The organism is Mesorhizobium sp. USDA 3734, from assembly GCF_056279665.1.
Genome location: NZ_JBWCCW010000001.1, coordinates 1,025,968 through 1,083,638 on the forward strand (window position 1 = coordinate 1,025,968; position 57,671 = coordinate 1,083,638).

Below are 57,671 nucleotides of genomic sequence, written 5' to 3' on the forward strand. Positions count from 1 at the left end.
ATCCAGCGCCGAAATCAGAAGGTCATTGAAGAAGCGCCATCACCGTTCCTCGACGCTGCGACTCGCAAGGCTATGGGCGAACAGGCCGTGGCCTTGGCCAAAGCCGTCGGCTACTTCTCCGCCGGGACGGTGGAATTCATCGTGGATGGCGACAGGAAATTCTATTTCCTCGAAATGAATACTCGGCTTCAGGTAGAGCATCCGGTGACCGAACTGATCACCGGCATCGACCTGGTCGAGGAGATGATCCGCGTTGCGGCGGGCGAGAAGCTGCGGATCACGCAAGACGACGTCAAGCTGAGCGGCTGGGCCATTGAAAGCCGGCTCTACGCGGAAGATCCGTACCGCAATTTCCTGCCGTCCATCGGACGCTTGACCCGCTATCGTCCTCCGGTCGAGGGCAAGCGCGAAGACGGCGCTGTTGTTCGCAACGACACCGGGGTATCCGAGGGCGGCGAGATCTCGATGTATTACGATCCGATGATCGCCAAGCTGTGCACCTGGGCCTCCGGTGGAGAGGGGAAGCCAGCGCGGTTGGCGGCCATCAATGCCATGCGGGATGCGCTCGATGACTTCGAGGTCGAGGGCATCGGCCATAATCTGCCGTTCCTCTCAGCAGTCATGGACCATCCGCGTTTTCGCGAGGGACGTCTGACGACCGCTTTCATCGCCGAAGAGTATGCCGACGGTTTTTCGGGCGTCGAACCACCACGGCAAGATTCCCTAAAGCTCGCCGCGATTGCCGTCTTCATCAATCTAAGGACACAACAGCGCGATGTACTCATTTCCGGGGCGATGGACAATCACCGTCGGGTGGTTGGCAGCGACTGGGAAGTGACGCTCGCCGGCAAAAGCTACGCTGTCACGACAAAGCAGGAACGCGACAAGATTGTGGTCCACTTCGCCGATGGTCCCCCGTGCGCTGTTGCCAGCGATTGGTTGCCGGGACACTCCCATGCGCGGTTCACACTCGACATCGAGACGATTGGCGTAAAGATGTCGTTTGTCGCAGCGGGTATTCGTCTGCGCTGGCGGGGCATCGATGTGGTGGCTTGTGTGCGCACGCCCCGTGTCGCCGAACTCGCCAGGCTGATGCCACGAAAGGTGCCACCAGACACGTCACGGATGCTGCTCTGTCCAATGCCCGGCGTCATCACCGCCCTTACGGTGGAGGAGGGGGATACGGTCGAGGCGGGGCAGGCGCTGGCCACCGTCGAGGCGATGAAGATGGAGAATGTGCTGCGTGCCGAACGCCGGGCCACGGTTCGTCGCGTGGTGGCGAAAGCTGGCGCCAGCCTCGCCGTTGACGAACTCATCATGGAATTCGAGTAAGCGGCTCATGGCAGCCGGCAGGTCGCGCATCATCCAGAAATTCCAACCTGGTCGTTGCCATCAACAAGCATGAAGAAGCCTCAACATTTCAGGTCTCGGATAGATGGCGCGTCGGTGACCTCTCTTATTTCGCCAGACCTGCAAGCTGTCGTGAGGGCAAAAAGGTTCTCCCATGGGTTTAATGGTTTTCATTCCTCGTGAACTTGATGCCAACGAGCCGCGCGTCGCGGCCTCGCCCGATACGGTGAAAAGGCTGGTGGCGCTGGGCTTCGACGTCATTGTCGAGGCCGGTGCCGGTCAGAATTCGCGAATCATCGATGCCGACTATGCGAGCGCAGGCGCTGCCATCGGCAAGGCTTCCGATGTCGCCAAGGCCGATGTGGTGCTGAAGGTGCGTCGGCCCGGTGATGCCGAGCTGAAGAGCTACAAGCCCGGTACGGCGGTCATTGCCATCATGGATCCCTACGGCAATGATGCTGCTGTCGCGGCACTTGCCAAGGCCGGCGTCACCGCTTTTTCGATGGAGTTCATGCCGCGCATCACCAGGGCGCAATCGATGGACGTTCTGTCCTCGCAGGCCAATCTTGCCGGCTACCAGGCGGTGATCGACGGCGCCTCGGAATATGACAGGGCGTTGCCGATGATGATGACGGCGGCTGGCACGGTCCCGGCGGCGAAGGTCTTCATCATGGGCGTCGGCGTCGCCGGCCTGCAGGCGATCGCCACCGCGCGCCGGCTTGGTGCGGTCGTCACCGCCACCGATGTTCGCCCCGCAGCCAAGGAACAGGTCGCCTCGCTCGGCGCAAAGTTCCTCGCGGTCGAGGACGAGGAATTCAAGGCTGCGGAAACGGCAGGCGGCTACGCCAAGGAAATGTCTAAGGAATACCAGGCCAAGCAGGCGGCGCTCACATCAGAGCATATCGCCAAGCAGGACATCGTCATCACCACGGCGCTGATCCCCGGCCGGCCGGCGCCGAAGCTGGTGTCGGCGGCGATGGTCGCCTCGATGAAGCCGGGCTCGGTGCTCGTCGACCTGGCGGTCGAGCGCGGCGGCAATGTCGAGGGTGCTGTGCCGGGCCAAGTGGTGACAACGGCCAATGGGGTAAAAATCGTCGGCCATCTCAATGTGCCCGGCCGCATCGCGGCATCGGCATCGCTGCTTTACGCCAGGAACCTGTTTGCCTTCCTCGAAACGCTGGTCGACAAGACGACCAAGACGCTTGCCATCAATCGCGCCGACGATCTGGTCAAGGCGACGATGCTTACCGATGGCGGCAAGGTGGTTCATCCAGCTTTCGTGAAGGCCGATCAGCAGCCGCGTGTCGAGCCGGCCGCGATCCCGGCCACGACCATGGTCGCCGACGCTTCAGTCAAACCCGCCACTGCAAAGAAGGCCGCGCCCAAGAAGGCGGCCGCGCCCAAGTCGCCCTCGTCGAAGCCGAAAGGGATCGCGTGATGGACCAGACCCTGCAAAAAGCCCTCGACCAGCTCGACCAGGCCTCCGCCGCCGTTCGGCTGGCGGTGCACAATATGGCGACCGCGCCCGGTGGTGCCGATGCGGCGGGTGACGCCGCGCACGCGCTGTCCGGTGGCGCCATCGACCCCTTCGTCTTCCGCTTCGCCATTTTCATCCTGGCGATCTTCGTCGGCTACTATGTGGTCTGGTCGGTGACGCCGGCGTTGCACACGCCGCTGATGGCGGTCACCAACGCCATCTCCTCGGTCATCGTCGTCGGCGCGCTGCTTGCCGTCGGCATCGCCGCCTCTGGCATTGCCGCCGGCTTCGGCTTCGTCGCGCTGATGCTGGTCTCGGTCAACATCTTCGGCGGCTTCCTCGTCACCCAGCGCATGCTGGCCATGTACAAGAAGAAGGACAAGTAGAGCGCCATGAACGCCAACTTCGCGTCCTTCCTCTATCTGGTCTCCGGCGTCCTGTTCATCATGGCGCTGCGCGGCCTGTCGCATCCGACCACCAGCCGCCAGGGCAATCTCTACGGCATGATCGGCATGGGCATTGCCATCGCCACCACACTGGCGCTGGCGACTCCCTCTGCCGGCCGTTTCGGCCTGATCGTGCTCGGCCTTGCCATTGGCGGCGGTGTCGGCGCCGTCACCGCGCGCCGTATCGCCATGACCTCGATGCCGCAACTGGTCGCTGCCTTCCACTCGCTGGTAGGCCTTGCCGCCGTCATGGTGGCAGCCGCCGCCATCTATGCCCCGGAAAGCTTCGGCATCGGCACGAATGGCGACATACATGCCCAGGCCCTGATCGAGATGAGCCTTGGCGTCGCCATCGGCGCCATCACCTTCACCGGCTCCGTCATCGCTTTCCTCAAGCTCGATGGCCGCATGTCCGGCAAGCCGATCATGATCGGCGGCCGTCACTTCATCAATGCGGCACTTGCCATCGCGCTCGTCGTCTTGATCGTGCTGCTGGTCACCACCGAGTCCAAGCTGGTCTTCTGGCTGATCGTTGCCGCCTCGCTGGTGCTCGGCATCTTGCTGATCATCCCGATCGGCGGCGCCGACATGCCGGTCGTCGTCTCGATGCTCAACTCCTATTCGGGCTGGGCGGCGGCGGCCCTAGGTTTCACACTCGGCAATCTGGCGCTGATCATCACCGGCGCGCTGGTCGGCTCATCCGGCGCGATCCTGTCCTACATCATGTGCAAGGGCATGAACCGCTCGTTCATCTCGGTCATCCTCGGCGGCTTCGGCGGCGAGACGGCGACTGCTGCAGATGACGGCATCGAGCGCACGGTCAAGCAGGGCTCGGCCGACGATGCCGCTTACCTCATGATGAACGCCCAAAAAGTCATCATCGTGCCGGGCTACGGCATGGCGGTCGCCCAGGCGCAGCATGCGCTGCGCGAAATGGCCGACAAGCTCAAGGCCAACGGCGTCGACGTCAAATACGCCATTCACCCTGTCGCCGGCCGCATGCCGCGGCCACATGAACGTGCTGCTCGCCGAAGCCAACGTGCCTTACGACGAAGTGTTCGAACTCGAGGACATCAACTCCGAATTCGCGCAGGCCGACGTTGCCTATGTCATCGGCGCCAACGATGTCACCAACCCGTCCGCGCGCGACGACAAGTCGTCGCCGATCTACGGCATGCCGATCCTCGACGTCGACAAGGCCCGCACCTGCCTGTTCGTCAAACGCTCACTCGGCTCGGGCTATGCCGGCATCGACAACACGCTGTTCTACAAGGACGGCACCATGATGCTGCTCGGCGACGCCAAGAAGATGACCGAAGAGATCGTCAAGGCGATGGATCACTGACTATGACACACGAACATTCGATCTCTGAATGGGAGAAGCTTGCCAAAGGCGAACTCCAGGCCCCCTCGACCATCCCGACTTGGCGTACGCCGGAAGGGATTGATGTCAAAGCGCTCTACACACAGGACGACCTTCGAGGCATTGATCATCTCGGCACCCTTCCAGGCCTTAAACCCTTTGTGCGCGGGCCGCGCGCCACCATGTATGCGGGCCGACCCTGGACCATCCGCCAGTATGCCGGCTTCTCGACAGCGGAAGAATCCAATGCCTTCTACCGCAAGGCGCTGGCCGCCGGCCAGAAGGGGCTATCGGTGGCTTTCGATCTCGCCACTCATCGCGGCTACGATTCAGATCATCCTCGCGTCGAGGGCGATGTCGGCAAGGCCGGCGTTGCGATCGACTCAGTCGAGGACATGAAGATCCTGTTCGACGGCATTCCGCTCGAGGAGATGTCAGTTTCTATGACTATGAACGGCGCGGTGATCCCGATTCTCGCGGCCTTCATCGTCGCGGGAGAAGAGCAGGGTGTTGCGCGCGAAAAACTCTCCGGAACAATCCAGAACGACATCCTCAAGGAGTTCATGGTCCGCAACACCTACATCTATCCGCCCGGACCCTCGATGCGGATTATCGCCGACATCATCGAATACACGGCAAGGGAGATGCCGAAATTCAACTCTATCTCCATATCCGGCTATCACATGCAGGAGGCAGGCTCGACGCTGGTGCAGGAGCTTGCCTTCACGCTGGCCGACGGGCGCGAATATGTCCGCGCGGCAATAGCCAAAGGCTTGAATGTCGATGACTTCGCCGGCCGGCTTTCGTTCTTCTTCGCCATCGGCATGAATTTATTCATGGAAGCGTCCAAGCTGCGCGCGGCCAGGCTGCTGTGGTCACGCATCATGGAAGAGTTTGAACCGAGGAAGCAGGCGTCATTGATGCTGCGCACTCATTGCCAGACTTCCGGGGTGTCGCTGCAGGAACAGGACCCCTACAACAACATCGTGCGAACTGCCTATGAAGCGCTGGCAGCGGCGCTGGGCGGCACACAATCGCTGCACACCAATTCATTCGACGAGGCGATCGCATTGCCGACGGAGTTTTCGGCGCGTATCGCCCGCAACACGCAACTCATTCTCCAGCACGAGACCGGCATCACCAAGGTTATCGATCCGCTTGCGGGCTCCTATTACGTGGAGAGCCTGACCAATGAGCTCGCCGGAAAAGCCTGGGAGTTGATCGAAGAGATCGAGGCGATAGGTGGCATGACGAATGCCGTGGCCTCCGGACTGCCCAAGCGGCTGATCGAGGAGGCGGCAACACGCCGTCAGGCCGCCGTCGACAAGGGCGAAGAAGTCATCGTTGGCGTTAACAGATTCCGGCTCGAGACCGAGGATCGGATCGACATACTGGACATTGACAACGGAGCCGTCCGCCAGTCGCAGATTGCGCGCATCGAAAAGACCAGGCGCCAACGGGACCCCCACCGTGTAGGCGACGCGCTGGCTGTGCTTGGGCAGGTCGCAGCCAGCGGAGAAGGTAACATTCTCGAAGCGGCGGTCGAGGCGGCACGGGCTCGCGCAACAGTGGGGGAGATTTCCGATGCCATGCGCAAGGTATTTGGCGATCATAAGGCGGTTCCCGAGGTGGTCAGTGCGATCTATGGCAAAGCCTACGAGCAAGAGCCGGAGTTCAAGACGCTGGTCTCGCGCCTCAAAGGCTTCATGGCTTCGCGCGGCGCCAAGCCGAAGATCATGGTCGCCAAACTTGGCCAGGACGGCCACGATCGCGGCGCCAAGATCATCGCATCCGCTTTCGGCGATATCGGTTTTGAGGTCGTCACCGGACCATTGTTTCAGACACCCGGCGAGGCTGCTGATCTGGCTATCGCCGCGGAGGTCCATGTCGTCGGCGTTTCTTCCCTCGCGGCTGGCCATAAAACGTTGCTGCCGCAATTGATTGACGCTCTGGTTGCCAAGGGATCCGCCGACATCATCGTCGTCTGCGGCGGTGTTGTGCCGCGTCAGGACTATAAATTCCTGCTTGACCATGGCGTCGCCGCGGTATTCGGTCCCGGCACCAATGTGCTGGAAGCGGCGTGCGCCGTGTTGGATCTCATGGAAGGCAAGCGTCGAAACGCTTAGCCGCACAGAATAGGGATGGAAATGCAGTCAGCAATTTCGGATTTGCCGATGCCTAGGGCGCAATACAACGAGAGCCGCGGGACGTGGACCCTGGGAGAGGCTCAGGCGCTCCATGATGCCCCGTTCAATGATCTGCTGTTTCAAGCGCAGACCGTGCACCGTGAGAATTTCGATCCCAACAAGGTCCAGCTCAGCCGGCTCCTCAGCATCAAGACAGGCGGATGCCCGGAGGATTGCGGCTATTGCAGCCAGTCGTCGCATCACGAGACCGGGTTGAAGGCGTCGAAGCTGATGGAGGTCAAGCGCGTCATCGCCGAGGCGACCAAGGCGCGTGACGCCGGCGCCACCCGCTATTGCATGGGCGCTGCCTGGCGGAACCCCAAGGCGCGCGACATGGATGCGGTCGTTGCCATGGTCGAAGGCGTCAAGGCGCTCGGCATGGAGACCTGCATGACGCTCGGCATGCTCGATCCTGAGCAGACCGCTCGTTTGAAGCAGGCGGGCCTCGACTATTACAACCACAACATCGATACGTCGGAACGCTACTACAGCGAGATCATCAGCACGCGCAGCTTTGCCGACCGGCTCGATACGCTCGAGCAGGTTCGCCAATCCGGCATCAAGGTCTGCTGCGGCGGCATTGTCGGCATGGGCGAAGAGCCGGTGGATCGGATCGACATGCTGGTGACGCTGGCCAACCTGCCGGAACATCCCGAAAGCGTTCCGATCAACATGCTGATCCCGATCGAGGGCACCCCGCTTGCCGCGGCTAAACCCATCGAGCCGATCGAGTTCGTGCGCGTGATCGCGCTGGCACGCATCATGATGCCGAAATCGCATGTCCGACTTTCGGCCGGCCGCACCGCCATGACCGACGAGATGCAGGCGCTGTGCTTTTTTGCCGGCGCCAACTCGATCTTCGTCGGCGACACTCTGCTGACGGCGGACAATCCCGGCGAGGACAAGGATAGCCTACTGTTTCGCCGTCTCGGCATCGAGCCGATGGAACTCGAGGCGCAATGAACGGGGCACCGCTTGCCCGCTATGACGCGACCTTGCAGGGACTGGCGCGCAAGGACCGGCTGCGAACACTGTCGTCGCGCGCCGGGCTCGACTTCTCGTCGAACGACTATCTCGGGCTTGCTGCCTCGAGAAGGCTTGGCGACGCGGTTGCGGCGGCGATCGCACAGGGCACGCCGGTCGGCGCCACCGGATCGCGGCTGTTGCGCGGCAACGCGCCGGAGCATGAAGCCCTGGAGGCGGATGCGGCGGCGTTCTTCGGAGCCGACCGCGCCCTGTTCTTCAGCAGCGGCTATATCGCCAACTTCGCTCTGCTGACCGCCCTGCCGCAGAAGGGCGACCTTTTGGTCCTCGACGAGCTCGCTCATGCCAGCATGCATGAGGGCGCCCGCGCTGGCCGTGCCGAGTTCAAGCTGGCCGCGCATAACGACGTCGATGCCTTCGGGGATGCAATCACGCGCTGGCGCGCCGAAGGTGGCACCGGGCGCGTCTGGATCGTGGTCGAAACCCTATACAGCATGGACGGCGACCGCGCGCCGATGGAGAGCCTGGTCGCGCTTGCCGATCGACACGAGGCGTTCATCGTCGCCGACGAGGCGCATGCCACCGGTGTCTGGGGACCGGAGGGCCGGGGGCTGGCCGCCGCATTCGAGGGCCGCGACAACATCATTGCGCTCCACACATGCGGCAAGGCGCTCGGTGCGTCCGGCGCGCTCGTCACCGGGCCGGGACTGCTATGCGATTATCTCGTCAACCGCTGCCGGCCATTCATCTACTCCACCGCGCCATCGCCGCTGATGGCCGTGGCAGTGCGCGAGGCGATTGCCATGCTGTCCGATGAGCCCCAACGCCGTGTCCAGTTGCAGGAGCGCGTCGCCTTCGCGGGCCGCCAATTGGCCGAGCGCTGCGGCGTGGCACCCAGCGGCTCGCAGATTCAGCCCTTTGTCATCGGCGACAACAGGCGCACCATGGCGGTGGCGGCGGCGCTGCAGGCGCGCGGCTTCGACATCCGCGGCATTCGTCCGCCGACCGTGCCCGAGGGCACATCGCGGCTGCGCATTTCGCTGACGCTCAATGTCGACGAGGCCGACATTTCCGCCATGGTCGAGGCGCTCGTCGAGGTGTTGGCCTCGGCATGACCAAGCGCATCGTCATCACCGGAACGGATACCGGAATCGGCAAGACGGTGTTTTCGGCCGGGCTCGCCGGCCTGCTCGACGGCTTCTACTGGAAGCCGGTGCAGTCGGGCCTCGACGGCGAAACCGATAGCGAGGCTGTGGAACGGCTTGCCGGCCTTCCGCCGGGGCGCGTGCTGCCGGAAGTCTACCGCTTGAACGAGCCGCTGTCGCCGCATCGTTCAGCCGAACTCGACGGCGTCGCGATAGACGTCGCAAAGCTCTCGCTTCCAGACTTGCCAGGTCCGCTCATCATCGAAGGAGCCGGCGGCCTGATGGTGCCGCTCAACCGGCAGACAAGGTTCATCGACGTTTTCACGCAATGGCGGCTGCCGGTCATTCTTTGCGCGCGCACCGCGCTCGGCACCATCAATCACACTTTGCTGTCGATCGAAGCCCTGCGGGCTCGCTCCATCCCGCTCATCGGCATCGCCTTCATCGGCGAAGAGGTAGCCGATACGCAGAAGACCATCGTGGAATTCGGCGGCGTGCCGCAACTCGGCAGGCTGCCGCACCTCGACCCGCTGACGTCCAAAACACTGAGGGACGCGATGACTGCCGGCTTCGACCTTGCTTCGATTACCGGAGGCGAATGATGTCGCAGTCCCGTGTGTGGCACCCCTTCACGCAGCACGCGCTCGAACCGACGATCCCAGAAATCGTCCTGACGGAAGGCGCCTATCTCCACAAGGCCGACGGCTCCCGGATCCTTGACGCCATTTCCTCCTGGTGGGTCGTCACGCATGGCCACCGCCATCCCCGCATCGTGAAGGCCATCGAGACGACCGCGTCGAGCCTCGACCAGATCATCTTCGCAGGCTTCACGCACGAGCCGGCCGAACGCCTGGCCAGGGCGCTTGTCGGTCTCGCTCCCTCGGGACTCGACTGGGTGTTCTATTCCGACAGCGGCTCGACCTCAGTCGAAGTCGCGCTGAAGATGGCGCTCGGCTATTTCCGCAACATCGGCGCGCCGCGCTCGCGCATCGCCGTCATGGAGCACAGCTACCATGGCGACACCATCGGCACGATGAGCGTCGGTGCCCGTGGCGTGTTCAACGCAGCCTACGAGCCCTTGCTGTTCGAGGTCGACACCATCCCTTTCCCTACCGCCGGCCGCGAGCAGGAGACGCTTGATCGGTTCGAGGCCGTCAGCCGCGACCGGCGCGCGGCCGCGCTGATCGTCGAACCGCTGGTGCTCGGCGCTGGTGGCATGCTGATGTATCCGGCCTGGGTTCTGACCGAACTGAAGAAGATCGCCGAGACCTCCGGCACGCTGCTGATCGCGGACGAGGTGATGACCGGCTGGGGGCGCACCGGAACGATGTTCGCCTGCGAGCAGGCATCCATCTCTCCGGATATCCTGTGCACCTCGAAAGGCCTGACGGGCGGCGTGATCCCGCTGGCGGCCACGCTTGCCACCGATGCCATCTTCCAGGCCCACTATTCTGAGGATCGGAAGAAGACCTTCTTTCATTCGAGCTCCTACACCGCCAATCCGATTGCTTGCGCAGCCGCACTCGCCAATGTCGAGATCTGGCAGAACGAGCCGGTGGCCGAGCGGATCGCGGCCTTGAGCGGGATGCAGGCCGCCGGGCTTCAGCGCTTTCTCGACAATGCCAACTTCACCGACAGCCGGGCGACCGGCACGATCGCAGCACTCGATCTGAGCGCCGACTCAGCCGGTTATCTGGCCGAGATCGGACCGAAGCTGCGCGCGTTCTTCCTCGACAAGGGCCTGCTTGTGCGCCCGCTCGGCAATGTCCTCTATCTTCTCCCGCCCTATTGCATCACCGGCGACGAGCTCGAACGACTCTATGACGCCATCGAGGAGGCCGGCGAACGCTTCGGGTCTAGGCCATGAGCAGGTCGTCGCGCATTCTTGGGTTTGGCCATCATGCGCCTGGGCGCAAGGTGGAGAATGCCGAGATCGAGAACAATCTCGGGCTCGAGCCGGGCTGGATCGAAAGGCGTACCGGAATACGTTCGCGCTTCTGGGCAGCGGACGAAGACACGCTGTCTGGTCTTGCCACGCAGGCTGGCGACATGGCGCTGGCGAATGCCGGCATTGACCGCAGCGACATCGGCCTGCTGTTGCTTGCCACCTCGACGCCCGACCACCTTCTGCCGCCCAGTGCACCCCTGGTCGCACATCAGTTGGGGCTCGGACGAGCCGGTGCGATCGATCTCACCGGCGCCTGCGCCGGCTTCATCTATGCACTGATGTTCGCGGATGGATTCACCCGCCTGCATGGCAAACCAGCGCTGGTCATCGCCGCCAACATCCTCAGCCGCCGCATCAATCCAGCCGAGCGCGCAGGCTCGGTCCTTTTTGCCGATGCCGCCGGCGCCTTGGTGATTGGTCCGTGCGAGGATCCCGGCCGGGGCATTCTCGGTGCCTCGGTCGATTCCGACGGCTCGCGCTACGGCCTGATCCAGATACCCGCTGGGGGAAGCAACATCCCGTTCCACGCCGGCCTCGATCTCGGGCAAACCCGCATGACGATGACCGACGGCCGTGAAGTGTTCGCCAAGGCTGTCGAGATGATGACCGATTGCTCGAGAAGCGCGCTTGCCGCTGCTGGAGTACGATCACAGGATGTCGGCAGGTTCGTGCCGCATCAGGCGAATGCCCGCATTTTCGATGCCGTCGGGCGAAACCTCGGCATAGCGGATCAGGCAATCGTCAAGACAATCGCCGACTATGGCAACTCTTCCGCCGCGACGATCCCGCTCTCGCTTTCGCTGGCCCATAAGACGGAGCCGTTTCGGCCGGGCGAGAAAGTTCTTCTGGCGGCGGCGGGTGCGGGTCTCAGCGGCGGCGCGCTCGTCGTCGGAATCTAGCCGAGTGACCGGCCGCGCGCAGGACTAGTCATGAATGGTGGATAGGACAACAGACCAATGCGAAAAATAGTCGCCGGCAAGCTGCATGGCATCTACGTCACCGAAGCGAACCTCAACTACCACGGTTCGATAACGCTGGACCCTGACCACTGCGAAGCAGCCGGGATCCTGCCTATGGAGTTCGTGGAGATATGGAACAAGAATTCCGGCGCGCGGATTTCGACCTATGTCATTCTCGGCGAACGCGGCTCACGCTGCTGTATCCTCAACGGTGCGGCCGCCCGCACCTGCCAGACGGGCGACCAGATCATAATCTGCAACTCCGTCTACCTGGACGAAGCGCAGATCACCTCGCTGAAGCCGCGGATCGTCACGTTCGACAAGGACAACCACATACGCGACCGCCTGAGCTACTCGGTCGATCTTGATGCGCAGGGCCGATACACTTTCTCCATCCTTGACGAGGTGAATGAGGCTTTGGCCATTCCTGCCCTGGCCTCCGGCGTGTGACTTGAAAGTACCGTCTCCAATCGAGGCAAAGCGTTGTTCAGCGCTGGTGGATCTCTGCCTCGATCAATTTGACCATGATGTACAGAGCACTGTTTACGGGTGTCGGAATGCCGAGTGCTTTGCCTTGGCGAACAATATACCCGTTGAGGTGGTCAATCTCACTCACCTTGCGCCGAGCCAGATCCTGGGCCGTCGACGACTTTTGGTTGGGCATCATGCCGGCAAGAGCAACTACATTTTCCATCATTTCGCCAAGAGTAGAAAAGCCCGATCCTGCGGCCACAGCAATACACTTGTCCACCACGTCTTTCATAACTTCCATGACTCCCTCAACCGCAAATAAACGTCCATAAGGAAGCTGGGAGACGGCGGACAGAGCATTGTAGGCACAGTTCAAAACTAGCTTGCGCCAGAGCGCGCCCCGTATATCGCCAGATACGGTTGTGGGGATGCCAGCCTCGGTAAAACTCAGCGCAATATCTTTGCTTCTGGGCGAAGACCCAATCAGTAAGTCACCACGGCCATGATGCCTTACATGTCCCGGTCCCGCGATATCGCTTGCAACATAGACGACGGCGGGAGTCACTGTCCTACCGATAATTGATTGCAGGCGATCCGCATTGTCGACCCCGTTCTGCAGAGTGAGGACGAACGAGTTCTCATTCAGATAAGGTGAAATTTGCAAGGCTGCCGCTTCGGTGTCCGCCGACTTCACACAAAGAAGCACCACATCAGCCTCTGAGACCCAAGACGGATCGATCGTTGCTTGGATCGAAATATGTTCTTGGAAGGTACTGGCTTCGAGAAAGAGGCCATGGTCATTTATTGGGCCGACATGTTGCTGCCGTCCGATCAGGATCACCTTGTGTCCTGCCCGTGCCAACATGCCACCATAATAGCAACCGACGGCACCCGCTCCCATGACCGCTATAATCATATACCACTCCAAATGCGCCTGAGCCGCGCTGGGGACCGTTGACGAGAATAGGCCTTGCCGAAGTATTCCGCAGTAGCAGATGGTCTGATTGTCCCAGTAACCCCGATGGCCCACCGGAGAATTACGGCCGCCCAGTGCAGCGTCGCGCTTCGAACAGATTTTGGATCTCCAGCGTCGGACACTCCGCTTAGCGCGGAGCCACCAGGCTGATCTGAAGTGTTTGCGCCGAGCCGCGACAACCTCATGGGCGCCGTTGTCCCTGCCGGCGCGGGATGTGGGAACCAATGATATCTGCTACCGGATATGCCGTTTTGTATTTCACCTGCTTAAGCGCGAAGCTCGATTTGATTGTTGCGACGCCGGTCACCTTGACCAACTTCTCCACGATGAAGTGCTGAAAGGCCCCTACGTCGTGTACAACAACGCGTAATAGGTAGTCGGAATCACCCGTCATAAGGTAACATTCCATTACTTCCGGAAAACCTTCTACTGCCGCCTCAAAAACGTGCAGCATGTTTTCGATCTGACGCTCTAACGTCACTTGGACGAAGACGCTCACCACGGCCCCCAGTTTTTGGGGATCCAAAAGGGCTACATATTGAAGGATCAGGCCGGATTCTTCCAGGGCCCGGACGCGAGACAGACAGGGGGAGGGCGACAACCCAACGCGGTCTGCGAGCTGCACATTTGTAAGACGACCTTCCTTCTGTAGTTCATTCAATATCTTAATATCAATCGCATCGATATCGATCATCGGCACAGCCCTCTCCTGCTTATCGTCCTGGCCATATATTCTGCCGAGATTTACTAGTGTGACAACATAATTGAGAAGCAGATGCGCCGCTGAAAAAGCTGGCCTTCGCTCGTCGTGTGGGAGGGCCATCGCACATGAGTCATTTTGCATCCGCATCTCTTGATGGACCGCTGGTGGCGACTTTGTCCGTGTCGGCAAGTTGGAGGATGTCTCCTGCCAGTTGATTTATGGGTGCGGTGTAGGTGGGCGGCGTTGTCCTTGCTGGCACGACTGAAGCCCGCGCCCAGATGAACGTCGGGTATCTAGTGCAGTCCGTTCTCGATCTGCCAATGTGCCCTGGTGGGGTCAATTGGTCGCTGCGGTTAACGACAGCGAGGCGATGAACAGGCTCGTCAGCCGGTTTGGCCTGTGATGCGGATGAAGGCGATCCGACGGGATATCAACACTTGGCCGCCGTCGCGATCTCTGCCTGCCCAACTCGCCGGGGCCGTGGCTGGTGTCTGCCCGGGAGTGGAGCGTCCGTCGGAGCTGCGTCCTGCCGTGATCCTAATCTGAAGGGCGTGCACGCAGAATATGCTGTGTAATATGAGATTTATGGCTGATAATGCCGAACTATTCGAAGTTAACGACATATTTGGCAGATACTGCCGCGCTGTGGGTGCTAATTTGCCCGACATCGCGTTGGAGGAACAATGGAAGCTTTAGCAACCGCTCGGACAGAACATTCCACTGATGACCAGGATCCGCAGGAAACTGCTGACTGGCTGTCTTCACTCGAATCGGTGTTTCGATACGGCGGCAGCGACCGGGCCCGTTTCATACTTGAGAAGTTGGAACGAAAAGCCAAGGAGATCGGCGTCGTTGCGGACACGCTCCCATACTCTCCTTACAGGAACACCATCCCCCTCGAGAAGCAGCCTCCCTATCCCGGTGATCTCCAGATGGAGGAGCGCATCACGACGATCATGCGGTGGAACGCTCTAGCGATGGTCGTCCGGGCCAACAAGGCGCATGGCGAGCTTGGCGGACACGTAGCGAGCTACGCATCGGCTGCCGAAATATTCGAGATCGGATTTAATCACTTCTTCCGCGCGGCAAGCGGGGAGCAGGGAGGTGACCTTGTCTATTTTCAGCCGCACTCGGCGCCTGGCGTCTACTCACGCGCTTACCTTGAAGGCAGGCTTACAGAAGAGCAGCTCAAACACTATCGTCAGGAGCTAACTTCTAGCGGCCTTTGTTCATATCCCCACCCTTGGTTGATGCCGGATTTCTGGCAAGTACCAACTGGCTCGATGGGAATCGGCCCAATCAGCGCCGTCTATCAGGCGCGATTCATGCGCTACCTGCGCGACCGTGGCCTCGCCCAAACCGACGATCAGCACGTCTGGTGCGTGGTTGGCGACGGCGAGATGGATGAGCCGGAATCCACAGCCGGGCTTTCTATCGCAGCCCGAGAGAAGCTCGACAACCTGACATTCATCGTCAATTGCAACCTTCAGCGCCTGGATGGGCCGGTGCGAGGAAATGGGCAGATCATCCAGGAACTGGAGAATACTTTCCGAGGTGCAGGCTGGAATGTCATCAAGGTTCTTTGGGGTTCGGATTGGGATTCACTTTTTGCGCATGACGTCAACCATGCTCTACTGAAGAGGTTTGCGGCCACGGTTGATGGTAAGTATCAGACACTCGGAGCGAAAGATGGGGCCTATAACATGGCCAACTTCTTCGACGAGGATCCGGAGGTGCGCGCGCTGGTCTCGCACATGTCAGACCGTGACATCGACTCTTTGAAGCGTGGCGGACACGATTTCCGCAAGCTCTACGCCGCATTTGCAGCCGCCAAGTCAACAAGGGGCCGGCCTACAGTCATCTTGGCAAAGACCAAGAAGGGCTACGGAATGGGCGCTGCGGGCGAATCCCGTATGACCGCCCATCAAGCCAAGAAGCTGGAAATCGATGCCCTGCTGGACTTCCGCGACCGGTTCGGGCTGCCACTGACCGATCAAGAAGTTGAACGGCTGGATTTCTACCGGCCTGCCGAAGACAGTGCTGAGCTGACCTACCTGCGCCAGAGACGAGAGCAATTGGGTGGCTACCTGCCGGTCCGCAGGCGCAGTGCTCCCGCAGTGCCTGTCCCGGTGATCGAGAGCTATGCCGATTTTGCCTTGAAGGCGGACGGCAAAGAGATGTCGACAACAACTGCTGTTGTTCGGTTGTTTAGCAACCTTATTAAGAACAAGGAGCTCGGGCCGCGCATTGTACCAATCGTCGCAGACGAGGCGCGGACTTTCGGCATGGCCAACCTGTTCCGGCAAGTCGGAATTTACTCACCCGTGGGCCAGCTTTACGAGCCTGAAGACGCCGGCTCCATGCTTTACTATCGCGAGGCCAAGGATGGCCAGCTGCTTGAAGAAGGCATTACCGAAGCGGGAGCAATATCCTCTTGGGTCGCTGCCGCAACATCTTACAGCGTACACGGCCTCTCAATGCTGCCCTTCTACATTTATTACTCAATGTTCGGCTTCCAACGCGTTGGCGATCTCATTTGGGCGGCGGCAGACCAACGCGCGCGTGGCTTTCTTATCGGAGCGACTGCAGGGCGAACGACACTCGGTGGTGAAGGCCTCCAACACCAGGACGGCACGAGCCACGTGATGGCCGCGACCATACCGAATTGTCGCGCGTACGATCCCGCCTTCGCCTGTGAGTTTGCGGTCATACTGGATCATGGCGCGCGTGGCATGATGGAGGAGGGGCGTGACGAGTTCTATTACATCACGGCGATGAATGAGAACTATGCGCAGCCCTCTCTGCTAGAAGGATCTGAAGAGGGTATCATCAAGGGCTTATATCGCTTCGCCACATACGGTGCGGCCAAATCGAAAGCGAAAGTGCGACTGGTGGGATCTGGCGCGATCTTTCCTGAGGTTGTTGCGGCAGCCGCGCTTCTGGCAGATGACTGGTCGGTGGCCTCGGAAACCTTTAGCGCGACTAGCTTCAGCGAACTGGCACGAGAGGCCCGGGAGATCGAGCGTGCAAACATCCTTAGCAAGGATGGGGTCCAGAAGGTGAGCTATGTCCAGCAATGCCTTGGCGGCGATGCCCCCGTTGTAGCAGCCACGGATTATGTCCGTGCCTATCCGCAGCTTATTGCATCCTATGTGACGTCGCGTTTCGTCGCGCTCGGTACCGATGGGTTCGGGCGAAGCGACAGCCGCGCGTCGCTCAGGTCGTTCTTCGAAGTTGACCGCCACCACATCGTGGTCGCTGCACTTGCAGCCCTTGCAGACGAAGAAAAAATCGAACGCAAAACGGTCAAGGAAGCCATCACCCGCTATGGGATCAACTCCGAGCTGCCTGCGCCCTGGAACATCTAGAAGCAGTTTCGCCGGACAAATCACTTATCACATTAGAAGGCTGCCCGCATGAGCGCCAGTTTCAGCGTCGCTATACCTGATATCGGCGACTACAAAAATGTTCCTGTAATCGAGATCATGGTCAAGCCGGGTGACCGGATTGCCGTGGACGACCCCATTCTCAGCGTGGAATCCGACAAGGCAACAATGGAGGTTCCCTCCCCAGTCGCCGGGGTTGTTCGCGAGCTACTAATCGAGATTGGATCCAAGGTATCGCAGGGGACCCCGATCTTGACCGTGGAGCCCGCGGCGGCAATTGAGAATCACCTACCGTTAAGTGAAAATCCCTCTCCTCGCCCGGCTACGTTGGCGGATGAAGTGCAAAAAGGTGAGCAAATCTCGCCACGTCCGGCTGCAAGTCCCACAGCGACCATTTTGGATGATACCTTGACGGATCATGCCTCCGTCCACGCAACACCGTCCGTAAGGGCTTATGCCCGTGAGCTTGATGTGGATCTGGCCAAGGTTCGTCCCACAGGCTCTAAAGGGCGTATTCTCCGCGAGGACATTCAAACGTATGTCAAAACGTCACTGGCCTCGGACGCCAGGCCGGTTTCAAGCGGCGGGCAGGCGGTTGGGGTTGGGCTGCCAACGTGGCCGCAGGTCGACTTCGCGAAATATGGAGAAATCGACCGGCAGCCTTTGACGCGAATTCAGCAGATTTCCGGTGCTAACCTTTCGCGCAACTGGCTGACGATTCCGCACGTCACCAATTTCGACCACGCGGACGTAACCGAGCTTGAGGCTTTCCGAACCAATCTGAACCGGGAAAAGCGCAAGCCGGAAGTGAAGGTGACGATGGTGGCGTTCCTGCTCAAGAGCGCCGCCTTGGCACTGCGAGCATTCCCCCAGTTCAATGCCTCCCTCGATGGAGACCATCTAATCTTGAAGAAGTACGTGCATGTCGGCTTCGCGGTGGACACTCCAAAGGGGCTCATGGTGCCAATCATCCGCGATGTTGATCAGAAGGGTCTTCTCCAGATTGCGCTTGAGATGGGCGAGCTTGCCGAAAAGGCCCGCCAAGGTAGCCTGCCATCCTCCCATATGCAGGGCGGATGCTTCTCGGTGTCGTCACTCGGTGGGATAGGTGGCGCAGGGTTCACCCCCATCATCAATGCCCCGGAAGTGGCAATCCTGGGTGCTGCTCGGTCCAAGACCGAAGCAGTGTGGAACGGCGAAGTTTTCGTGCCGCGTTTGATTACACCGATCAGCCTTTCCTGGGATCACCGCGTGGTCGATGGGGTGGCGGCGGCCCGGTTCCTCGGCCACATCGCAGCAACGCTTGGCGATTTTCGCCGGGCAGTCCTGTGAGGGGTTTCGCATGACTAGAATTATTGAAGTTCGCGTACCGGACATTGGCGATATTAAGAATGTCCCGGTGGTGGAGATACTCGCAAAGGCGAATGACACCGTCGAGATCGACCAAAGCCTTCTGACCGTGGAGTCGGACAAGGCAACGATGGATATACCGTCGCCAGCGGCGGGGCGCATCAGCGAGCTGCGCGTCGCAATTGGTGAGAAGATCTCTCAAGGAGATGTAATCGCCCTTCTCGAAGTCGAAGCGCAGGTCCAATCGGCGGATGCGCTAGGGCTTGCGAGCTCCCCTGATCCCAGGCAGGAAATTCCACCAACTGCTTCAAAGGATTGCGAATTGCTCGTAATCGGGGGAGGGCCAGGTGGATATTCGGCCGCTTTCCGCGCCGCCGATCTAGGCTTGAACGTCATTCTCGTTGAGCGCTATCCCACTCTCGGCGGCGTCTGTCTTAACGTTGGATGTATACCATCCAAGGCGCTGCTTCATGTTGTGGCCGTGCGTGAGGAGGCCGAGCGCCTGTCCGCCCACGGCGTTACGTTTTCCGCGCCTGACGTTGATCTGAGCAAGCTTCGCTCCTTCAAGTCTGCGACCGTCGGGAGACTGACTGATGGGCTCGGAAAAATGGCGAAGTTGCGCAAGGTGGACTTCGTCCAAGGTGAGGCGCGTTTCACGGCAACAGACCGCGTCTCAATTGCCCTGTCCGATGGGTCAAGCCGAGAGGTTACTTTTTCCAAATGCGTAATTGCAGCAGGATCGTCACCAGTTGCATTGCCGGTGTTTCCCGAGGACACACGAATCGTGAACTCGACCGGGGCATTGGAATTGGCCAGCGTTCCCCGGCGAATGCTGGTTGTGGGTGGTGGCATCATTGGACTCGAGATGGCTACCGTTTACAGTGCACTTGGCGCGCGCGTGGACCTCGTCGAGCTTTTCGACAAATTGTTGCCTGGCGTTGATCGAGATCTTGTGAAGATTTGGCAGAAGCGAAACGCGCACCGCTTCGACAGGGTGATGCTTGCAACCAAGGTCAGTGAGGTGAGGCTGACGCCCGAAGGGCTCGCGGTGACGTTTGAAGGCACCGAGAGTGCTAGCCAGATATATGACATGATCTTACAAGCCGCTGGGCGCAAGCCAAATGGCGGCGGCCTCGGCCTTGAAGCCGCCGGGGTGAGAGTCGAAGGGGGGATCATCCCCGTTGACCGAGAGATGCGCACTAACGTCAGCAATATTTTCGCGGTCGGCGATATCGTTGGCCAACCGATGTTGGCGCACAAGGCAGTACATCAGGGCCATGTAGCGGCCGAAGTGGCGGCGGGACACAAGACGGGATTCGATGCAGCGATTGTCCCGTCGGTCGCGTATACGGATCCTGAGATCGCCTGGGTGGGCGTCACCGAAGATGAGGCAAAAACCAAAGGACTAGCGGTTGAAGTGAGCCGGTTTCCTTGGAGCGCATCTGGCCGCGCTATTGCCAATGGCGCCGATTATGGGCTGACCAAGCTCATCTTCTCGAAAGAAAGCGGTCGGATCGTCGGCGGCGCCATTGTCGGTCCCGGCGCTGGCGACATGATCGGCGAGGTCTGCCTCGCGATCGAGATGGGCGCCGACGCGGTCGACATAGGCAAAACGATCCATCCACACCCAACACTTGGCGAGACGATCGGTATGGCTGCGGAAGTCGCAGAGGGCGTCTGCACTGACATTCCAGCACAAAGAGGGAAACGATAAGCATCGAGTTGGCGAAAGGAGCTTCCGCATACCCCGATGGCAGTCATCTCCCCCTTTGCGCCTCCGATATGGGAGTGTCAAGCGTCAGGACTCCCATGTCGTTGAGGCGCTTCCCGAGCTGTCCGGTATGGACTGGGGAGACCGTGGCGCAAGCGACGATGACCGCTCCGGGCTCAAGGCACCGGTGTGCCCCGGACAGGATCTCATCGGCCTGCCTCGGCATTGACGACGCGGGTGAACAGGATCGCGGCGGCGGCATGCGGCTTCTGCCGGACTGCTAGTAGCTACCCCTCATTCTGAACGGAACGCCCAAGCACCTCGGAACGAACATCGAAGGTCGAACTTGGAACGGCGCCAGGGAGCGACGTTGATCCGCAGGCATGGCTTGCCAATGTCCTCGCCTGAATCGCCGACACCCGACCACAGGGCTCGAAGACTTGCTTCGGCGGAATTGGAGCCATCTGACAACCGCGGCGGAGCATAACACCCTTCCGCCACGCTGTTGGTTAGGATTTGCCGTAAGCGTTCTGATAGCGCCCCTCGCGGATCGCTTTCAGCATATCTTCTTCACGCGTGACCTGGGCTTCCACGGCTTCGAGAAGACTTGCGGCCTTCGCCGCCGGAAAGGACACTATGCCGTCCTCGTCGCCGACAACGAAGTCGCCAGGCGAAATCACGCAGCCGCCGATCGACACCGGAACGTTTATTTCACCGGGGCCGTCCTTGTAGGGCCCGCGATGGATTACCGTGCGCGCGAAGCAGGGAAAGTCCGACGCAGCGAAAGCCGCCACATCGCGGATCGCACCGTCGATCACGTAGCCTTCAGCCTTACGCCACCGCGCGATGGTCATCATGATCTCGCCGACGAGCGCGCGGGTCTCATCGCCGCCTCCGTCGACCACGATGACATCGCCCGGTCCGACCATCTCGAGCGCGCGGTGGATTGCTAGATTGTCGCCCGGCCGTGTGCGTACGGTAAAGGCCGTGCCAACAAGCTTGCCGCCGCGATGAAACGGACGCAGCCCAACCGATCCTGGCAGCCGGCCGAGGTTATCGGAGATCACGGAGGTCGGCGCGCTCCGGAAGCCCTCGATCAAACTGGTTGGCGGCGTCGGCATGGAACGCTCGGCAATGGTGATGGTCATACGATCTGATCCTTTGATTGCTCAGTCCGCGTGCCCTTGCGCGGCGCAACGACGTGAACATCGACGTCTTCGAACGCCACCGCGTCGCGTTGCTCGCCGGGGTGGGCTTCATCAGGCCTCGTGGATCGCCTGGCGAGGATTGGCGCGGCGTGATCCGCCGATTGTTTGGCCAAACCTTGATCCTTGCGTCTGTGGTGAGGCCAACCGTTACCAGCCCTCCAGCACGATTTTGCCTCTTGACGTGCCGCTCTCCAGCAAAGCATGAGCGCGCTTCAGGTTGTGTGCATTGATAGTGCCGAAGGACTGGTCAAGGGTGGTGCGCAGCACGCCATTGTCGATGTGGTCAGCGACATCGTTTAGCAGACGATTCTGCGCGATCATGTCTGAAGTCTGGAACGTGGAGCGCGTGAACATCAACTCCCAGTGTACCGACACCGCCTTGCCCTTGAACACGGCCACGTTGAACTCCGCCGGATCGTCGATCAGCCCGAACCTGCCCTGCGGTGCGATGATGTCGGCGATGGCTTTATAATGCTGATCGGTGAAAGTAAGGCTGGCAACGAGACCGACCGGCGGCAGCTTCAGCGCTTCGATTTGCTCCTTCATAGGCTTTGAATGATCGATCACGGCGTGGGCACCGAGATCCAGGCACCATTGTCGCGATTCAGGCCGGGTCGCGGTAGCAACCACGGTGAGCCCGGTCAGACGGCGCGCGAGCTGGATGAGGATTGAACCGACGCCGCCGGCACCCCCCGTGATAAGCAGCGTGCGCGGATCGTGCCTGCCAGGAACCGCGCCGAGCCGGTCGAAAAGCAGTTCCCAAGCGGTGATCGAGGTCAGTGGAAGCGCGGCGGCCTGCGCGAAGGACAGCGAGGCCGGCTTTTTGCCGACTATCCGCTCGTCGACCAGGTGAAACTCCGAATTCGTGCCTTGGCGCTGGATCGAGCCGGCATAGAACACCTCGTCGCCCGCCTTAAAAAGACTGACTTCCGGGCCGACCGCGTCGACTATGCCTGCCGCGTCGAAGCCGAGGATCTTGTACTCGCCCTCCGGCGGTGCGGCACGCTTGCGCACCTTGTAATCGACCGGATTAACCGAGATCGCCTTCACCGCGACCCTGATGTCGCGCCCCACAGGCTCCGGCTTGGCGATCTCGAGATCGACCAGCGATTCCGTTGCTTCGATAGGCAGTGACTTTTGATATCCTACGGCTCTCATACGTTGTCCCCACATTATTTTTTGCCCTGAGTGTTGGCGCGGTTCCATCCGCGATACTGATCGCCGAACCCTTCCGAGCCCGATGCCGCTACCGCGACAGTGTCTTCAAGTTTGATGTAGCCCCTCGTGGGATGCTTAATCGCTGTTTCGATTGAGATCACCATTCCGGACTCCAGAGGGCGATCCTCGTCATACCCCTGGTAAGGCACGGGCCCGTTGCTGGTCAGGCGCGGACCTTCATGGCTGACGAGACCCATGCCGTGAGCCAGAAATTCCATGTAAGGCTTATGCTGTGACTTGCTGAGGATCTCAGTTGCGACAGTAAAGATGTCGCCGCCGCGCGCTCCTGCCTTGATCGGCTTCCGCGCCTCGGATTGGATGTTGTCGATCACGCCAAGTAGGTCGACGAGTTCAGCGTCGGGTTCGCCGAGAATTCCCATCCGACAAAGGTCACCAATATAGCCGTGATAATTGCCGGCCGAGTCCAGCGATATGACGTCACCAGCTTGAAGCCTTTGTTCAGACGGCGCCCGATTGAGGTCCCGGCCTGCCGTGATGAGACAATATTCGAACTTTAGACTACGATTGACTTCCTCCCGCCGCAGCTTTTCGACCAGATCGTTCTTAGTCATCCCGACAGCAGCATACTCAAAAGTGGCGGCCATCGACTGCACGACCCGCTCAGAGGACTCGCGTAGCAGGTTGAGCTCCTCGGGACTCTTGATGAGCCGTAGTCTCTCAAGCACAAAGTTCGCTTCCGCGATGCGACAACCTGCTAAGTTGTCGTGCAACAGTTGGCCACCATCCATGGGCAAGAACGACTTTTCAACACCGACGGTCGAAGACGACCCCCCAATCTTTTTGATGTGTTCAACTGCGAGTCGGACCGCGTCTGTGCTGCTCCACGTTGAGGTTTGCACCACCGGCGGCCAGAACTTGCCAAGGTCTTTCTCGAAAGTCTCAAGAGCGGCGCCGAAGTACGCGGAATTCTCGGGCCTACCTTTTTGATAGACGAGAACTGGTAAATAGCGGCTCTCTCCGACCGCATCCATATAGTCGAAAAAGAAAAAGCGGTATCCGCCAAGCAGATATTGCACGTTGTGCTTGGAAGTGACCATCAAGATATCGATCCCGGCCTCATCCAGAAGCCGGTCTAAACGCGCCTCATCGAACGGCACGGAGCGTTGGGGGAAGGCTTTTGCATCGTTCACTGGCAAATTCCCTATTGTTGTTGGTTCGAATCCTGCAGGCACTTCGGCCGTCACGAATTTTTAGCAAGCCGCGTCGGCGCGGTTTTTCGGAGCCCCGTTGCCCTCTGGTGGGGATGCTGCGGCCAGGGTGCCGGCGGTTTTCAAAGCACCTTTCGTAGGCCCGACACCGACGGCCGCCAGGGAGTGCCGTCGCCAGCGCCTTGCCAACCAACAGACCGAGAAAATCTTTGAGGCAGTCAATCGAAGCGGTGATCGGCAATGCGCGCTGGGCGTTCGAGCAGTCGATGGTCCTCAACGCCTGCCTGACGCCCGGCATCGTGCCGTGCACCTGCGCCGTGAAACAGGCGCTGAGTGCCAGGATCTGCAGGAATATCGACGCCATCTTCATGGTCGTTCAGCCAATAGCTCTCTGCCTGAGCGTTGGTCGCTTCAGCGCTGCGTTTGGTCCGTCTTCGTGTTCTCACACGGCGCCGCTCAGAGGCGACGGAATGCCGTAAGAGCGCGACCAATATACCAGCGGCCGCTCAGCGCCGGATATGATCTCGTCAACCCGTCCGATTAACAGCACGTGCGAGGCGATGGGACGCGCTTCAACGAGTTCGCAGTCGAACGCCGCCACTACGCCGTCTAGATAACGTAGCGGCTCACCGGGTACACCTGCCCAGCGGGCTGCGGTAAGATCGTAGGGCCGCCCAGTCCGCGGTCTCCCCGAAAAGCGCTCGGAGTGTTCCACCTGTTCGGCCGAGAGCACGTTGATCACGTAACGGCGATGCGTGGACACCGCCTTGCAAAGGGGACTGCTCGCCTTCACGCAAACCAGCACCATCGGGGGATCCGCTGAAACCGAGATGAACGTACCTACGGTAAGCGCCAACCGGTCCTCAGGGGGACCCGCCACGACCACGGCCACACTCAACGGCACGCGGCTCATCGCGGCCACGAATTGGTCGCGCAGGAGGTCGGGGCGGATATTGGCCGGCGATATTGCACAAGATGTCATGGCGGTTGCTACCTTCGGAAAGGATATAAATGGCACGGTCATCACGGCACCCGCAGTGGTTGCTAAAGTGTCGGGTTGTCGATCGGCAGGCCGAGCACAACACGGCCATGCGTTATTGCGCTCACATCCCAATTCTGGGTGATGTGCCGGTTCGCGGCGCTCATATCGCAGAAATAGCGTGAGAGCGGATTGCGGTCATAGATCGCCCCTCCACCTGCGGCATCCCAAACGATGTTCACCGCGCGGGTCGAGAGCTGGCCGGCAAAGGTGGCTTCGGCCCGGCAGCGCGCGCGCTCCTCGTCAGTGGGCAGACGGCCGGACTCGAGTATCTCCGTCATCTGATCGCAGGCGCCGTAGATAAGAAGACGCGCCGCTTTTATGCAGGCAAGCGCCTCGGCGACCTTCACATGTTGGGTGCTGAAATCGGTGACCGCTCGTGACGAGGCGCGCGAGATTCGGCCCCGTACCTGCTCGAGATAGGTCTGCACCGCACCCTCGGCGATCCCAAGGGCAGTGCTCCCGATGAAGACTCCGAACATACAATAAAGGGGAGCGCGCAAATTGATCGGCTCACCGGGGTAACGCGCCTCACGCGCACGCATGTTTTCGATAGTTGTCGTGCGATGCTCCGGCACAAACACCTCGTCCAATGAAACGTCATGGCTGGCGGATCCCTTTAGGCCCATGGCATACCAAGTATCGAGAATCTGATAGTCGCTCTTCGGCACGAGGAAGTGCCGGTCCTCCTCCTGGCCATCTGGCCCGGGCGTGAAGGCGGTAAACAGAGCCCAGTCGGCAAGACTCACGCCGCTGACGAAGGGCCAGCGGCCCGACAGCACATAGCCACCGTCCACCCGGCGCGCCCGTCCGATGTTTGGAATCAGGATCCCGGACAGCAGCGCGGCCGGATTGTTCCGCCAGACGTCTTCCTGCGCCTCCAACGGCCAGCGACACATCATGGAATTGTGAGAGATGTTCTGTACCACCGCCCAGGCGGTCGATCCACAGGCCTGCCCGAGAGCGGTCATGACGTCGACTGCCGCGCGAAATGGCGCGTCGGCTCCACCAAAGCGAGCAGGCTGGAAGAGCCGATGGACGCCGGTTCGCTGTATGTCCTGACGGGTCGCTTCCGGAGGTTGCCGCAGCGCCTCGGTCTCCGCCGCTCGCTCACGCAGGGCAGGCGCAAGCTCGCGAGCCCGCTCGACGAGCTCTTCGGGCGTCCCCACGCGTTCAATGGCTGGCAAATCGTCAGCCGGCAAGTCTGCGTGGCTATGGGCTGTTTGCGTTCTCAAGATCGTTCTCCGGTTGGGTGTGATTTTTTTTAGAACATACGTTACATAAAACTTTCACGCAAGCCCCAATCAACCGAGCAAGTTCTGCCGAAAAGCTCCTGATTGCGCGGAGGACCAGATACGTTTATATAGAATTGACGTTTGATATGGAGATGATATGCCAAAGCTCGGGATGGAAGCGATACGTCGGCGGCAAGTGATGGACGCGGTTATCCACATCCTGTCGACCCAAGGGTGGCGCGACCTCACCATCAGAGAAGTGAGCGACGTCGCAGGCATCTCTTCGGGCGTCGTGACCCACTATTTCAGCAACAAGCGCGCGTTGACGCTGGACGCTATCAACGACGCCACACTCCAGTTCGTCAAAGCCTTGGGCAAGCTCGAACATCGGCGCGGCACCGTCGTCGACCGACTGATAGCCCTAGTCGAATTTGTCAGCCAGCTCTCGCCGCCCGGCATCCCGGATTGGCGGTTCTGGCTCGGATTGCTAGGTCGCATGCCCTTCGACCGGGTGCTGCAGGCCGAGGTGCAGAAGGTTCACCGGCTTTATGCTGAAATCGTCACGCGGCTGATCGAGGCTGGCATTGAAGAGCGCGAGTTCCGACCCGTTCGGGCGCCCGACGACATCGCGGTAAAATTTGTCAGTGCCGCCGTCGGGATGTACGCGCTTATGGTCGCCGACCCGCAGGACATGCCACCCGACCGCTGTCGTCGGCTGCTGCTGGACCTCTTAAGCCAGGATCTCGACGTGGCCCTTGTGGAGACGCCGGCCGCACGGGCACTCCGGACGCCGTGAACGACTCATAAGATTGCTGGCATATGTTCGTGGCTTTGATATGTTTCATCGAAGCAACGGATCTCAGATATCGAACGGAGCGACCGTTGACAGTCATCTACTCTCACGATTTCAAGGGGAGGCGCGTGCAGAGCCAGGCCCTGATCAGCAGCGCGCGGAGCCTCATCGCGACGCTCAAGGAGCGGTCAGACGAAGCCGAGCGGAATTGCTGCCTGCCTGATGAGACTGGCCAGGACCTTCGCCGTCTGGGCCTGGCGCGGCTGCTGCAGCCGGAGCATTTCGGCGGCGCGGAGGGCACGCTCGAGAACTTCGTAGATGTTATGATCCCGATCGCCGGCGGTTGCCCTTCGACCGCCTGGTGCCTGGCTCAGTATATCTTTCACAACTATATGATCGCGCGGTGGCCGGTGCGGGCGCAAGAGGAGGTCTGGAGCGACCCGAACAACCTCGTCAGCGGCATTCTCATCCCGCGCATGGGCAAGGCCCGGCAGGTGGAGGGCGGTTATGAACTGACCGGCGAATGGCCCTTCGTCAGCGGCGTACAGCTGTCCGACTGGTGCTTGCTCTCCGGAATGGTGCAACAGGATGCGGCTCCGGATGAGGAGCGCTATTTCTTGGTTCCGACTCGCTCGGTCACGATACTCGATACGTGGCACCCCATCGGCCTGCATGGTTCGGGGAGCCACGACGTGCGGGTCGAGAAACTCTTCGTACCAGAACATCTCAGCTTATCGATTAAACACCTGAAGGGCGGCGACTTTCCAGGGAAGGCGATCAATCGCGGCGCGGTTTTCCGCCCGCCTGTCTACATGGTCAGTGGCATTTTGCTTGCTGCCGCGCTCATTGGCATGACGGAGGCGATGTTCGAGAGCTTCCTTGTGCAGTCGCGCAGCCGTAGAGCGCTCATGAGCAGCGAGGAGACGGCGAGCTACGCCACCCATCAGGTCCGGGTCGCGGAGGTGTCGTCGTCGCTGCAGGCGGCCGAGATGCTCATTCGGGCCGATTGCCGAGAGATCATGGAGTCAGCCTCCGCAGACTATGCGCCGACACCAATGGAGCGATCCAACTATCGCTGCAACTCAGCGTATGCCGGACAGCTCGCGCGGCGTTCGGCAGAGACGGTATGGGATCTCATCGGTGCGCGCGGCGCCTACGCGAACAATCTGATCGCCCGACTCTACCGCGACATTGCTGTCGCCTCGCGCCACGCCGCAATGAATTGGGAACTCAACGCAACCGAACATGGTCGCGCCCGTCTAAGATTGCCGCTCTCAAATCCGTCGCTGTAAGGCAGAAAGCTGTTTTTTGTGACGGATGCTTGACAATTTTTTTTATATGGGTTGTTCTATATAAATCGATCGTCAGGTAGCAGAAGCGGATGTGACGGTCGCCCGCCTTTCTTCGGATTTTCGCAGCCAGCGCTCTTGGGAGGATTTCATGCGTGACTTACGTGCACTGACCAAACTGTTTGTCGAAGGCGGCGTTTCGCGCCGCGAGTTCATGAAGTCCGCGGCGGCGCTTGGCGCGGCCACTGCAACCCTTGGCGCAGGTGGCTTTTCGGCGCGCGCCGCGACTGGCCCGTTGGTTGGGTTCAGCTTTCCCAGCTTTGACGCGTTTCGCTGGCCTCATGACCGCCACTATTTCCAGGCGCGTGCCGACGAGTTGGGACTTCAATACATAATCCAAGGCGCGAATGAAGACGTTGCGACCCAAGACTCTCAGATCGACGCGATGCTGTCTCAGGGCATCAAGGTGCTCGTGATCATTCCCGTGAACGTCGAGGCCGGTAAGAAGATTGTGGAGCGCGTCAAGCGCGAGGCGAACATTCCGATCATCTCATACAACTATGTCATCCCATCTCCTGCCATCGACTACTGGGCGGCGCGCGACAATTATCTTGTCGGGGAAATTCAAGCCAAGCAGGCCCTGAAGGAAGCAAAAAAAGGCAATTGGGCCATCGTCAGCGGCCCAGAGGGCATAGATGTGGCGCGTCAAAAGACGGAGGGAGCACTAAGGGTTCTCAAGCCATACATAGATTCTGGAGAGATCAAAATCGTATCCCATCAGTGGCACGATAATTGGCGTCAAGAGTCGGCTCTTAAACAAATCGAGGATGCGTTGACGCAAAACAACAATAATATCCAAGCCGTGGTCGCCAACGAGGAAGGTTTGGCGCTAGGCGCGCTCCAGGCCCTGACGGAGCAGGGATTGAACGGTAAAGTCTGGCTTTGCGGCGAGGATGTGTGGCCCGAAGGCGCTCGTGCGATCGTTAGGGGCGACATGGCGATGAGCGCTTGGACTGACCTGATCCAAATGGGACGCGTAGCCGCTGAGGCGGCATTGGCGCTCACTAGGGGGGAGATGCCGAAAACCAACGAAACTCTTGATGTGGACGGTCATAAAATTCCAGGAATGCGGATTCAGTCGCGCGTTGTAAACAAAGAGACTTTGCCTGACTTCCTCAAGCTGACCGATTGGCTGAAGCCGGAAGATATCGGCCTCAAGGCAGGGTAAATGGAATGGATGGGTTTGTAGCACCGGCTACTTTCGGCGGCCGCAAGGCCGGCGAATTACTACAACTCGACGGTATTACCGTCGAGTTTGGGGCCAATCGCGCCCTTGACAATGTAAGCTTCAACGTCTCGGCCGGAGAGGTTGTCGGCTTGATGGGGGCAAATGGTGCCGGCAAAAGTACGCTTGCAAAAGTTATCGTCGGCGAGATTCCGCATGGGTCTTACCGCGGCACCGTTACCTGCAGCGGCAAGTTGGCGGCGTTCACCGACTCCAGGGATGCCCATCGTGCTGGCGTTGCTCTCGTCCACCAGGAAGGCTCCGTTGTTTCTCAACTGACGATCGGTGAGAACGTGATGCTCGCGATCGAGCCATCTCGTTTCGGCGTCATCGATTGGAAGGGGTTGCACGCGCAAGCGGATGCCGCGTTGCGCAGGCTCGGGTTGGCAATTGATACGCGGACGCCGCTCGCCGGGCAGGGCGGGGTCGCTCTGATGGAGCAGGTGGAGATCGCTCGCGCGATTGCGAGTGGCAGTCGAGTGTTCGTTTTCGATGAATCGACATCGGCGCTCGGAGCTGGTGAGATCACGGTGCTTCTCCAGCGTATGCGCGAGCTTGCCGCTCAGGGCGCAGGCATTATCTTTATCTCCCATCGCACCGATGAAATCCTGCGGGTCTGCGACCGTGTCGTCGTGCTTCGCGACGGCCGCGTCGCATTGGACACGCCAAAGTCGGATCTCGACCATGGGGCGATCGTACGGGCCATGCTCGGCAGCGGCCGGGGCAATGTCGTTTCAGGCGGTCAAAGCATGCCTTCGGAGCGGCGGGAAACGATGGTAAGGCTGAGCGGATGGAGCCTCTCTCGGTCGGTAGAATCTCCGCGCGACCTTGGCCCGATCGACATCGACGTCGCGGCGAATGAGATTGTTGCAGTCTACGGGCCCCTTGGGGCAGGAAAGTCTGAGCTACTGCAATCGCTCTACGGATTCTTGCCAGAATTGACGAGCGGCGCGGTCGAACTGACCGGCACCCGGTTCCGGCCGAGAAGTCCACGCGAATCGATCCTGGCGGGGATCGCCTATGTTTCCGCTGAGCGTCAGCGTGATGGCGTCGTGCCTCATCTTTCGGTGCTGGAGAACATGATGTTGGGATGGCATCGTGGGCCTCCGCGTTGGAGGGGGCCCGTTGTTGATCGTGGAAGAAGCGCAGACCTCTGCAGGTCGCTGATCCGCGACTTAGCTATTCGCACGCAAGGACCAGATCAGCCGATCGCAGCCCTCAGTGGTGGTAACCAACAAAAGGTTCTGTTGGCGCGAGCGCTTATCAACGAGCCGCGTCTGGTCTTGCTGGATGAGCCTACGCGCGGAATCGACCTGGGCGCCAAGCAAGACGTGTATCGGCTGGTGCGTCAGCTCGCATCCACCGGAACCGCCGTTCTATACGCGACAATGGAAGAGTCGGAGGCGCTGCAACTATCCGACCGGGTCTTGGTGCTACGCGACGGAAGGCAGGTCGCGCTGATCAAGTCGAAAGACACGAACCCTCACGAATTGCTCGCATTGGCGGGTGGGCTGCAATGAAATCAACGATGGGACTGCGATGACAACGATAGCTGACTCGAAAAGCGACGCGATTGCGGTGGCATCTTCAGAAGCGAGGCCAGCGCCGCCGACCCGGGCAAACTCCATCATTTCCGTCTTGCGTTCGGCCGCGGGATTGCTCTTGGCGATCGCGATCGTCTGGATAGCCTTCTCGATCCTGACAGATGGCGTATTTGTCAGCGACCGAAATCTAAGCAATCTCATGCGCCAGACCGCCATGACGGCGATGGTTGCCATCGGGATGCTCGTCGTCGTCGTCCAAGGCGAAATCGACCTCTCCGTAGGATCGTTCATGAGTCTTTGCGTTACCGTGGTCGCCATGATCGAGGTAAGCGGAGTGGTGGGCATGTGGGGAACGATCGCGGCAGCGCTCGGAATGGGCATCCTTGTTGGCCTATGGAACGGCACCTGGGTTGCTCGCTTCGGTCTTCCGTCGTTTGTGGCAACACTCGGTGGCTTGATGCTGTTTCGCGGCTTGGCGCTTGCGTTGTCAGGCGGACGCACGATCACTGGCATCTCCGACGACATCCGCTTTTTCGGCGAAGCGTTCGTTACGGGATCCGCGCTCTGGGCATTCATCGGGGTGGCCGCCGTCATATCGCTCTGGCCGCTGCGCAACCTCGGAGAGGACAGCCAGCGTCGGCGTGCACTGGTTCGTTCTGGCCTGGGTTTCGCCAGTGTCGTCCTGCTTGGCTGGGCAACGCTCTCTTATCGCGGCTTGCCCATGCCGGTGGCGATCACGTTGGCCACGGCGGCACTGGTCTCGTGGATGCTGACCAATACCGTGTGGGGACGTCATGTGTATGCGGTTGGCGGCAATCGTGACGCTGCCAGGTCGGCCGGCATACCGATCACTATGCATCTGATGATTTCATTCGTTCTCATCGGAGTGTTGACCTCCGTCGCGACACTGATGCTCGTTGGACGGCTCGGCTCGGCGCCGCCAGAATCGGGTCTATTTCTCGAACTGAACGCGATCGCTGCCGTTGTCATCGGCGGAGCAAGTCTCTACGGCGGCACGGGCACCGTGTCCGGCGTCTTGTTGGGCGCGTTGCTGATGCAAAGCCTCGCAAACGGTCTTTCGCTGCTTAACGTACCAACGGCCTACCAGAACATAACAAGTGGAATTGTTCTTATGCTCGCCGTTTACATCGATGTTTTGTCCAAGCGCGGGGGGAAGCTATTTTCACGCCCGTGAAAAGAGCCGTGGCAACTCTGCTGCTGCCTGCTGCAGCAGCGGCCTTTGCCTTCGGCTACGCGGCGAGCAGCGTTCGCAACTGCTCGCGTGCAGTGCGGCTGGCGCTTCGATGGGACTGGCGAACCATCTGTTATGGGCCGATTGAGGTTCGTACGCCTCCCACGTGGGGGGAAATAGAACTGGGCCCTGACGGCATGCTTGTCCTTCACAACAAGCCGGCAGGGATGAGAGTCGACGGTGATGCTGTTTGGTACGCATCTGCTATCGAACTCAGGATATATCAAGCCAGCGAAGGCCGCCCAATCGTGAACGGCGGCACGCGCTGGTGGAGGCGCCGGATCGGGTCCAAACCAGCAATGTTAATCGCCGACTTGCATGTCGCCAACGGCGCGACGTCAGCTAGGAGCAAAGAGGCCCGACGCGTACTGCAGTCGATGCGCCTCAAGGGAGACCCAGGCTCGATCGTTTGGCCGGCGCGAGCACCGGCTGACACGAGTGTTGCGCTACGCCGCGTGCTGCCACCCCACGATTCTAACGTCGCTCGCGACTTCGAGAGCTTCTAGGCCGACGCACGGAGTATTTCATGGACGAACTTTGGCGTCTGTCGGCCACTGAACTCGCCGGCAATATCAAATCAAAGAAGGTTTCGGCAAAGGAGGCTGCGGAGGCGGGGCTCGCCCGGCTCGAGGCGGTCAATTCGAAGATCAACGCGGTGGTCGATCACCGGCCCGACGACGTGCTGGCGCAGGCGGCGTCGATCGACGCGGCGATTGCACGTGGCGATGAATTGGGGCCCCTGGCCGGCGTGCCCGTCACAATCAAGATCGGTGTCGACCAGCAAGGTTTTGCCACGACCGACGGCATGAGACTGCAGCGCGACAACATAGCCAGGGCCGACAACCCCGCGGTCTCCAACCTGCGTAAAGCCGGCGCCGTTTTGCTCGGTCGCACCAACTGCCCGGCCGTTTCCTATCGCTGGTTCACCACCAACCTCATCCACGGCGACACCAGGAACCCTCGCGATCCTGGCATCACTCCGGGCGGCTCCTCTGGCGGTGCGGGTGCTGCGGTCGCAGCCGGAATCGGCCACATAGCCCACGGCACTGACATCGCCGGTTCGATCCGCTATCCCGCCTACGCCTGCGGCGTACATGGTTTGCGGCCGAGTCTGGGCCGTGTTCCGAGTTTTAACCCAGGCTCGCCTGAGCGCCCGATTGGTGCGCAGCTCGCCGCGGTCTCCGGTCCAATCGCGCGCACCATTAACGATCTGCGCATTGCGCTGGCGGCAATGTCGGCTCCAGATGCCCGCGACCCTTGGTACGCCCCTGTCCCGCTCGAAGGGCCGCCGAGGCCGAAGCGCGTTGCAATGTGCCTTAACCCAGATGGCCTCAATCCTGTGCCTGAGGTGGTCGCCACGGTGGCTGACGCCCGCAAGCGGCTGCAACACGCAGGCTGGGTTGTGGAGGAGGTCGCTGATACGCCAGCAATGCGCGAGCCAGCCGATATTCTGACCAAGCTCTGGCTCGGCGACGGCTACGAAATTCAGCTCGAAATGGCCGAGCGCGAGGGCGATCCAGGCGCGCTGGCTTGTTTGCGCGGCATTTGCGCCAGGGTGCATCCGTTCGATCTCCCACGGGCGTTGGCCCGTCGCGATGCACTGACGCGCGAGTGGTTCGCCTTCCTTGACAAATATCCGGTGCTGCTGATGCCGGTATCGGCCCAACTACCATTCCCCGATCAGCTCGACCTCAAGGACGAGGTGTCCTTCGCACAGGTGTGGCATGCTCAGCTGCCGCAGGTTGCCATCCCTCTCATGGGACTTCCCGCGCTAGCGGTTTCCACCCGGCTAATCGGGCGCATCCCGGTAGGCGTGCAACTTGTGGCCGGCCGCTTCCGCGAGGATTTATGCCTTGCTGCGGGCGAGGCAATCGAGGCCGGCGGCACGCCATCCGCGGCGATCGATCCGGAAAATTACGAGTAGGACGATAACGAGCGCTCCGATTTCACGCCCCAGTGGTTGGAGAGACAGGTGATCCTGGCCGTCAACATGGCGAGCTCTTCGAGCTCTTGTAGCTCGCACTGCGTGCCGCCTGGCGATGCGCGGTTTGCCATCCTCGAATTTCCCCGCAACAAATAGCAATCGTTATGGAGCTGCTTATGACGACCCCCGTTGTCGCCATCTTTCTCGCTAAGCCTGGCGCAGAAGAAAAACTCGAAACCCTGTTTCGCGGCGTGATCGCGACCACTCTTGAGGAAGAAGGCTGCATCAGCTACCAGCTCAACCGTGACCTTGACCAGCCACGCCGCTTCGTTTGGACCGAAGAATGGGAAAGCCGCGAGCTTCTGGACAAGCACGCCACCGCTCCGCACATCACCGCGGTTCTTACCGAGATATCGGATCTCGTCGAAAGCGCCGAGGTGATCCCGCTACGAAAAGTCGACGGTGGGGCGGCCTGAGGCCGCTTAGCTACGGCTATTGCCCATTCTGTATCAGCGCGCTGTGCCGTCGGCTTCGAACACCATCGACAGCGCGTTATATGTTGACGGTCAGCTTGCCCCAAAGCCCAGCAAGCACATTGTCGGCAACGGGCGTCTGAATGCCAGCCAATGCGAAGGGCAACGCGGGTCGCAGTGAGGCTCGAACGGGCATTGATGGTCGTCCACATGCCATTCGGGACGTATGAGGAAAGCCCTGTGCAGGCGGATCATAGTGCCGCGCCTGTTACAGAAAGAGGCGGCGCGGCGGTCGTTGGTGGCGAGACATAGCCCGGACGAACGAATTCTGGACTGCGCGCGGCGTGTTGGTGGTAGCCTACGTCGGCGTGAAGCCGTAACCGTGAACACCTTTGGCGGCTACCGCATGCAGGGCAGCGACCCTGGTCGCGCCATCGCCGGCTTCGATCCGGCAACCTCGTCGACCGGATCGGGCATCCAGCCGAGTGATCCACGGCTCGGCGATCCGAACTAGGTGGGCACTACTACGAGAACAATGCAGTCATTCTGGATGGCGGCTTGAGTCTGCCGGTCTTGCAGCCGGACCATAGGTCGGCTGCAAGACGGTTTCTGATGGGATTCATTGGGAGTTGCAAGGGGTTCGCCGACGTGCAAGGGACGTATACGAAAGCATACGGACGATATGACTGGGCGAACCATCCGCCACCTGATGGCTGGGTTGTAAGAGGACGTGCTGCGAGGCCGCCGCCATTGATTTTGCAACGAAGAAATGCCCTACTTACCGGGGGTGACGGTACTTTTCGAGGCGGGGGAGACACCCCGTCAGGCACCGCAAAGTGCAGAAAATCGCCGATTGGTCCCGATAGTCCATGAAACCTCAAAATATTTTTTGCGGCGATTTTCCATTTAAAATCAAAAGCGTAACTTTTTGGCGGACCATGCGTCGGCTTTTGGGGCCGCAAGCAAGAAAAAACCCAGCTAGATCAATGACCTAACTGGGCTAGAAACAATCGAATGGCGACGTAGCGGATTTCCTCGCCTCTCGAGCCAGCCGCGCGACGATTCTGATCTTCAACAATTTCTGGGAAGATCCCCAGGTTGCTGCGTCCGCGCTCCCACCGCGTCAACTTGCCTGGGGCTTTCCTGCCGCCGGCGGCGTGTTCCAGCCGGATGGAACATTGTACGGCGCGCTCTTCTCGAAGGTAGAATTCGGCACCTTCGGCATCGGTCCAACGCAGCGGGAGATCGCCGCGCGGCAGCTGTTTGCCGCTGCCGGCTTTTCGGTCAAGGAGCACCGGAATTTTCGCGACTGGCTGTGGGTCCATTTTGCCACCAACGCCGCGATCAACGCCCAGGTGCTGAAGGTCGGATCGATGCGTGAGGTTATGGAAAACCGTATCGAGGCAAAGCGAGCTATACTGAATATCTGTGAGGTCATGACGTTGCTGGCCGCGCGCGGGGTGGTGCTGAAGAACCATCCGGAACTGACCATTTTCAAATTGCCGACATGGATCGGCGCGACGGCTGAGGCTTGCTCTGCGCTTCAGCGCCGCTTTTCGCGCCACGGTCGATGGCCACGCCAATCCGCACGAACTGCGTTGCTTCTATCGCGACGTTCTGGCGGAAAACCGCCGACTGGGCATCTTCCTCCCTGGATTCGAAGCAGTGAGTAGCCTTGTCGTATAAATGGTTCGGATGTCGAAAGGAGCCGGTCGGGCGCGGCGCGGAATGTATCCGGGGATGCCTTCCCAGCGGCGGGTGGCGTGAACGACGCGGCAGAGCACGGGCTGTTGGCGCGGGCACTCGACTTGGTTCGGGGAAGGCCGGGGCTTTTGTTCCTGCCCGTCGCCGCAGATTTCGCGCAGCGTCTGGTCGAAACGGAATTCGGCCATTATCGGACCGGCGCCGTGGATGCAGCGGTGCGCCCATTGTGGCTGACGCTGAGCATTGCCAAACTTGTCTTGATCCTTGCCGTGGTGGTGTTTGCCAGTCGATGGTGGCACGTCCGGTATGGGCGGCGGTCCGCTGGCGGGCCGGCATCGCTAGCTGCGGGCATCGCAGCGTTGATCGGCACTTATGCGGCCGGAGGAATGATCGCCGCAGCGATCATCTGTCTGTCGTCGCTGGTGCCTGGCTCCTATTTTCTGTTGGGGGCCGCCACGTCGTTGATCGGCCTGCTGGAATGGCTTTGGCTTTCGACGGCCATTCCCTGGGCGATGGTGCTTGCCGTGGAAGGATCGGCCATAACCGGAGAGCGAGCGGTCCGGCGGCCGCCCGGTTCCGGCCGAGCGTCTGTAGGGCTGCTTGCCGCACCGCTGCCCTTGCTGGCCCTTGTACCACCGCCTAGGCTGGCAGGGGACTTACGACAATTCGGACTATTGCAAATCAATTATGGACCTATAATCATATATAGTCCGGTCCGGCTAGGGTATCTTGGCGTCATCACAAACGAAAGGAGATCGCCATGAAAACCGCGCTTATCACAGGAACCTCATCGGGCTACGGCCTCGAAACCGCCAGGCTTTTTCACGCCAAGGGCTGGAACGTCGTCGCCGGCATGCGTACGCCGCGTGAGGATGTCCTGCCCAAATCCGACCGCATCCGGATTATCCCGCTCGACGTTACCAATGCAGACAGCATCAAGGCAGCGGTCGAAGCGGCAGGCCCGATCGACGTGCTGGTCAACAATGCCGGCATCGGCATGTTCGGCGCCTTCGAGGCGACGTCGATGGACACGGCCCGCCAGATTTTTGAGACCAACACGTTCGGCGTCATGGCGATGACCCAGGCGGTGATTCCCCAGTTCCGCGCCCGCCGTTCGGGCACGCTCATCAACGTCACCTCCAGCGCCGTGCTGGTCCCGATGCCGATGGTCGCCATCTACACGGCCAGCAAGACGGCCATCGACGGCTTCACCGCGTCGCTCGCCAACGAGCTCAATCATTTTGGTATCCGCGTGAAGATGGTTCAGCCGGGTTACGGGCCGACGACGGCGTTCTCCCGCGATGCGGGTTCCTATGTCGAGCGCTTCATTCCCGAGGCCTACGCCGGCTATGCCGGCGAGATCTTCGCAGCGATGACCCGCCCGACGGCACACACCGTGCCTGAGGACGTCGCCGAGATCGTCTGGAAGGCCGCGCACGATGTGTCAGCCGCGATCAGCTTTCCCGCCGGACCCGATGCGGTGGCGCTGAGCCAGGCGCGGCGTGCGGTGGCTGCCTAGGTTCCGCCGCTATCTTTGCCGCACCGGCGAAAGCGTCGTCAGGTGCGGCAGAGGCTCATTGCCGTCGCCGCGAAGCCACCGCCCGCTTGGGCTCTCGGCCTGAACGCAGAAGCTTCTCTTCCTTGTCGCTCACCAGGGAGCGAATTCCGGTGAACACCAGCGTGATGGCCTCATCGCGGCCGATATCGTCGGCGACGGCCTTGCGCAGCCAGAGCCCGTCGAGCAGGGCCGCGATGATGAGGCTCGCCTCGTGCAGGCGCGCCGCATCGAATATTCCGTCAAACACCGAAGCCAGATTGGAACGCAGCCGCCGGTGGAACAGTCGCTGCAGCCGGGCATATTGCTCGTTTACGCCGGCTTCGGCGCAGACCGACATCCAGGCGCTGGCGATGGCGCGGGTGAAAGCCTCTGCGGGAAAGTTCCCCTCGACGATTGCTTCCAGCCGCGCCCAATTGGTCGGCGCCGCACTGAGCCGCGCGATGACATCTTCCATCAGCAGGCGGTTGTTGTAGCGCACCATGCCGAACAGGACTTCGTCCTTGCCCTTGAAATAATAGGCAAGAATGCCGGGCGACATGCCGGCTTCTCGGCATATGCGGGCGGAGGTCATGCCTTGCAATCCGTGCTCGAGGAAGACGCGATGGGCGGCCGCGATCAGCTCGACGCGCCGTATGTCCTCGATTCTGGTTCGCTTGCCCTGAGTCGCCATTTCCCTTTCTAGCAAATAAGATTTTTGTACGCTCATACAATATTTTATATTGACATACAGCGCAAAGGCCATAGCGTTGGCTGGCAGTCGTCTCGTCAAGAAAATGGGGAATGACAAATGCGCACGACAGTCGTTTTTGCCTTGCTTTCCGGGTTGATCGTTTCACCCGCCATTGCCGCCGATGCGGCGCAGTGCCAGAAGGTCCGCATGGCGGATTTGGGCTGGACCGACATCGCCCTGACCAACACCACCGCCGAAGTCATCCTTGATGCCCTGGGCTACGATGCCTCGCAGACCCTGCTCGGCCTTGGTGTCGCCTATTCCGCCCTGAAGGAGAACGACATGGATGTGTTCCTGGGCAACTGGCGACCGGTCCAGGACGAGGAATACAAATCCTATTTCGATGAAGGATCGGTTGAAGTGTTGGGCGTGAACCTGGAGGGCGCCAAATACACGCTCGCCGTTCCGCAATATGTGGCGGACCAGGGGATCAAAAGCTTCGATGATCTCGCAGCCCACGCCGACAAGTTCGGCAGCAAGATCTATGGCATCGAGGCGGGTTCGAACAAGCCGCTGGTCGACATGGTGGCGGCCAATCGGCACGGGCTGGGCGACTGGCAGATTATCGAGTCCAGCGAGGCGGCAATGCTGACGCAAGTCGCAAACTCGGTGGCGGACAAGAGCTGGGTCGTGTTCCTCGGTTGGGAACCGCATCCGATGAACCTCGACCACAAGATAACCTATCTGTCGGGTGGCGACGTCGAGTTCGGGCCGAATTTCGGCGGCGCCACCGTGCGCACAATCGCCCGCAAGGGCTTCTCGGCGGAATGTCCTAACGCAGCCAAGCTGTTTGCCAATCTGGCCTTCGATCTCACCTATGAAAACTATGGCATGCGGATGATTTTGGGGGAGGGAAAATCCGCCGACGAAGCCGCCCGCGAGATGGTCAAGCGCAACCCGGACAAACTCGTCAAATGGCTGGACGGCGTCTCGACCTTTGACGGTCAGGCGGGTCTGCCTGCCGTGAAAAGCGCCTTGGGTCTGTAGATGAGCCACAACATGCTCGCCGCCGTGCTGGAGAGCGAGGGCCAGCCGTTGCGCATCATGAGCGTGCCGCGGCCGGAACCGGGTTCCGGAGAAATACTGGTTCGGCTGGAGGCGAGCGGCATATGCCATACCGACGTGCATGTGTGGCAAGGGCATCTGCGGCCGGCGTCAGGGCAACCGGCGACAATTCTTGGCCATGAAGGCGTGGGGCGAGTGGTGCAGGTCGGCACCAGCGTCACCGGCTGGCGCCTTGGCGAGCGCGTCGGCATCGCCTGGCTACACGACACCTGCGGCGACTGCGACGAGTGCCACGCCGAAATGGAGTCTTTCTGCCAGCACCAGCGCGCGCATGGCTTCGACGTTTCAGGCACTTTTGCCGAATACGTCGTGGCCGATGCGCGCTTTGCCGCGCGACTGCCGGAGGAGGGCGATGCAGCAGTGCTGGCGCCGCTGATGTGCGCGGGCCTGACCGCCTTTGGCGCCGTGCAGCGTGCGGGAGTCAAAGCCGGAGAGATTTGTGCCGTCTTCGGCTGTGGTGGTCTGGGCCTATATGCGATCCAGATCGCCCGGCGGCTTGGCGCAACAGTCGTTGCCATTGATACGGATGAAGCCAAGCTTCGCCTTGCAGTTTCCCTTGGCGCTAAGCACACCCTGCTTGCCTCGCCCGGCTTGGCTGGCAACTGGCCCGCAAATTTCCGAGCGCATGTCTGCATCAATTTTGCGCCGACGCCAGCAACGTGGGATGCCATGGTCGCGGCAATCCGTCCGCGTGGCAGGATCATCGCCGCCGCGATGGTCTCGCAACCGGTGCCCCTCAGCCAAGAGTGGCTCACCGCGAGTGGCGTCTGGATAACGGGCACCAGCGTTGGCACGCGCGCGCAGATGCACGAACTGATGAAGATGCATGAGGCGCAGCCTCTCGAGGCCCAAGTGCAGCACGTTACGCTCGCCGAGGTGACCAGCGCGCTCGACCGGTTGAAAGCGGGAAACGCCGAAGGACGACTGGCGATTGTCTTTGCTACCCATCTGTCATAGGCGAAAAATCGCGGCTACGTGCGTGAACTGATTGTCCCGGTCGGTTCCTTTGACCGCCAAAAGCGGCAAGGCACCGTCAGCCCGATCGGCTGCGGGATTTGGCGAATGTGTCGAAGGTGACTACCAGGAGTTCAGGCGGGCGGCGAGCACGAAGGATCCCAGGCCGAAAAAAGCCGGTGGTGACGTTGACGCTAAGTCGTCGTCCGCCAACAGCTTCGATGCCCTGATGTCTGACATTCGTGACAGGCTTAACCTGGCGGTTGTGCCCTGTTTCGCGAAATTCCGGTGAGTCGCTCTCGGGGAATTCCGGCCTGATTGGTGCAGCGATCATGGCCTTTGATGACCTGGACAGAAACGCCCCCGCCGTCGCGGCCAAAACCAATGGGACATAGTGTGGCCCCCGGCGTGCGCGCCACCCCCGTGTCGATTTTCTGGACTATATACAATTGACAAGGCATTATTCGTTAGCTATCGTCCATTTCATGATCGACCCTCTCTCCGAAGTGATTGAGCTGCTCCGACCTCAGGCCGTGTTTACCAAAGGCATCAGCGGTGCTGGCCGCTGGGGCGTCCGTTATGACGATTTCGGGCACCCAAGCTTTGCCGTGGTGCTCGAAGGGGCGTGCCGCCTTGCGGTGGACGGCCAGGAGCCGCTGACGCTGGAAGCCGGCGACTTCGTGCTGCTGCCGAGGACCCCTAGCTTTGTCATGTCGGGCTTCGAGGCCGTTATCCCGGACTTCATCGATCCGCACGTCGCGGCACAGGCCACGGGTGAGGTGCGTCACGGGACGCAAGATGGGCCGCCCAGCGTGCGCATCCTTGGCGGCTACTTCATCTTCGACAGTGAGGATTCAGGCCTTCTGGTCTCGCTGCTGCCCGGGGCAGGTCCATGTCCGCGGTGTCGAGCGGCTGTCGATCCTGGTGAAACTCTTGATTGACGAGGCGGCACAGCAACATTCCGGACGCGACCTGGTGCTAACCCGGCTCGTCGAGATCCTTCTGGTCGAATCCCTGCGGCTTACACAAACGCCCGACGCGCCGGCCGGACTGCTACGCGGCTTGGGGGATGTGCGGCTGGCCGAAGCTATCCGACAGATGCATGCTGAACCGGGGCGTCCCTGGACGATGGCGCAACTCGCAAAGGAGGCCGCACTTTCCCGATCGGCGTTTTTTGACCGCTTCAGCCGCAGTGTCGGGGTGCCGCCGATGGAGTATCTCCTGGCTTGGCGCATGGCGTTGGCGAAGGATCTGCTGCGCCGTCAGGAAATCGACATCGCCCAGGTCGCCGAGCGCGTCGGCTATGGCTCGGCAAGCACTTTCAGCACGGCCTTCAGCCGCTATGTCGGTCAGCCGCCCGGCCGCTACTCCAAGACGACAGCACACTAGACGCCAGTCATTTTTGAAGCAAGCTCGCCCCAATGGAACCTTTAGCCGCCGTTCTTTCCCTGCTTGGACCACGCATGGTCTTTGCCAAATTCATTGATGGCGCCGACAGGTGGGCTGTGCGCGACTGCGATGTCGAGGACTTCGGATTCGGCCTTGTTCTTCGGGGACACTGCCACCTGGATGTTGTCGGGATGGAATCGGTGAGGCTCGGCAGGGGCGACTTCGTGCTCTTGGCGGCGAACCCCGGTTTTGTCATGTCTAGCCACGGTGATGTGACGCCTGTGGAGATGCGGCCATCCCCGGTGAAAGAGCCATCCAACTGCGGCATGGTACGGCGGAAGGCGAAGCAAATTTTCGCCTTCTTGGCGGCTATTTCCGCTTTGATCCCATCAACGCTCCATTGATGGTCAGCCTCTTACCTTCACTCATCCACATACGCGAAACGGATTCTGCGGCTTCGCGGTTGGTAGGCAAGCTTGATCAGCCAAGCACTGCCTTGCCACCCACCGGCACTTCGTCAAGATAGGTGGACTCACCCTCGACCAAGGGCCCGAATTCGGCCACATAGCCCTTTGCAACCTTACTTGCGAAAAACTTCTCGTGGACCTCTTTGCTCTTCCATCCCTCGGTCACGAAGACGACGTCCTTGTTGCTGGCGGAGCGGCCGACGAGGAACACCAGGCAGTCGTCATTGGTAAGCGCGGGGGACCGCAATAGCAGGTCCACCAGCGCATCGCCCTTGCCGGGTTTGGCGTTGATAGTCGCATGGAATCCGTGGCCGATGGCGGCAGCACCGGTGGCACTGGCCGCCGATGCACCCATCAACCCGATAGCCATCGCGGCAGCCATTTTGCCTGTGTTCACGAAAAGCTCTCTGCGTTGCATGTCGAGTTTCCCTGGGGCCAAAACACCATCGCAGATACCATTGGCTTGTCGGCTGATCCATCAGCAGCCGTCCGTTTGTCTTTATCAATCGTCCAGAAACAAGGCCCCAGTCTCTAGCCGCTCGATTGCAGTTCGCGTCAATGAGGGTGTCGACAAGCGGCGGGCTATTTCGCCAACCACGATTTTGCGAGCTATGAAGTCCCGTTTCACGCGGATATACCTCCATCAGGAGGGGTGATATTCATCGACGAAGTCGACCCGATGACCGTGCCCTTGAAGGTCAAGGGCGTCGGGGAGCTTGGCATCTCGGGGGCGCATAGGGCGTTGCGAAGAAATGGCGTGCTAAGCGACTAGTGCCCGTCAGCTCCGTTCGTTCTGCCGAAGAGCTTGCACGTCGATCGCGAGATCAAGGCTTTGGAGGATGAGGATATCGCGCGTTCGATCTCGACGCATCTGGCTTTTCGGATCAGGGTTCGTGGTGATGAAGATGACCGAAAGGCAATTCGTCCCTCTCATCGTCGATGACGAGCCGGGAGCTCCAATCGCCATGAACCAGCTTTTGCATCGTTTAGCGCAACATTTCAGGGGGAAGTTACGCTATATGCCAAGTGGGCAGCTTCGCTACACCGGTCACAACTGATCCCTGAGTTCACTCCTCCATTTTGTTCAGGCGGCCGGCGCGGTCGGTGCCGCTATTTTCTGCTTGGTGTACTCGTCGAGTACGGCGTCGGTCCAGGCGGTCATGGCCTCCGACTTCAGTTTGATAAACTGCGCCCCGCCGTAGGCCATGAGCGTGATTTTCGCGGCACGCTGCCGCTTGAATTCTTCGAGCTGCAGGGCTGACAGGCGGTCGTCGTTGAGGCTCTCGGAACTCTTGAGCTCATGCGCCATGACCACGCTCGCGCCGCCGGGCATTCCTCGCTCGTCCATTTCCTTGAGCAGCGCGCGCCGGAGGTCATGCAGCGACCACCAGAGGATGCCGTTCGCCACGAAGAGGTCGACGCGTGTGTCGGCGCGGCGATCCGCTTCCGGAACTTCAGCCGCGACCTCCTGTTTGCGCACCTCGTTGAGCAGCGCATCACGCTTGGCGAGGCGCTTGAGTACGGAATAGACACCAGACCTCGTAGTCGCTTTGTCTTTGCCGATCTCGGACGGGAAAGCCCAGTCCACGTTGCCATGGTTTCGGCACGCCTTCAGCAACGGTTCAAGCGCCGCCCAAGCACGGGGAGGGATGGGCAGGATGTGGGTTTTCCCACCTTTCATGACGCCTTCATCCCAAGCCGCCAGCATCCATCCTTCGCGGCCGGGAGTCGTATCGGGATAGAAATCGTAGGCCTTGAGCTTCATACCAGCATCGGCGCGCTGACAGGTGAGCACGAGCCACCAGAGCCCGGTCAGCGTGCCGGGTCCAACTCCTGCTGTCCGGATCGTCCGGCCGGGCAAGGGCTTAGTCGCATACTCCTCGGCAAGCAGCAGGGTTTTCGCGATATCTTCGATCGTCGGCCGCCGGGTGCGGGCCTTCGTCCTGAACGGCGAGGCCAGCATCCGCCACCATGGTTCAACGCCAACTAGCCCGGCTTCGAGCGAGTGAAAGGCCGCGCAGTGTTCCATGACGGAGCGGAAGTGGGTCAGCAGCTTTGTGGATGGCCTCGCGCCGTACGCATCAGCGAAGGCGTTCCTGGCCTTCTCGATGTCGCCGCGGGCGATGAGCGAGACCGGCGTATCCATCAGCACGGCCAGTTCCAGCTTGCCGAAGGTGTTGTTCCAGTCCTCTACGGAGCGAGGTTTCAATGGCTTGGATGCGTTCTTAGCCGTCCGCTGCTTCACCGTCATGTCGACGCACTCACGCAGCGTCCACGTCGTTGCGTTCGGACGGAGAGAGGCTACCGCCTTGGCGTGGTCCTTGAGTGTGTGACGGGCGGCGAGGTAGGCGTCGACAAGAGCGCCTTCCCCGTTGCGCATCAGTGCCTGCACGTGTCCGGCAATCTGTTTCGGTTCGACCACGCCCTTGACGGCCCAGGCGTGGGTGGGAGGAAAGGCGTAGCCGATGACCTTTGTCCAAGTCGCCGTTTTCACCATCCACGACACCTGTCCTCCCGACAGGCGCATCGCGAGGCCCTTGTGCCCCTTGTCCGTTAGGGTGTATCCAGCCGGCGCGCCTTCGCCCTTCAGGTTTTTCAGCGCTGCGCGGTGAGCAGCGTCGACGTGCGTGACCTCTAGATAGACGTTGTTGGACCCTGCCATGCCGTCATGCCTTGAAATTGCTCGTACCATTCCCATACCATTCACACTCTGTTGACAAGTGTTAGCTGTGGCTCAATTTATATCGTTCACGGTTGAACGACCCGCGGTGTTGATCGTTGAAAAATATAGAGATTTCAGGGAGTTGGTCTTTAGAAATCTCGAAATCAGTACGCTTGTCAACTAGTTTGGTTTCGGCGTAGAAGGACGAACTTCGGATTGTGGATCCGGAGGTCGCTGGTTCGATCCCAGCCAACCGGTACCATCGGGCACCTCGTCAAGTCATTGGTTTTTCTGTAGAATTGTGCGCTGGATGACTTGGCGCTTGCACCATTTCGTTGCATCGCTTTGATTTCGTTGATTATGGTGGCTACTGACAACCCGTGGGGCGAGCCACTGTTGCTGCGGACCGGGCGGGACAGGCGCTTCTGCCATTCGTGGTCAGGATATGAAACCGGGAAAACCATTCTGTTCCCCCTACCGCCACGCCCGATTGACGCGGTCCGCAGCAGTCAAGGAACGCCGCCCTCAAACAATCGTTCCAGCGAGGATTGGCGTGGCGGCGGCCAATCGGCAGCGTCTGGAATGACTAGCTAATCGAGTGTCGGAAACGTACAAAGCAAGGGTCGCCAGCCTATGAACAGGCGCTGGCGATTGAAAAAATCGATCACGCTCTCGCCCTCCAGGGGAGATGAGCGATGACGGGTCACCGACATAGCGGACGCCGACCGGCCAAGCACATGTCCAGCGTAGACGCCAAGTCCGAAGAGCAAAAGGACGCCGAAGCCGAAGTCCACGGCTTTCAGGACGACCTTGGCCCGTTTGTGGTTGCCGCGGAGACAAACCGAATGGCCCATGGTTTTCACCGATGAGAAAGAGCCCTGCAATCCCATCATGTTTGCCAATGACGCGTTTCTCGCCTTGACCGGATACGCCAGGGAAGAGGTTTTGGGTCAGCCCTTCAACTTCCTGATGGCGGACGGCGCCGACTCCCGTGCGTTGAAACGCATCAAGGCAGAGTTCGAAGCCAATGCGGAGACGGGTGCGGAAATCCTTTACCGACGCAAGGACGGCAGCGCATGCCCGTGGGTGACCAGCCTCGACAAACCGCACCACACGTTCACGCAATCGAGCGAATAGGGCTTAGGCATGCCAAGGGCCCGATGAAGCACTGCGACGATCCACTTAGCTGCCTCCTGCTTGACTGAATACAACCGTGCCATCATCCTTGCGAACTTCCACCGCTACGATCCGGTCGTTCTGCTTTCGAGCAAGAAATGTCGCCAGCGCGTGCTCTCGCGCGGCTTTCTCGGCATCGAAGGGCGTCTTTTCAACGATGCCCTCTTTCCCGTACCAAATCACCATATAGGCCACCGCTGGACGCTCCCTCTCCATTCGCCCGAAGCGTCGCCTTGGACGATCTATGCTTAAAAGTTCCACTTTAAATTATCGATCTTCCAGAAATAGATTGGCGAAAACCAAGGCGCACGAGGCTGCAATGGGCGCGCTCATTCGTAATTTTCCGTACTCAATGGTTCCTTTCTCGATCTGTTAATCGGTGGGAAGGGTTTTTGGTTGCACTCTGAAAGATTGTTTGCGGACGCAGGCAACGCCACGTCGCCTATGGAAGGCGGACCGTGGTCGGGAGGAACCAAGTGCCGAAGACAGGTTCGAATCGATTCGACTACCATGCCGAAGTCGGGCAGCCGCAGGTCGATCGGCTTGTCGCGACTGTCGAAAGGCTTGAGGCTGAGTTCCAGCAGCGTGAGAGCGTTGAACGGGAGTGGGCCACCGAACGGGGGCTGCTCCGGACGATGATCGACCAGGTGCCAGACTACCTGTTCGCAAAAGATCTTGAATGCCGTTTTTTGGTCGTGAACAAAGCTGTCGCTGACATTCATGGCCGTGCACAACTCGAGGACATGATCGGCAAGACGGATTTCGAACTCCACACTCCAGAACTCGCTGCGAAATTCTACGATATTGAGCAGACTGTTATTCAGTCTGGGCGCCCGATGATCGACATGGAGGAAATAGTCCTCGATTCGACCGGCGCCAAGAGATGGCTTTCGACATCGAAAGTCGCCTTGCGCAACGACCACAACGAAATCATCGGTCTTGTCGGGATTTCACGCGACGTAACCGCACGCAGACAGGCCGATCTCCTGCGGGAAGAACAGGCACTCGTCCTCGAAATGATTGCGATGAACGCTCCTTTGGGAGAGGTTCTGGACCGCTTGGTGCGCCTGATGGAATCTCAGCTTGACGGTGTGTTCGGCTCGATCCTGCTGCTTGACGCGGATGGAGCCCATCTCTGGCACGGGGCAGGGCCAAGCTTGCCCGCAGTCTATTCGAAGGCGATCGACGGTGTTGCCATTGGTCCTGACGTCGGCTCCTGCGGCACCGCCGCCTATCGGCGGGAAGCCGTTGTCGTCGCCGATATCGCAAGCGACCCGCTATGGAAGAACTACCGCGAACTGGCCGCGCTCCATGGATTACGCTCCTGTTGGTCCACACCAATCCTGTCGCACCATGGAGCAGTTCTGGGCACCTTTGCGATGTATTCGCGGGAAGTGCGCGAGCCAGGAGCGGCTGAAACGCATCTTACCGAGATGACGACCCGGATCGCCGCCATCGCCATCGAGCGCAAACGCGCCGAAGACCAGATCATCTTCCTGGCCCATCATGACACGCTGACCGGCCTGCCCAATCGCAGCCTGCTCAAGGATCGCCTGACCCAGGCAATGTTGCAAACCCAACGCCACAACCCTTGGGTGTCGGTGGTGTTCGTCGATCTCGACAATTTCAAGACGGTCAACGACAGCCTGGGCCATACCGCTGGCGACGCGCTACTCAAGATCGTGGCGAACAGAATGGTCGATTGCGTCAAGGCGACTGACACTGTGATGCGGCTGGGTGGCGACGAGTTCGTCATTCTGCTTGTCGATCAGCCCGACAGCCCCGATGCCATCTCGGCGACCCTCAACAGAATTCGAGCAGCCATAGCCGAGCCTGTGCCCTTTGAGGGACAGGCTTTCCACGTCACCTGCAGCATGGGTGTGGCGACCTTTCCCAACGACGGTTCGGACGCAGAGACGCTGCTCATGAACGCCGATGCGGCAATGTACAAAGCCAAGGAAGCTGGTCGCGACGGTTTCCAGTTCTACATGGCCGAGATGAACACCAAGGTTCACGAACGCCTTGCCCTGCAGGAGGCGATGCGCCACGGCATTGCTCATTCCGAGTTCTATCTGCTCTACCAGCCCCAGGTCGATCTCCAGACGGGGCGCATTTTTGCCGTCGAGGCTCTGGTGCGCTGGAAGCATCCAACGCAGGGTGTGATTTCTCCCGTCCAGTTCATTCCTCTGGCCGAAGAAACAGGGCTGATCGTACCGCTCGGTGATTGGGTGCTGCATGAGGCATGTCGTCAAAACAAGGCGTGGCAGGATGCCGGGCTGCCGCCTGTCAATGTAAGCGTAAATGTTTCGGCTCGTCAGTTCCACGAGAAGAACTGGATCTGTCGTGTTACGCGAGCACTTCGAGAGAGCGGCATGGAGGCACGATATCTCGAACTGGAGTTGACCGAGAGCCTCCTGATGCGGAACGTCGACCAGGCGATTGCGACAATGAAGGAATTGCAGGCGCTTGGCATCCATTTCGCAATTGATGATTTCGGGACGGGCTATTCCAGCCTCAGCGCGTTGAAGAACTTGCCGGTGGCACGACTCAAAATCGACCAGTCATTCATCCGCAACCTTGCTCGCGACGAGAACGATCGAGGTATTGCAGCGGCGGTGATTTCACTTGGACAAAGACTGAATATGCGGGTCATCGCCGAAGGCGTCGAGACGGACGAGCAGCTTGCCTTCCTGCACGACAACCATTGCGACGAAATACAGGGCTACCACTTCAGCAAGCCGATCAAGTCGAAGGCAATCGAGGATTTGCTCCGCAGCCAGACTGCCGTGCCTTAACCAATTACAAATCCACGCGGTCACGGGGGATGACGTCGGCACGTGAGCCAGACTCTGCCTAGGAACGAAGCGCAATTTGGAGTCGGTGCCAATAGCCAGCATCGGATCGTTAGGCTGTTGGGCGAAAAACGCACGAATTTCGTTGCGAAATCACTCTGGACCTACCAAGGCGCGGACGCGCTTCGAACAGGACTGTGCGGAGCCTTTCCGCGCAGCAGTCGAGGCGAGAACGCCCGTTCCGGATCCCAAGGCGCCATCGATCCATCCGTGGCGGCACCAATGCCATGTGGGCGCCGGGCACTTGTTGTGCTGGTGCCCACGACTAGGAAAGTCTTCGCAGCAAAAAGTCGAAAAACCTTTCGTCATCCGCCCGTGACACATTTATGCGGATCCCAGCGGCCATTGGACTCTGTTTGTCGATGCAAAAGACGCTTCCAGGCGCTATGAAAATGCTCTCCTTGGCGCCCAGTCGGGCGAGTTCTATGTCGTCGATGCCTCCTGGCAGCATGAGGTAGAGGTAGTAGCCGCCGCCATTGCCGGCGAAGATCGAATAACCATTCCGGCTGAGGGCTGAATGCACGCGAGTTGCTGCCGTCTCGATGCGTTGGGCAAGGCGCTTGAGGTGGCGATCATAGTGGCCTTCGGATGTCAGGCGGTGAAGGAGCCGTTCGACGTGGCCAGAACTGTTCACTGTTGTCAGCATCTTCAGTTCTGCAAGTGCGGCGACCTTGTCGGCGCGGCCTGCGATATGGCCTGACCTCAAGCTCGCGGACAGGGTCTTGGAAAAGGTGCCGATCGAAATCACGTGGTTGAGTTGGTCGAGCGTTGCAAGCCGATTGGGAGGAACGAGGGAGAGATCCGCAAAAGGATCGTCCTCGATGATGGTTACGTTGTGCTTCGCCGCAACCGTGAGAATAGAGTGCGCGACAGACAGACTGATGGAGCCGCCGGTTGGGTTGTGGCCGATTGACTGCGTGAAGAACAGTTTCGGACGCTCCGCCGAAACCTTCTCTGCAAAGTCTTCGATATCTGGTCCGTCAGGCAGGCGCCGGACGCCAATGACTCGGACCTGCGCCAATTTGAGCTTGGCAAAGAGAGGGTAATATCCGGGCTCATCAACGAGCACGACGTCGCCAGGTGCCAGGAACGCCCGAACGACAAGATCGAGCGCATGATTGGCACCGAACGTGAGCAGGATTTCCTTTTCAGTCGCTTGAATGTGTTGGTTCACCAGGCGTCGCGCAATCTGCTGCCGCAGGGGAGGAAAGCCCCAGGCGGACCCGTAGGCGTCCGCTCCCGGGGAAGGGCCGCGACCGAACAACCCAAGATGACGCCTTATCTCGGACTCCTCGGTCCATGCCGGGGGCGGGCGGCCGTCACCAACTCGAATCTCGAAACTCTCCTCCAACTGCGCATTGAGAAGCGAAGCGATGTCGACGGCTTCCGATACGTGCTTTGGCCTCGTTCCGTTCGTTTGCGCAGTCTTGCTGACCGTGAATCCGGACCGTGCCTTCGGCGTCACCTGACCGGCTGCCGCCAATCTGTCGTAAGCTTCGACAATGGTGTTCTTCGACACGCCGTATTCGCGGGCCGCATTCCTGATCGAAGGGAGCTTGCTTCCTGGCGCCCGGTTGCCCGATGCAATGTCCTGGGCCAGCCGCGCTGCGACACTCTCCGCAAGAGTTTCACCGGATTTGCCGCTTGGATTTGTCGGCCTCAACGTCGCCTCCTATGGGTACAGATTCAGACAAATTCTGTAATCTGTACCTTTCGTGAGATGGTAACAATGATCATTCTTGTTTCAAGAAGAAAAATTACACATCGCGTGGGAGGCGCCTGTGACCGATACAGAAAACGGCAGAACGCGTTCCGCCATAAATTCGCGCATTGAGAACCTGCGGAATCTCTCACCAGCTGAGCGACTTGGCCGGGTGGGCGATGTGATGTCGCTCACCGATATCGAACGCAGCGTTTTTGCCGGCGGCGGCCTCCCGATTGCGCTGGCCGATGGCATGATCGAGAACGTCATTGGGACGTTTGAGCTGCCGATCGGCGTAGCCACAAATTTTACAATCAATGGCCGAGACTACCTGATCCCGATGGCCGTCGAAGAGCCATCTGTCGTGGCAGCAGCGTCGTACATGGCCCGTCTTGCCCGCAAGAGTGGTGGCTTCTTCACCTCCAGCACCGGACCGATCATGCGGGCACAGGTGCAAGTTCTTGAAGTGCGCGACCCGCACGGCGCGCGGGCCCGCATCCTGAGGGAACGAGAGGCGATCATTGCTGCTGCAAATGTCAAGGACAAGGTCCTGATATCGCTTGGCGGAGGGTGCCGCGATATCGAAGTACACGTATTTGATCAGACGGCTGCCGGCCCCATGGTTGTCGTCCACCTGATCGTCGATGTGCGTGATGCCATGGGCGCAAACACGGTCAATACGATGGCTGAAGCCGTCGCGCCGATGATTGAAGCGATAAGCGGCGGCGTGGTGCGGCTGCGCATTCTGTCAAACTTTGCCGATCTGCGCATCGCCCGCGCAATGGTAACGGTCGCCCCCGAAACGCTGCAGACCGACGAGTACAAGGGTGATCGTATCGCCCGCGGCATTGTCGAAGCATGCGCCCTTGCCATCGTCGATCCCTACCGCGCCGCCACCCACAACAAGGGCATCATGAACGGCATCGACCCCATTGTGGTGGCCACTGGCAATGACTGGCGCGCCATAGAAGCGGGCGCGCATGTATGGGCTTCGCGCTCAGGTCGCTACACCTCGCTGTCGACATGGGAAATCGATGCCAAAGGCCATCTTGTCGGTACTCTGGAAATGCCCATGGCTCTGGGCCTTGTGGGTGGTGCGACAAAGACCCATCCGGCAGCCCGTGCCGCCCTCAAGATCCTGGGCGTCGAGAGTGCCCAGGAACTCGCCGAGGTGGCGGTGGCAGTTGGGCTTTCGCAGAACATGGGGGCATTGCGTGCATTGGCGACGGAGGGCATCCAGCGAGGCCATATGGCGCTGCACGCCCGCAACATTGCAATTGTGGCCGGCGCAACCGGTGACGAGATCGACAGGGTGGCGTCGACGCTGTCTGCGAACCATGACGTACGCGTCGATCGCGCCAAGGATGTACTTGAGCTGATCAGGGCGGAAAAGGTCTGAGATCATGCTGTACCGCGATGCTGAAAAATCATTTGCGGTCGGTCGGCGATGCGGCGACCGGCAATGTTCATTGCGCGATCCAAGAATCCGGGCAGATATCTCCCAGGCTTGTTTTCCGGGAGAATGACGTGATCGAAACACTTCAGAATGACGCGATTCCAACACGGACGGGCCCGCTGAGCGGGTTGACTGTTCTCGACATCACACGTGTCGTCGCCGGCCCGTTCTGCTCGATGTTGCTGGCTGACCTTGGTGCGACCGTGATCAAGGTGGAGCATCCGGACGAGCCGGACTACGCGCGTAGCTTCCCGCCTTTCGTCGGCGAAGAGGGAGAGGAACTCAGCGCATTTTTTTCGCAGTTCAACCGCAACAAGCTCGGAATTACGATCAATCTCAAATCCGCTGAAGGTAAGGCGCTATTAAAAAAGCTCGTACGCCGGGCCGACGTCCTGGTCGAGAATTTTCGACCGGGAACCATGGACAGACTGGATCTCGGCTACGAGGTGCTCAAAGCCGAAAACCCCAAGCTGATCTATACCGCGATCAGCGGTTATGGTCGCAGCGGTCCAAACGCATCAAAGCCTGCCTATGACAACACCGGGCAGGCTTCAGGCGGGTTGTGGTCGATGAACGGCTACGCGGACCGGCCACCGGTTCGCGTAGGCACCATCATCGGCGACCTCGCGGCGTCCTTGTATGCTGCTATCGGCACTCTTGCCGCCCTGCGTGAGGCGGAAAAAAGCGGCCTCGGTCAGGTAGTCGACATATCGCAGCAGGACTCTGTGCTTACGCTGACGGAAAATGCCGTTGTCCGCTACACGGCCAAGAACGAGATCGCGTCACCACTCGGCAATGAACATCCCTTCGTGCGCCCCTACGGCCAGTTCCCCTGCAAGGATGGTTACGTGTTCTTCGGCGGCTACACGGACAAGTTCTGGGCCATTACATGTGCTCTGTTCGGCGAGCCGGACAAGGCGTGCGACCCTGCGATCGACACGATGGAGAAGCGCTTCGATCCAATAGTGGCGGAGACGAAGGTCAATCCGCTGCTTAACCGCTGGTTCAGCCGCTACACCAAGGCCGAACTGGAGGAAATTGCGGGCGACAAGATCCCGCTGAGCGCGATCAAGACCATTGCGGAAGTCGTCGAGGATCCGCACATCGCCGCGCGGAACATGATCGTCAAAGTTCCGATTGCCGGCAAACTTATCGGCATGTTTGGGCTGCCGATAAAGCTTTCGGGAGCGGTTGAGGCCGCGCCCCAATCGGCGCCCGCGCCGGGAGAGCACAATGAACTGATCCTTGGGAAATTGGCAGGCCTTTCTCCAGAGGAGCTGCATGCGCTCAAGGCCGGGGGAGCGATCTAGATGGCGATTGATCTTACCCAAGACGGTTACGTCGCCACTGTCCGGATCAATCGACCGGAGAAGCTCAATGCGCTGACCTTGGCCATGTATGAGGATCTGGGCCGCGCCTTCAAGGCCGCCAAGGATGATGATGCCATTCGGGTAGTCGTCCTCGCGGGCAGCGGCGAGCGCGCCTTCTGCGTCGGAGCCGATCTAAAAGAATCCATTCCGGCGCTTGCCGCGGACACTTTCGACATCTCTGCCTGGGACCCGGCCCATATCAAGTTCCCCGGGTTCTTCAAGCCGATCATAAGCGCGATCCGGGGCATGTGCTTTGGCGGTGGCTTCGAGATCATGCTCGCGACCGATATCCGGATCGCGGCGCATGACGCCATTTTCCAGCTGCCTGAAGCGACGCTCGGTTTTGTGCCTGCCGGCGGGACGCTGGTGCGCCTCGTCAGGCAGATCGGTTACGCTCACGCGATGGAGATCATGTTGACCGCGAGGCGTTTTACGGCGGCCGAGATGCTCGCCAAAGGCGTGGTCAATCAGGCGGTGGATAGCCAGGACGTCGAGCGTGTCGCTCTTGAAACAGCGCACCATATTGCAAGCCTGAGCCCAACCGCCGTCCAGACGATCAAGGAAGCAGCACTCACATTGCAGGATCTGCCGCTGACAGAGGCGTTCCGCCAAGAAGCGATACTGGGACAGCGGACTTTCAGGAGCGACGACGCCAAGCGTGGCCTTGCTGCTTTCGCCGGAAAGGGGAAGTGACCGTGTCTTGCACCCCTCAAAACCTGGCATCGAATGCCGCGCGCAAAGGCGTCGGCCATCGCATAGGCGTGACGCAGGAGCTGATCGTATTCCTCGTCTCGATCGCTCTCTTCGTCTATTTCTCGATCACGCTCGACAACTTTCTCAGTCGGGACAACATCCTCAATCTGATCCGAAATGTCGCCATGCTCGGGATGCTGAGCCTCGGCATGGCTGTCGTCGTGATCGGCCGCGGTGTGGATCTTTCGCTGGTCGCGGTGATGGCCGTGTCGCTGACGCTCTCGATTGTCCTTGCCAACCAGGGCTACGCCTTTTCAACGGCTTTGGTGCTCGGCCTTGCATTCGTGATCGTCGTCGCGATCGTCATGGGCTTTCTGATTGCCTATGTCGAAATCCCCGCGATCTTCGCAACGCTTGCTGTTTCCGCGATCGTTTACGGACTGGGGCGCGGCGTGATCGCCACGCTCGATGTCAACAATGTGCCGGACAATCTGAGCTGGTTCCTGTTTCTGGGGCGCGGTAGCTTTCTAGGCATCCCGATCCCGATCTGGCTTTTCGCAGTGTGCGCCGCCGCCCTCTATTTCTTTCTTCGCAGGACAGGATTCGGACGGTTCATCTACGCTATCGGCGACAACATCTCGACCGCACGGATCACGGGTATTCCCGTCAGGCCGGTCATCATTCTTCAATACGTGCTCTCGGGCGTGATGGCCTTCCTGGCCGGTTGCGTGACGGCGGCCTCCGTCGCCAGCATGAACATGAGGATGGTCAATTCGACACTCATATACGACGTTCTGCTGGTGGTCATTCTGGGCGGCATCGGTCTCACTGGTGGACGAGGCGGGGTCCGCAACGTGCTGGTAGGCACGATTCTGATCGGCCTCCTGCTCAATGGTATGACGATCCTCGACATCTCTTACACAGTCCAGAACCTGGTCAAAAGCACGGTGCTGCTTGGCGCCTTGATCGTGGACGCACTCCTCAACCCTCGCGATGAACAGACGTCGCAGCAGGGAGATATCTGACGCTCAATATCATCCAACGGGAGGAAACCAACATGATGATAGCGAAGTATGCCGCGGCAGCGGTAGTGGCCGGCATTCTCTCACTTGGAGCTGCCCATGCGCAGGACGGCATGGTCGACGAATTGAGACAGCCGACGCTTGATTCACTCGCCGGCAAGAAGGTCGTCTTCGTGCCGATGTCCATGAGTTTCGATCTGCCGGAGGGGTGGGCGGCGATCATGCAAAAGGAGGCGAAGCGGCTGGGCTACACCCTCGATATCCGCGACGCCAACTGGAGCACGGATACCGGCACGCGTGCATTGACCCAGGCCATCACCGAAAAGCCCGACGTCATCGTGGTGCAGAATTTCGACGTTGCATCCTACGCCCGCACGCTGAAGAAGGCCGAGGACTCGGGCATCAAGGTGATCCAGGTCAACATGAAGTCAAGTTACCAGACGGACGCCTTTGTAGGGGCGGACTGGTATGGCATCGGCCAGTATGCTGCCAATCGCATGATCGAGAAGTGTGGCAAGGCGAGCGGTAAAAGCGGCAAGATCGCGATCATCCAGGGGCCGGCGACAGCAGCGGCCAGCGTCTATCAGCTCAATGCGATCTCCGAGACGCTGAAGGGTCATGACGACATCAAGATCGTTTCCAGCCAGACCGGCGACTGGGATCAGTCGAAGGCGCGCGGTATCGCACAGACGGTGATCCAGCAGAATCCAGACCTGTGTGGCATCATCGGGTTTTGGGATGTGATGGACGCCGGAACCGGCGCCGCGATCCAGGAGTCCGGCAAGGATATTTATCTGATCACATCCGGCGGCGGCAACAAGACGGCATGCCAGGGCGTGGAAAACGGAACGTTCAAGGAGGTCATTTCCTACGACGTCGAAGGCCAGGGGCGCGATCTCAACAACGCGATCAAGGTGTTGCTGCAATCGAAAGAAGCGGCAGGCGCCGTGAAGTTCGCGCTGTACACGCCAAACAAGATCATCAGCAAGGAAACGATGTCGACGAACAGCTGTTGGGATCTGGATCAGCTCAAAAAGTAATTTTGTATCAGGTCACTGCGTGGAAACGCGGTGACCTTCCCAGCAATGTCTGCAGTTAGGATCTTAAGATGGAAGCGATCGAGCGCCTCTATTTTCGCTATTTTCCGGAAAAGGTGCTTGGCGAAGTGCTGACCAAGCGCTGGAGCGACAACGCCGTTCCCGTGCTTGCGACGATCGTGACGATCAGCTTTTTTCTTCTCCAGAATCCGCATTTCTTCACGCTGTCGAGCCTAACAGAGACGTCGCGCCAACTGTCGGAATTCTCGCTGGTCGTCGTCGCCATGGGCATTGTGCTGCTGGCGGGAGGCCTGGATCTCTCGGTCGGCAGCGTGTTTGCCCTGGCCAACATCACGGCCCTTGTTTGCATCACCTTGCTGGAATGGCCGGTCTGGGCCACCGTGATAGCCACCTTGGCCGTCGGCGCCCTGTGCGGTGCGGTCAATGGCTTCCTGATCGGCTATTTGCGGATCCGCGCATTCCTGACAACGCTGGTCACGCTCATCATCATTCGATCGATCGTCGACATCCTTCTCCTGCGTTATGCGGTTCAGATATCGGCGGTTTTCCCGGAGTCCGACCTCTGGTTCTTTATCGGAGAAGGCCAGGTCCTTGGCATTCCCTTCTCGTTCCTCGTCGCCATCGTCGTCATAGGGCTCTGGCACGTCATTCTCACCAGGGCGCGCGCCGGATGGCATATTACGGCTGTCGGCGGCAGCCGTCGTTCCGCCTACAATGCCGGCCTGCGGGTCAAGTTCACCATCTTCACCACCTATGTCTGGTCGAGCGTGCTTGCGTCGTTGGCCGGCGTGTTCTTCGCGGCACGCCTCGGCAGCGCCGGATCAGATACCGGAGTCGGCCTCGAAATCGCGGCGCTGACCGCCGCGGTCCTTGGAGGCAACAGTCTGGGCGGCGGCCGTGGGTCGGTGGTGAAATCCGTACTGGGCGCG

Annotated in this window: 52 protein-coding genes and 2 pseudogenes (2 of these 54 only partly in view); 39 read left to right on the plus strand and 15 right to left on the minus strand. The window is 60.1% G+C overall.

Going from position 1 to position 57,671, the window contains the following annotated elements; translation table 11 throughout:
• The 12 genes and pseudogenes from ACZ89F_RS04860 to panD form a co-directional block, all read left to right on the plus strand.
• Nucleotides 1–1,332, plus strand: partial view of an acetyl-CoA carboxylase biotin carboxylase subunit gene (locus tag ACZ89F_RS04860; RefSeq protein WP_476090645.1) — the 3' portion only. The gene continues 690 nt to the left of window position 1, outside the view; 1,332 of the gene's 2,022 nt are visible here — the last part of the coding sequence; its start codon lies off the left edge, out of view; the stop codon is at nucleotides 1,330–1,332.
• A gap of 172 nt (nucleotides 1,333–1,504) precedes the next feature.
• Complete coding sequence (locus ACZ89F_RS04865; RefSeq protein ID WP_476090646.1) at nucleotides 1,505–2,788, plus strand: Re/Si-specific NAD(P)(+) transhydrogenase subunit alpha; 1,284 nt, start codon at nucleotides 1,505–1,507, stop codon at nucleotides 2,786–2,788.
• The gene (locus tag ACZ89F_RS04870) at nucleotides 2,788–3,213 is read left to right on the plus strand and encodes a proton-translocating transhydrogenase family protein (RefSeq protein ID WP_032901432.1); all 426 of its coding nucleotides are present in this window, start codon (nucleotides 2,788–2,790) and stop codon (nucleotides 3,211–3,213) included. The genes ACZ89F_RS04865 and ACZ89F_RS04870 overlap by 1 nt, the downstream gene beginning before the upstream one ends.
• Nucleotides 3,214–3,273: 60 nt before the next feature.
• A pseudogene (locus tag ACZ89F_RS04875) lies at nucleotides 3,274–4,182 on the plus strand (NAD(P)(+) transhydrogenase (Re/Si-specific) subunit beta); the annotation flags it as partial.
• A 103-nt stretch (nucleotides 4,183–4,285) separates the two neighbouring features.
• Nucleotides 4,286–4,618: an NAD(P)(+) transhydrogenase (Re/Si-specific) subunit beta gene (locus ACZ89F_RS04880; RefSeq protein ID WP_476097212.1), complete on the plus strand. Its 333-nt coding sequence runs from the start codon at nucleotides 4,286–4,288 to the stop codon at nucleotides 4,616–4,618.
• 2 nt (nucleotides 4,619–4,620) lie between these two features.
• Nucleotides 4,621–6,762, plus strand: coding sequence for a methylmalonyl-CoA mutase (gene scpA, locus ACZ89F_RS04885; RefSeq protein ID WP_476097213.1), 2,142 nt, complete (start codon nucleotides 4,621–4,623; stop codon nucleotides 6,760–6,762).
• A gap of 48 nt (nucleotides 6,763–6,810) precedes the next feature.
• Entirely contained in the window at nucleotides 6,811–7,785 is a 975-nt protein-coding gene (bioB, locus tag ACZ89F_RS04890) for a biotin synthase BioB (protein WP_476090647.1), read from the plus strand.
• The gene (locus ACZ89F_RS04895) at nucleotides 7,782–8,921 is read left to right on the plus strand and encodes an 8-amino-7-oxononanoate synthase (RefSeq protein WP_476090648.1); all 1,140 of its coding nucleotides are present in this window, start codon (nucleotides 7,782–7,784) and stop codon (nucleotides 8,919–8,921) included. Before bioB ends, ACZ89F_RS04895 begins: the two co-directional genes overlap by 4 nt.
• A complete protein-coding gene (gene bioD / locus ACZ89F_RS04900; protein WP_476090649.1) occupies nucleotides 8,918–9,553 on the plus strand; it encodes a dethiobiotin synthase in 636 nt (211 codons plus the stop codon). Before ACZ89F_RS04895 ends, bioD begins: the two co-directional genes overlap by 4 nt.
• Nucleotides 9,553–10,818, plus strand: a complete 1,266-nt coding sequence (locus tag ACZ89F_RS04905; protein WP_476090650.1) for an adenosylmethionine--8-amino-7-oxononanoate transaminase — start codon at nucleotides 9,553–9,555, stop codon at nucleotides 10,816–10,818. The genes bioD and ACZ89F_RS04905 overlap by 1 nt, the downstream gene beginning before the upstream one ends.
• Nucleotides 10,815–11,798 carry a beta-ketoacyl-ACP synthase III gene (locus ACZ89F_RS04910; RefSeq protein ID WP_476090651.1) on the plus strand — a complete coding sequence of 328 codons (984 nt, stop codon included), beginning with the start codon at nucleotides 10,815–10,817 and terminating at the stop codon, nucleotides 11,796–11,798. The genes ACZ89F_RS04905 and ACZ89F_RS04910 overlap by 4 nt, the downstream gene beginning before the upstream one ends.
• Before the next feature lie 57 nt (nucleotides 11,799–11,855).
• On the plus strand, nucleotides 11,856–12,308 hold the full coding sequence (panD, locus tag ACZ89F_RS04915) for an aspartate 1-decarboxylase (protein WP_476090652.1): 453 nt from the start codon (nucleotides 11,856–11,858) through the stop codon (nucleotides 12,306–12,308).
• 37 nt (nucleotides 12,309–12,345) lie between these two features.
• Here the strand turns inward: panD and ACZ89F_RS04920 are convergent, their stop codons facing one another.
• Both ACZ89F_RS04920 and ACZ89F_RS04925 read right to left on the minus strand, forming a co-directional pair.
• Nucleotides 12,346–13,245, minus strand: a complete 900-nt coding sequence (locus ACZ89F_RS04920; RefSeq protein ID WP_476090653.1) for a ketopantoate reductase family protein — start codon at nucleotides 13,243–13,245, stop codon at nucleotides 12,346–12,348.
• 241 nt (nucleotides 13,246–13,486) lie between these two features.
• Complete coding sequence (locus ACZ89F_RS04925; RefSeq protein WP_476090654.1) at nucleotides 13,487–13,999, minus strand: Lrp/AsnC family transcriptional regulator; 513 nt, start codon at nucleotides 13,997–13,999, stop codon at nucleotides 13,487–13,489.
• 692 nt (nucleotides 14,000–14,691) lie between these two features.
• On the opposite strand from ACZ89F_RS04925, the gene mdeB reads away from it, so the two are divergent.
• From mdeB to lpdA, 3 genes are read left to right on the plus strand one after another with little or no spacing between them, the layout of a single operon-like run.
• Entirely contained in the window at nucleotides 14,692–17,376 is a 2,685-nt protein-coding gene (gene mdeB, locus ACZ89F_RS04930; protein ID WP_476090655.1) for an alpha-ketoglutarate dehydrogenase, read from the plus strand.
• 48 nt (nucleotides 17,377–17,424) lie between these two features.
• Nucleotides 17,425–18,726 carry a 2-oxo acid dehydrogenase subunit E2 gene (locus ACZ89F_RS04935; protein ID WP_476090656.1) on the plus strand — a complete coding sequence of 434 codons (1,302 nt, stop codon included), beginning with the start codon at nucleotides 17,425–17,427 and terminating at the stop codon, nucleotides 18,724–18,726.
• A gap of 10 nt (nucleotides 18,727–18,736) precedes the next feature.
• Nucleotides 18,737–20,458: a dihydrolipoyl dehydrogenase gene (lpdA, locus tag ACZ89F_RS04940; RefSeq protein ID WP_476090657.1), complete on the plus strand. Its 1,722-nt coding sequence runs from the start codon at nucleotides 18,737–18,739 to the stop codon at nucleotides 20,456–20,458.
• A 43-nt stretch (nucleotides 20,459–20,501) separates the two neighbouring features.
• On the opposite strand, the gene ACZ89F_RS04945 is transcribed toward lpdA, so the two are convergent.
• From ACZ89F_RS04945 to ACZ89F_RS04975, 7 genes are all read right to left on the minus strand, one after another.
• The gene (locus ACZ89F_RS04945) at nucleotides 20,502–20,717 is read right to left on the minus strand and encodes an NAD(P)-binding domain-containing protein (RefSeq protein ID WP_476090658.1); all 216 of its coding nucleotides are present in this window, start codon (nucleotides 20,715–20,717) and stop codon (nucleotides 20,502–20,504) included.
• Between the two features lie 247 nt (nucleotides 20,718–20,964).
• Nucleotides 20,965–21,603, minus strand: coding sequence for an RraA family protein (locus tag ACZ89F_RS04950; RefSeq protein ID WP_476090659.1), 639 nt, complete (start codon nucleotides 21,601–21,603; stop codon nucleotides 20,965–20,967).
• Nucleotides 21,600–21,776: a hypothetical protein gene (locus ACZ89F_RS04955; protein WP_476090660.1), complete on the minus strand. Its 177-nt coding sequence runs from the start codon at nucleotides 21,774–21,776 to the stop codon at nucleotides 21,600–21,602. Before ACZ89F_RS04955 ends, ACZ89F_RS04950 begins: the two co-directional genes overlap by 4 nt.
• A 34-nt stretch (nucleotides 21,777–21,810) precedes the next feature.
• Complete coding sequence (locus tag ACZ89F_RS04960) at nucleotides 21,811–22,821, minus strand: zinc-binding alcohol dehydrogenase family protein (protein ID WP_476097214.1); 1,011 nt, start codon at nucleotides 22,819–22,821, stop codon at nucleotides 21,811–21,813.
• A gap of 14 nt (nucleotides 22,822–22,835) precedes the next feature.
• Nucleotides 22,836–24,032 carry a M24 family metallopeptidase gene (locus ACZ89F_RS04965; RefSeq protein WP_476090661.1) on the minus strand — a complete coding sequence of 399 codons (1,197 nt, stop codon included), beginning with the start codon at nucleotides 24,030–24,032 and terminating at the stop codon, nucleotides 22,836–22,838.
• A 460-nt stretch (nucleotides 24,033–24,492) separates the two neighbouring features.
• Entirely contained in the window at nucleotides 24,493–25,074 is a 582-nt protein-coding gene (locus ACZ89F_RS04970) for a flavin reductase family protein (protein ID WP_476090662.1), read from the minus strand.
• 20 nt (nucleotides 25,075–25,094) lie between these two features.
• Entirely contained in the window at nucleotides 25,095–26,324 is a 1,230-nt protein-coding gene (locus tag ACZ89F_RS04975; RefSeq protein ID WP_476090663.1) for an acyl-CoA dehydrogenase family protein, read from the minus strand.
• 157 nt (nucleotides 26,325–26,481) lie between these two features.
• Between ACZ89F_RS04975 and ACZ89F_RS04980 the strand changes: the two genes are divergently transcribed.
• From ACZ89F_RS04980 to ACZ89F_RS05030, 11 genes are all read left to right on the plus strand, one after another.
• On the plus strand, nucleotides 26,482–27,120 hold the full coding sequence (locus ACZ89F_RS04980) for a TetR family transcriptional regulator (protein ID WP_476090664.1): 639 nt from the start codon (nucleotides 26,482–26,484) through the stop codon (nucleotides 27,118–27,120).
• Nucleotides 27,121–27,206: 86 nt separating this feature from the next.
• Nucleotides 27,207–28,409: an acyl-CoA dehydrogenase family protein gene (locus ACZ89F_RS04985; RefSeq protein WP_476090665.1), complete on the plus strand. Its 1,203-nt coding sequence runs from the start codon at nucleotides 27,207–27,209 to the stop codon at nucleotides 28,407–28,409.
• Nucleotides 28,410–28,500: 91 nt separating this feature from the next.
• Nucleotides 28,501–29,634, plus strand: a complete 1,134-nt coding sequence (locus tag ACZ89F_RS04990) for a sugar ABC transporter substrate-binding protein (RefSeq protein WP_476090666.1) — start codon at nucleotides 28,501–28,503, stop codon at nucleotides 29,632–29,634.
• A 5-nt stretch (nucleotides 29,635–29,639) separates the two neighbouring features.
• Entirely contained in the window at nucleotides 29,640–31,211 is a 1,572-nt protein-coding gene (locus ACZ89F_RS04995; RefSeq protein WP_476090667.1) for a sugar ABC transporter ATP-binding protein, read from the plus strand.
• Between the two features lie 142 nt (nucleotides 31,212–31,353).
• On the plus strand, nucleotides 31,354–32,430 hold the full coding sequence (locus ACZ89F_RS05000; protein WP_476090668.1) for a sugar ABC transporter permease: 1,077 nt from the start codon (nucleotides 31,354–31,356) through the stop codon (nucleotides 32,428–32,430).
• A gap of 583 nt (nucleotides 32,431–33,013) precedes the next feature.
• Nucleotides 33,014–34,411: an amidase family protein gene (locus ACZ89F_RS05005; protein ID WP_476090669.1), complete on the plus strand. Its 1,398-nt coding sequence runs from the start codon at nucleotides 33,014–33,016 to the stop codon at nucleotides 34,409–34,411.
• 164 nt (nucleotides 34,412–34,575) lie between these two features.
• Nucleotides 34,576–34,887 (plus strand): putative quinol monooxygenase, encoded by a 312-nt coding sequence (locus tag ACZ89F_RS05010; RefSeq protein ID WP_476090670.1) that lies wholly within the window; start codon nucleotides 34,576–34,578, stop codon nucleotides 34,885–34,887.
• Nucleotides 34,888–35,266: 379 nt separating this feature from the next.
• Complete coding sequence (locus tag ACZ89F_RS05015) at nucleotides 35,267–35,398, plus strand: hypothetical protein (protein WP_476090671.1); 132 nt, start codon at nucleotides 35,267–35,269, stop codon at nucleotides 35,396–35,398.
• 664 nt (nucleotides 35,399–36,062) lie between these two features.
• Nucleotides 36,063–36,557 (plus strand): ketopantoate reductase family protein, encoded by a 495-nt coding sequence (locus tag ACZ89F_RS05020; RefSeq protein ID WP_476090672.1) that lies wholly within the window; start codon nucleotides 36,063–36,065, stop codon nucleotides 36,555–36,557.
• Nucleotides 36,558–36,647: 90 nt separating this feature from the next.
• The gene (locus ACZ89F_RS05025; RefSeq protein ID WP_476090673.1) at nucleotides 36,648–37,352 is read left to right on the plus strand and encodes a hypothetical protein; all 705 of its coding nucleotides are present in this window, start codon (nucleotides 36,648–36,650) and stop codon (nucleotides 37,350–37,352) included.
• Nucleotides 37,349–38,107 (plus strand): SDR family oxidoreductase, encoded by a 759-nt coding sequence (locus tag ACZ89F_RS05030; RefSeq protein WP_476090674.1) that lies wholly within the window; start codon nucleotides 37,349–37,351, stop codon nucleotides 38,105–38,107. The genes ACZ89F_RS05025 and ACZ89F_RS05030 overlap by 4 nt, the downstream gene beginning before the upstream one ends.
• A gap of 55 nt (nucleotides 38,108–38,162) precedes the next feature.
• Here ACZ89F_RS05030 and betI read toward each other — a convergent pair whose 3' ends face one another.
• A complete protein-coding gene (betI, locus tag ACZ89F_RS05035) occupies nucleotides 38,163–38,816 on the minus strand; it encodes a transcriptional regulator BetI (protein ID WP_476090675.1) in 654 nt (217 codons plus the stop codon).
• A gap of 117 nt (nucleotides 38,817–38,933) precedes the next feature.
• Here betI and choX point away from each other — a divergent pair, with 117 nt between their 5' ends.
• The 4 genes and pseudogenes from choX to ACZ89F_RS05055 all read left to right on the plus strand — a co-directional run bounded on the left by choX (nucleotide 38,934) and on the right by ACZ89F_RS05055 (nucleotide 42,688).
• Nucleotides 38,934–39,863: a choline ABC transporter substrate-binding protein gene (gene choX, locus ACZ89F_RS05040; RefSeq protein WP_476090676.1), complete on the plus strand. Its 930-nt coding sequence runs from the start codon at nucleotides 38,934–38,936 to the stop codon at nucleotides 39,861–39,863.
• Nucleotides 39,864–40,898, plus strand: coding sequence for an alcohol dehydrogenase catalytic domain-containing protein (locus tag ACZ89F_RS05045; protein WP_476090677.1), 1,035 nt, complete (start codon nucleotides 39,864–39,866; stop codon nucleotides 40,896–40,898). It begins immediately after the preceding gene.
• Nucleotides 40,899–41,380: 482 nt separating this feature from the next.
• Nucleotides 41,381–42,284 (plus strand): annotated as a pseudogene (locus tag ACZ89F_RS05050) (AraC family transcriptional regulator).
• Between the two features lie 32 nt (nucleotides 42,285–42,316).
• Complete coding sequence (locus ACZ89F_RS05055; RefSeq protein ID WP_476090678.1) at nucleotides 42,317–42,688, plus strand: cupin domain-containing protein; 372 nt, start codon at nucleotides 42,317–42,319, stop codon at nucleotides 42,686–42,688.
• Between the two features lie 76 nt (nucleotides 42,689–42,764).
• Here the strand turns inward: ACZ89F_RS05055 and ACZ89F_RS05060 are convergent, their stop codons facing one another.
• Nucleotides 42,765–43,169, minus strand: coding sequence for a putative quinol monooxygenase (locus tag ACZ89F_RS05060; protein ID WP_476090679.1), 405 nt, complete (start codon nucleotides 43,167–43,169; stop codon nucleotides 42,765–42,767).
• Between the two features lie 481 nt (nucleotides 43,170–43,650).
• Here ACZ89F_RS05060 and ACZ89F_RS05065 point away from each other — a divergent pair, with 481 nt between their 5' ends.
• Entirely contained in the window at nucleotides 43,651–43,809 is a 159-nt protein-coding gene (locus ACZ89F_RS05065; RefSeq protein WP_476090680.1) for a hypothetical protein, read from the plus strand.
• 26 nt (nucleotides 43,810–43,835) lie between these two features.
• Here ACZ89F_RS05065 and ACZ89F_RS05070 read toward each other — a convergent pair whose 3' ends face one another.
• Complete coding sequence (locus ACZ89F_RS05070) at nucleotides 43,836–45,413, minus strand: hypothetical protein (protein ID WP_476090681.1); 1,578 nt, start codon at nucleotides 45,411–45,413, stop codon at nucleotides 43,836–43,838.
• 590 nt (nucleotides 45,414–46,003) lie between these two features.
• Nucleotides 46,004–46,267, minus strand: a complete 264-nt coding sequence (locus tag ACZ89F_RS05075; protein ID WP_476090682.1) for a hypothetical protein — start codon at nucleotides 46,265–46,267, stop codon at nucleotides 46,004–46,006.
• Between ACZ89F_RS05075 and ACZ89F_RS05080 the strand changes: the two genes are divergently transcribed.
• A complete protein-coding gene (locus ACZ89F_RS05080) occupies nucleotides 46,266–46,550 on the plus strand; it encodes a PAS domain-containing protein (protein WP_476090683.1) in 285 nt (94 codons plus the stop codon). The genes ACZ89F_RS05075 and ACZ89F_RS05080 overlap by 2 nt on opposite strands.
• 45 nt (nucleotides 46,551–46,595) lie before the next feature.
• Here the strand turns inward: ACZ89F_RS05080 and ACZ89F_RS05085 are convergent, their stop codons facing one another.
• Nucleotides 46,596–46,784: a hypothetical protein gene (locus tag ACZ89F_RS05085; protein WP_476090684.1), complete on the minus strand. Its 189-nt coding sequence runs from the start codon at nucleotides 46,782–46,784 to the stop codon at nucleotides 46,596–46,598.
• 281 nt (nucleotides 46,785–47,065) lie between these two features.
• Between ACZ89F_RS05085 and ACZ89F_RS05090 the strand changes: the two genes are divergently transcribed.
• Entirely contained in the window at nucleotides 47,066–49,384 is a 2,319-nt protein-coding gene (locus ACZ89F_RS05090; protein ID WP_476090685.1) for a sensor domain-containing protein, read from the plus strand.
• A gap of 322 nt (nucleotides 49,385–49,706) precedes the next feature.
• On the opposite strand, the gene ACZ89F_RS05095 is transcribed toward ACZ89F_RS05090, so the two are convergent.
• Nucleotides 49,707–51,104, minus strand: coding sequence for an aminotransferase-like domain-containing protein (locus tag ACZ89F_RS05095; protein WP_476090686.1), 1,398 nt, complete (start codon nucleotides 51,102–51,104; stop codon nucleotides 49,707–49,709).
• A gap of 118 nt (nucleotides 51,105–51,222) precedes the next feature.
• Here ACZ89F_RS05095 and ACZ89F_RS05100 point away from each other — a divergent pair, with 118 nt between their 5' ends.
• The 6 genes from ACZ89F_RS05100 to ACZ89F_RS05125 form a co-directional block, all read left to right on the plus strand.
• Nucleotides 51,223–52,542: a hydroxymethylglutaryl-CoA reductase, degradative gene (locus tag ACZ89F_RS05100; RefSeq protein WP_476090687.1), complete on the plus strand. Its 1,320-nt coding sequence runs from the start codon at nucleotides 51,223–51,225 to the stop codon at nucleotides 52,540–52,542.
• A 17-nt stretch (nucleotides 52,543–52,559) separates the two neighbouring features.
• Nucleotides 52,560–53,909, plus strand: a complete 1,350-nt coding sequence (locus ACZ89F_RS05105) for a CaiB/BaiF CoA transferase family protein (protein WP_476090688.1) — start codon at nucleotides 52,560–52,562, stop codon at nucleotides 53,907–53,909.
• The gene (locus ACZ89F_RS05110; protein ID WP_476090689.1) at nucleotides 53,910–54,662 is read left to right on the plus strand and encodes an enoyl-CoA hydratase/isomerase family protein; all 753 of its coding nucleotides are present in this window, start codon (nucleotides 53,910–53,912) and stop codon (nucleotides 54,660–54,662) included.
• A 68-nt stretch (nucleotides 54,663–54,730) separates the two neighbouring features.
• Entirely contained in the window at nucleotides 54,731–55,687 is a 957-nt protein-coding gene (locus ACZ89F_RS05115) for an ABC transporter permease (protein WP_476090690.1), read from the plus strand.
• A gap of 32 nt (nucleotides 55,688–55,719) precedes the next feature.
• Nucleotides 55,720–56,724 carry a sugar ABC transporter substrate-binding protein gene (locus ACZ89F_RS05120; RefSeq protein ID WP_056566257.1) on the plus strand — a complete coding sequence of 335 codons (1,005 nt, stop codon included), beginning with the start codon at nucleotides 55,720–55,722 and terminating at the stop codon, nucleotides 56,722–56,724.
• A 68-nt stretch (nucleotides 56,725–56,792) separates the two neighbouring features.
• Nucleotides 56,793–57,671 carry the 5' portion of an ABC transporter permease gene (locus tag ACZ89F_RS05125; protein WP_476090691.1) on the plus strand. The gene runs 1,236 nt beyond the window's last position, so 879 of the gene's 2,115 nt are visible here — the first part of the coding sequence; its start codon is at nucleotides 56,793–56,795; the stop codon falls past the right edge of the window.

Bases quoted from the DNA above. Each gene is read 5' to 3' on its own strand.
- ACZ89F_RS04865 (WP_476090646.1), top strand. From the start codon at position 1,505: ATGGGTTTAATGGTTTTCATTCCTCGTGAACTTGATGCCAACGAGCCG.
- ACZ89F_RS04870 (WP_032901432.1), top strand. From the start codon at position 2,788: ATGGACCAGACCCTGCAAAAAGCCCTCGACCAGCTCGACCAGGCCTCC.
- ACZ89F_RS04880 (WP_476097212.1), top strand. From the start codon at position 4,286: ATGAACGTGCTGCTCGCCGAAGCCAACGTGCCTTACGACGAAGTGTTC.
- scpA (WP_476097213.1), top strand. From the start codon at position 4,621: ATGACACACGAACATTCGATCTCTGAATGGGAGAAGCTTGCCAAAGGC.
- bioB (WP_476090647.1), top strand. From the start codon at position 6,811: ATGCCTAGGGCGCAATACAACGAGAGCCGCGGGACGTGGACCCTGGGA.
- ACZ89F_RS04895 (WP_476090648.1), top strand. From the start codon at position 7,782: ATGAACGGGGCACCGCTTGCCCGCTATGACGCGACCTTGCAGGGACTG.
- bioD (WP_476090649.1), top strand. From the start codon at position 8,918: ATGACCAAGCGCATCGTCATCACCGGAACGGATACCGGAATCGGCAAG.
- ACZ89F_RS04905 (WP_476090650.1), top strand. From the start codon at position 9,553: ATGTCGCAGTCCCGTGTGTGGCACCCCTTCACGCAGCACGCGCTCGAA.
- ACZ89F_RS04910 (WP_476090651.1), top strand. From the start codon at position 10,815: ATGAGCAGGTCGTCGCGCATTCTTGGGTTTGGCCATCATGCGCCTGGG.
- panD (WP_476090652.1), top strand. From the start codon at position 11,856: ATGCGAAAAATAGTCGCCGGCAAGCTGCATGGCATCTACGTCACCGAA.
- ACZ89F_RS04920 (WP_476090653.1), bottom strand. From the start codon at position 13,245: ATGATTATAGCGGTCATGGGAGCGGGTGCCGTCGGTTGCTATTATGGT.
- ACZ89F_RS04925 (WP_476090654.1), bottom strand. From the start codon at position 13,999: ATGATCGATATCGATGCGATTGATATTAAGATATTGAATGAACTACAG.
- mdeB (WP_476090655.1), top strand. From the start codon at position 14,692: ATGGAAGCTTTAGCAACCGCTCGGACAGAACATTCCACTGATGACCAG.
- ACZ89F_RS04935 (WP_476090656.1), top strand. From the start codon at position 17,425: ATGAGCGCCAGTTTCAGCGTCGCTATACCTGATATCGGCGACTACAAA.
- lpdA (WP_476090657.1), top strand. From the start codon at position 18,737: ATGACTAGAATTATTGAAGTTCGCGTACCGGACATTGGCGATATTAAG.
- ACZ89F_RS04945 (WP_476090658.1), bottom strand. From the start codon at position 20,717: ATGCCGCCGCCGCGATCCTGTTCACCCGCGTCGTCAATGCCGAGGCAG.
- ACZ89F_RS04950 (WP_476090659.1), bottom strand. From the start codon at position 21,603: ATGACCATCACCATTGCCGAGCGTTCCATGCCGACGCCGCCAACCAGT.
- ACZ89F_RS04960 (WP_476097214.1), bottom strand. From the start codon at position 22,821: ATGAGAGCCGTAGGATATCAAAAGTCACTGCCTATCGAAGCAACGGAA.
- ACZ89F_RS04970 (WP_476090662.1), bottom strand. From the start codon at position 25,074: ATGACCGTGCCATTTATATCCTTTCCGAAGGTAGCAACCGCCATGACA.
- ACZ89F_RS04980 (WP_476090664.1), top strand. From the start codon at position 26,482: ATGCCAAAGCTCGGGATGGAAGCGATACGTCGGCGGCAAGTGATGGAC.
- ACZ89F_RS04995 (WP_476090667.1), top strand. From the start codon at position 29,640: ATGGATGGGTTTGTAGCACCGGCTACTTTCGGCGGCCGCAAGGCCGGC.
- ACZ89F_RS05005 (WP_476090669.1), top strand. From the start codon at position 33,014: ATGGACGAACTTTGGCGTCTGTCGGCCACTGAACTCGCCGGCAATATC.
- ACZ89F_RS05010 (WP_476090670.1), top strand. From the start codon at position 34,576: ATGGAGCTGCTTATGACGACCCCCGTTGTCGCCATCTTTCTCGCTAAG.
- ACZ89F_RS05030 (WP_476090674.1), top strand. From the start codon at position 37,349: ATGAAAACCGCGCTTATCACAGGAACCTCATCGGGCTACGGCCTCGAA.
- betI (WP_476090675.1), bottom strand. From the start codon at position 38,816: ATGGCGACTCAGGGCAAGCGAACCAGAATCGAGGACATACGGCGCGTC.
- choX (WP_476090676.1), top strand. From the start codon at position 38,934: ATGCGCACGACAGTCGTTTTTGCCTTGCTTTCCGGGTTGATCGTTTCA.
- ACZ89F_RS05045 (WP_476090677.1), top strand. From the start codon at position 39,864: ATGAGCCACAACATGCTCGCCGCCGTGCTGGAGAGCGAGGGCCAGCCG.
- ACZ89F_RS05055 (WP_476090678.1), top strand. From the start codon at position 42,317: ATGGAACCTTTAGCCGCCGTTCTTTCCCTGCTTGGACCACGCATGGTC.
- ACZ89F_RS05060 (WP_476090679.1), bottom strand. From the start codon at position 43,169: ATGCAACGCAGAGAGCTTTTCGTGAACACAGGCAAAATGGCTGCCGCG.
- ACZ89F_RS05065 (WP_476090680.1), top strand. From the start codon at position 43,651: ATGAAGATGACCGAAAGGCAATTCGTCCCTCTCATCGTCGATGACGAG.
- ACZ89F_RS05070 (WP_476090681.1), bottom strand. From the start codon at position 45,413: ATGGCAGGGTCCAACAACGTCTATCTAGAGGTCACGCACGTCGACGCT.
- ACZ89F_RS05080 (WP_476090683.1), top strand. From the start codon at position 46,266: ATGGTTTTCACCGATGAGAAAGAGCCCTGCAATCCCATCATGTTTGCC.
- ACZ89F_RS05075 (WP_476090682.1), bottom strand. From the start codon at position 46,267: ATGGGCCATTCGGTTTGTCTCCGCGGCAACCACAAACGGGCCAAGGTC.
- ACZ89F_RS05105 (WP_476090688.1), top strand. From the start codon at position 52,560: ATGCTGAAAAATCATTTGCGGTCGGTCGGCGATGCGGCGACCGGCAAT.
- ACZ89F_RS05110 (WP_476090689.1), top strand. From the start codon at position 53,910: ATGGCGATTGATCTTACCCAAGACGGTTACGTCGCCACTGTCCGGATC.
- ACZ89F_RS05120 (WP_056566257.1), top strand. From the start codon at position 55,720: ATGATGATAGCGAAGTATGCCGCGGCAGCGGTAGTGGCCGGCATTCTC.